Here is a 56,703-nt window from a genome sequence, read left to right on the forward strand (position 1 = left end):
CCTGATGAAATTATGAACTCTTGGAACAAGAGGGTTAGCTTGGTTCATTTCGTCAGCTAGTAAAAGTGGCGATTACCCAAGAAGCCCCCACTTCAAGCAACCCTCAAGGGTGGTAAGTGGTGGGAGTAGTTCACTAATTTGTGTTAGATGAACAGTTACCCGAGCGGAATTTATCAGCGCTCGGGATTTTTTATCGGCGTTCAGGATTCATTTATCAGCGTTCAAGCTCATTTATCGGCGCTCGGGGGTCATTTATCAGCGCTCAGGCTTATTTAACAGCGCTCAGGCTTATTTATCAGCGTTCAAGCTCATTTATCGGCGTTCGTGCTCATTTATCAGCGCTCAGTTTTTTGATGTAATCTGAACGAGTTTATTGATGATGACGCGTTCGGATTTTCAGGTTAGGGTAACTATTTTTGTGTCGCGCTCTTTTTTCTATGCAAAATCCGGTGCTGGCTTCGTCGTTTCGGTCGTGATGTCATACATCAGTTCATTTAAAATGTGCTCGACTTTCTTCCGAATAGCTGGGTTGAAGTAGCGTCGTTCTTCTTCATAGCCGCGTGCTAGAAATAGGTACGTGGAGAATGTGTCGTTCTTCTGGATGAAGACAACATCCATTTTCTTTTGATCCATCGTTTTGCGAAGGCCGCGTCGTTCGGTGCGTGCTTGGTGAATCATGCGGCGTAGTAGTTCTAAGTATGGTTCTTTTATTTTAAATGATCCGTTTTCGACCGTTTTGATATCTTGTTCTAAGACGACGATCGCCATGGATAAGAATAAAAATCGTGATGCTATTTGTCCTTCTTCGTCACTTAAATAAGGCATGATGATCCCTCCGTTACGTGTTGTCGAACATCTGTTCTATTATTGTATGATAAAATGATAAAAATATCAAACACTAATTCATAATCATGATGAATTGGTAAAAAAGTATGCAAGAGCTTTAATTTCTTATAAAATAAGGTTAGAGATACAGATGGGAGAAAGTGACCATGAATGAAGAATCGAATTTAGACGAACTATATGACCTTATATCAGATTCAGTCATTGGCAGTTTCATCATTCAATTGTTAGAGTTCTACGGGAGTTTCGGGCCGTTACCGGGGGTTCTCTTACCGTTCATTGAAGCGTTTGTGCCTATTTTACCTATTATCGTGTTTATTTTGGCGAATTCAATTGTTTATGGGCTGTTTTGGGGCTTTTTGTATTCTTGGGCCGGCAGTATAGCAGGGGCGATCCTCGTCTTTATTTTAGTGCGTAAGAGTGAGCGTTTCCGCTGGGTAAGACGGATTAAATATCAAAGACATATTCAAAAGATCACGTCGTTTTTTGATCGTCATGGCTTCGGGCCATTGTTTTTACTGTTATGTTTTCCGTTTTCGCCTTCTGCGTTATTAAATGTTGTCGCAGCTTTTACGAAAATGTCGATACAGCAAGTCTTCTTAGCTTTCGCATTAGGTAAGGCGGTTATGATTTTCTCTGTGTCGTATGTAGGAGATAGTATTGCTTCTTTTGCTGAGAATCCGGTTAGGACCATTATTTTAGGTGTAGCAATTGGTCTGATTTGGTTACTTGGTAAGTATATTGAGAAGCGTATTAAGAGGAGAGTGGACCGTGAAGATGGTGAAGCTATATAAAGAGAATGAAAAGGGGGAGCGCATGTGGGATTACAGTTTATATTAGGACGAGCTGGAGCGGAAATTGGCTCGTACTGTTTAGAAGAGATCGAACATGAATTAAAGCAAGATCCAAAAGGTGATCCAATCTTCTATATCGTACCAGACCAAATGGCGTTCCAACAGGAGTATGATTTATTAAGAAAGAGTGATTTAGCTGGTTCAATTAGAGCTCAGGTGTTTAGCTTTTCACGGCTAGCTTGGTATGTGTTTCAAGAAGTTGGTGGTGGGATGAAGCCGTTTGTCTCATCAACTGGGATCCAAATGTTACTCCGTAAGATTGCACAAGAGCATCAAGAGTCATTCGATGCGTTTCAGAAGGCAATGGATAAACAAGGGTTTATTGATCAGCTTGAGACGATGATTACAGAGCTTAAGCGTTATCGTGTGACACCTGAATCACTTAAGCGTGTGCTAGCTGAATTAAATCAGTTTGAACATTTAACGCCGAATGAAGTGGCGTTAAAGTATAAATTAGAAGATTTACTGTTGATTTATGAGAAGTTAGATGAACAGTTAAGTGGGCATTATATTGATAGTGAAGACCAGCTTGAGTTATTAGTTGAGAAAATGGCTGAGACGAACGTATTAAAGGATGCAACGATTTATATTGATGGTTTCCACCGCTTCACCCCGCAAGAAAATTACGTCATTGAAGCGCTCATGCGTTATGCGAAAGATGTGAAAATCGCACTTGTTTATGATGGGCGTCATCAAGGGTTAGGTGAGTTGGATTTATTTTACCAAACGAAAACGACGTATGACACGTTAGAAGAGATCGCACAAACTTTCCAAATCCCAATGAAGCAGTCGGTGCAATTGTATCCAGATGAGCGCCGATTTGAAGACAATCAGGCGTTTCAACATTTAGAGTGCCATTTCGGCGAAAAGCCGACACCGAAATTTGATGGAAATGCGCCGATTAAGCTTGTTGAAGCGGTTCATCCGCGTGCAGAAGTCGAAGGAATGGCACAAGAAATCGTCAGGCTGACACGTGAAGAAGGGTATCGTTATCGTGATTTAGCGATTTTAATTCGTGAAGATAATACATATCATGATTTGATCGAGACGATTTTTAAAGATTATGAGATTCCGGTTTTTTTAGATGAAAAGAAGACGATGTTAAATCACCCGTTTGTCGAATTGATTCGCACGGGTCTAGAAGTCGTAGAGCGAGAATGGCGTTATGATGCGCTGTTCCGTTTACTAAAGACGGGGTTTGTTAAGTCAACCGATGAACAGTACCCCTTAACAGATGAAGCCATTGATCTGCTTGAAAATTATTGTTTAGAGTATGGTGTAAGAACACGCGATCAATGGTTAAGTGAAAACGATTGGACGTATCAGCGTTTATTTGGGTTAGATTTCCGGAAGCAAACCGATGAAGAGTTAAAGGTGCAAGCACAAATTAATGCCTACAGAAAGCAAGTTGTCAACGCTTTACAAGTATTTGATAAGAGCATTCGTGAAGCGAAGACAGTTAAAGCGCGGTTGAAGGTGGTGTTTGAGTGGCTTGAGCATTTAGGGGCACCTGAAACGCTAGAGAAGCTACGTGATGATTTTGATGAACGTGGCGAAGTAGAAATCGCGCGTGAGCAAGAGCAAGCTTGGCAAGCCGTGATGCAATTATTTGATGAAATGGTTGAGATGCTTGGTGAAGAGGAATTTTCATTTAACTTATTCTGTGATGTTATTGAAGCGGGCTTTGATACGCTCAAATTCTCACATGTACCGCCTTCCATTGATCATGTGATCGTTGGTAATGTTGAGCGTTCGCGTATTGCGAATGTGAAGGTGAGCTTTATATTAGGTGTTAATGATGGTGTGTTCCCGATGAAGCCGCCGAGTGAAGGGTTAGTGACTGATGATGAACGTGAATGGCTAGAGTCTAAAGGGATGCTGCTAGCTGATCAAGCAGAGCGTGTCTTATTAGATGACCGTTTTTATATGTATTTAGCGTTTACACTTGCGAGTGACAAGTTATGGGTGAGTTATCCGTTAAGTGATGAAGAGGGTAAAAAGAAGATGCCTGCTTCAATCATTAAACAATTAAAAGCGATGTATCATAGGTTAGATGAGAAATTTTTACTTGATGATGAGGATGATGAAGACCCGCTTCGTTTCATTACAAATCCAGTTAAGTCGCGTGCGATTTTAACAGCGGAGTTATCGAAGTATTTACGAGGTTATCCGGTCCACAGTGTGTACTGGGATACGCTACATTGGTTTATGGAACGCGAGTCAGAAGATCGTCAAGCACAGACTGTTTTAAGTAGTTTATTTTACCGGAATGAACCGCATAATTTAAAGCCAGAAACAGCCGGTGAGCTATTTGATTCGACAGTTCGCTCTAGTGTGTCGCGTTTAGAAACGTATCATCAATGTGCTTATCACTATTTTGCGAAGTACACACTAGGTCTAAAGGAAAGAAACCTATACAAATTAGAAGCACCCGATATCGGACAGTTATTCCACGAATCACTACGTTATATTACAGAGTGGGTCTATGAAGATGGTAAGGCGTTTTTCGAGTTAACAAGTGATGAGATTTTAAACTATGCAAGGCGCGCCGTTGAACAGTTAGCGCCACTGTTACAACACCAAATATTATTCAGCTCTAATCGTTATCAATATATATTACGAAAGCTTGAACAAGTGATCATTCGGGCAACGACAGTGTTGGCTAAACAAGCAAAGCATACCGATTTCGCGCCAGCTGGCATTGAAATTGGCTTTGGCAATAAGGAAAAATTACCACCGCTCGAGCTTGATCTGATGAATGGTTATAAGCTTGAATTAAGTGGACGAGTCGACCGTGTTGACCAAGCAGAGATTGATGAGCGTTTATTCCTGCGTATTATTGATTATAAGTCTAGCAAGAAAGATCTAAGTATGGTGGATGTTTATTATGGATTAGCCTTACAAATGCTGACGTATTTAGATGTTGTCTTAACCTATTCTGATCGCTGGTTAGGGAAGCAAGCAGACCCAGCAGGCGTGCTTTATTTCCACGTGCATAACCCGACATTGAATGATTCTGATATGAAAGCGTTCAGTGATGATGCAGTGGAAGAGGCGTTGTTTAAAGAATACAAGATGAATGGTTGGTTGTTAGAAGATGAGCGCATAGCAGAGGCGATGGACCGTTCACTTGATAGCGGTACATCTAAAATCGCCCCGTTTGGTGTGAAGAAGGATGGCTCATTTAGTAAAAGCTCGAAAACAGTTGATGAAGATTTATTTAAACGAATGAATCAGTATGTTCGTGGGATGATGCGTCAAGCGGGTAACGAGATTGTTAGTGGTAATGTGAAGTTAGACCCGGTTCAGAAGAAGGATCATGTTGCTTGTACATTTTGCCCGTATAAGTCTGTCTGTCAATTCGACCCATCGCTTGAAGAGAATGAATTTGAACGTTTAAAAGTAGAAAAAGATGAAGCGATATTAGAGAAAATGATTAAACGAGAGGAGGAGAAGTAAATGAAATGGACTGAAGAACAAGCCTTGGCTATTTATGAAGGTGGGAAAGATATACTCGTCTCAGCTGCAGCGGGTTCTGGTAAGACAGCGGTATTAGTTGAGCGGATCATTCAGAAGATGTTAGATGAGGATGATCCGTTTAACATTGATGAGATGTTAGTGGCGACATTCACCAATGCGGCAGCTCAAGAGATGAAGACACGTGTTGGGCAAGCACTGGAAAAGGCACTTGATGAAAATCCGAATTCCCATCATTTGAAAAAACAAATCGCATTATTACAACAAGCGAACATTTCAACGCTTCACTCCTTTTGTATGAATGTCGTAAGAAAGCATAGCTACCAGCTTGATTTAGACCCGAGTTTTCGTATTTTAGATCAAGTTGAGTCTGAAATGCTGAAAAAAGATGTGATCCAAGATGTGTTTGAGCATTGGTATGGGAAAGACGGCGATGAACAGGATCAGTTTTTCCGTTTTGTTGATAGCTTTTCTAATGATCGTAATGATGAGCAAGTAGAAGAGCTTGTCCTTAAAGTTCATGAATTCGCGCTGCAAAACCCGAAGCCATTCGAATGGTTGGATGAACTGATTGCGATGTATGATGTAGGTGAGGATACGCCATTAGATGACTTGAAATGGATGCCACATGCAAGAGCGGACATTAAAGAAGTGTTAGAAGCCGCGATGTTTGATGTGAATCAAGCCTTGGATGTGGCACAAGATGTGGATGGTCCAGCGCATTACGTTGAAGCATTAGAACAAGACAAAGAACAAGTCCAACAAGTGATAGAAGCAATTGGTGCACCGTGGACAGGTTTACGCGATCGTGTGTTAACGAATAAAAAGTTCCAGGCCCTTTCACGTAAAAAGTATGAATGCGACCCTGAACTTCAAAACCAAGTGAAGGCGATTCGTGAACGTTATAAAAAGAAATTTACCGATATGGCTGGGAGCTGGTTTGACCGCGAGCCTGCTTCGTTTGTGAAAGATTTGCGCAAGTTAAAGCCACATGTGGAGCAACTCGTTACAATAGTAAAGGAATTCCACGAGCGACTGGAAGTAAAAAAGCGTGAACAAGGGGCTTTAGAGTTTGCCGACTTAGAGCATTATAGTTTAGATGTTCTATTAGCTGAAGAGGCGACGATGGATGATTTGGCGCCTTCTGATGTGGCTAAGCAGTATCAAAAACAATTCCGTGAAGTGTTAATTGATGAGTATCAGGATACGAATTTAGTACAAGAGACGATTTTACAGCTGTTAACAGGCGAGGAGAAATCCGGCCATTTGTTTATGGTTGGGGATGTGAAGCAAAGTATTTATGGATTTCGCCACGCAGAACCGAGCTTATTTATGAATAAGTATAAACAGTTTCAAGCTGAAAAAGAGCCAAGCATGCGGATTGACTTAGCACGAAATTTCCGTAGTCGTCATGAAGTGTTATCGAGTACGAATTATATTTTCCGTCAGTTACTTGATGAACAAGTTGGCGAAATGGAGTATGAGAAGGATGCTGAACTGATTTATAGTAATCAAATTTATGAAACATTAACGGATACGGATGTTGATACGGAGCTTCATATTCTATCACGAGAAGATGAGGAAGAACCGCCAGAGAGCGATGAGTGGAAGTATTTAGAGAAGGCACAGATTGAAGCACGTGCTTATGCGAAGAAGATCCAGTCTTGGGTAGGCACAGATGACAGTGAGCCAATGTATATGATCGATAAAGAAACCGAACGAAAAAGACCGGTGAAGTATTCGGATATTGTCATTTTAATGCGTTCGAAAACATGGTTTGGCACAGTCGTTGAAGAATTAAAGCAGCTTGGAATTCCCGTATATGCTGATCTTTCTGAAGGTTATTTAGAAGCCATTGAAGTCCAAGTCATGCTGAATGTGTTAAAAGCAATTGATAATCCGAAGCAAGATATCCCTTTAGCAAGTGTGTTAAAGTCACCTATTGTTGGTTTAAATGAAGATGAATTAGCACAAATTCGTTTGCACGGACGTAAGGAAAGCTTTGATGTGGCTGTGAGAAATTACATGAAAGCCGGTGAGAATGGTGATTTAGTAAGACGACTAGAACGCTTTTTCACCATGTTTGAAAAGTGGCGCCATGAAGCGAAGTATGGTGCATTATCACAGCTCATTTGGCAAATTTATCGTGAAACGGGCTATTATGAATTTGTTGGTGGGACTCCTGGTGGTAAACAACGTCAAGCGAACTTACGCGCATTATATGACCGGGCACGTAGTTATGAGCGTTCGTCTTATCGTGGTTTGTTCCGTTTTTTACGGTTTATTGAGAAGATGGAGGAGCGTGGTGATGACTTAGCGGCTGCGCGTGCATTAGGAGAACAAGAAGATGTTGTGCGCCTTATGTCTGTTCATACGAGTAAAGGACTAGAATTCCCACTAGTTATATTAGGTGCGGCGGATAAAGACTTTAATACGCAAGATTACAAGAAGCGATATTTATTGCATAAAGATTTAGGTTTTGGTGCTAAGTATATGGATGTTGATAACCGAATCATGTATAAAACATTCCCGTTTGAAGCGATGTCTGTTGCGATGAAGCGCGAAATGTTAGCAGAAGAAATGCGTGTGTTATATGTTGCCTTAACCCGTGCGAAGGAGAAGCTTGTTGTTATGGGAACGGTTAATGACTATAGTAAACGCGTTAAAAAATGGCTTGAAGTAGGAAAACATCAATATTGGGTGTTACCAGCTCATATGCGTAGTGATCAGGCGAACTATATGAATTGGATTGGGATGTCATTAGTCCGACATGAGATGGCAGAGGTACTTCATGAAGGGGCTGTATCTGTGCAGGTTCCGGAATCCATACGCCGGGATGAATCGAAATGGAAAGTGACGGTAGAACATGCAAGTGAATACGAGAACCCAGAGTGGATCACGGTTCAGCGTAATGATGAGTTAGAACAAGCGATTAAAGATTGGGACTCAAGCCGTATTGAAAAGCGCTCTGACCAATTTGAAGAGGTCGATCGCCGCTTAACTTACACTTATGATTTCCCTAGTAGTAAGTCGCGCCGGGCCAAACAGACGGTCACGGAGCTTAAGCGAATTCGTCAAGAGGAAGATGAATATAGTGCGACTGATTTTCTAAGGAAACAAAAGACATCATCACTACAACGTCCACGCTTCATGCAGCAAGATGAGAAGACATTAACGAAAGCTGAGATCGGAAGCGCCATGCACGCTGTGATGCAGCATTTACCGTTTGACCGAGAGTGGGATGAAGTAAGTCTTGAAGCGTTCATTTCAGGGTTAGTCATGAAAGAGGTTTTGACTGATGAAGAAGCAGAAGTGATTGATTATTCAGCCATTATGAAGTTATTTGACACGTCATCAGGACAGCTGTTATTAGCTGCAGAGGACGTTCGGCGAGAACTACCGTTTACAATGGAGTTAAAGGCGACAGAGGTTTATCCAGACTGGCAGGATGTTGCAGATGAAAGTGTATTAATTCAAGGTGTGATTGACTGCTTAATACAAGTCAACGGAGAATGGTACTTACTGGATTACAAGACCGATACGATCATAGGGGAAGTTGATGATAAACAAATTTCCAGCTTGTCTAACCGATATGAAGTCCAAGTCGACTTATACCGCAGGGCCATTGAATCCATTTGGAATATAGAATTAGCAGGCGTATATTTATATTTCTTTGACCGTGCGTTAGTTGTTGAAATGTGATGCTTGCCCGTCTTTTGGTGGCGGCGAGCCAATTTTTAAAAGGGAGAAGGGGAATGATGAGGTGAATAATTGGCTTAGTACAATTGGACAATTGATCAAACGAATTAATTGGAAGATGGTTTTTTTTATCATTGCCGGGGCAATTTCAATCACCATCATTGCGATCATGGTTATTTTTGGTGTATTACTTATCTTAGAACATTTTGATGGTCGGTATGATGAAACGATCCAGAGTTTAACAGGGTAATTTTTATAATAGATGTGTGTTACATTAAGTAGTTCAGTTAGGAGTGCTCATTATTATAGTACTTTAAACTGAGCTATTTTTGTATAAATGAAGAGTGAAAGCATTTAACACGAAAGAGAAGTCCCTCAGGTTTGAATCATTACTGTACCCCCCTCAAATTAATCGTCTTTTTTAATCATTTTTTTCATATTAGTTCAATAGGGGTGTGAAATATGGTAATATGTTATTTATAATAATTATAAAATGATATTTATTATAAAATAGTGGAGTCAAGGGGGAGATTTTTCGTGGGAGAGCCGAATTCTTTAAAGGCTAAGTGGCTACGTCATCGTGAAATGTTCATGGCTGTTTTAGGTGGTGTGTTGTTAGTTGTTGCGTTTTTGTCTGAATCATGGGGAAATCCCGCCTTAACAGCAGTTATATATATATTAACTTATGCTGTTGGAGGTTATTATAAAGCAAAAGAAGGGGTGTTGGATCTCGTTCAAGATCGCAGCCTAAACGTTGAAATTTTAATGATTATTGCAGCACTTGGAGCAGCTTCGATCGGTTATTGGCATGAGGGAGCTATTTTAATCTTCATTTTCTCTGTAAGTGGTGCGCTTGAGACGCATGCCCATCAGAAGAGTGAACGTGATTTATCTAAGCTGATTCAACTTGCTCCAGATGAAGCGAATAAGTTGAATGGTGATGGTACGATTACGTCGGTTTCCTTAGATGATTTGAAAATTGGCGATCGTGTACTTGTAAAAGATGGAGAGCGTATACCAGTAGATGGTGTTGTTATGAGTGGTCAAACGGCTGTCGATGAATCGACCATCACTGGTGAGTCATTGCCTGTTGATAAATTTGAGGCTGATGAGGTTTATAATGGTACGATAAATGGTTTTAGCTCGATTGTCGTTGAAGTGACGAAGGAAAATAAGGATTCATTGTTCCAAAAGATGATCCGTCTTGTAGAAGAGGCCAAGGAAAATCGACCACCAAGTCAGCAATTAATTGAAAAGATTGAAGGTCCTTATGTAATAACGGTTTTAGCCATTGCCTTTTTAATGCTGACGTTGCCTTTACTATTTGGGCTTAATTTTGAAGAAACGTTTTATCGTGCAATGGTGTTATTAGTGGTGGCATCACCTTGTGCTGTTGTTGCGTCGATTATGCCGACACTGCTTTCGGCGATTAGTACTGGTGCACGTAAAGGGGTACTCATGAAGGGTGGTACGTACTTAGAGCAGCTATCGAAAATGAAAGCTGTTGCCTTTGATAAAACGGGTACGATTACTAAAGGTGAACCTGTTGTAACAGACTTTGTCGTGTTGGATGAATTTGATGATCGTGATGTTTTACAACAAGTTGTGGCGATCGAAAATCAATCGAGTCACCCAATTGCCGAGGCGATTGTTAAGTATGGCCACTTTAAAGGTGTGACTTCAGAAAATGGGGTTGAATCTACAGAAGGATTAACAGGCCATGGGGTAAGAGCAGTGGTTGACGGTCAAATTTGGCATATTGGTAATGAACAATTAATGGCTGAAGTTATGTCAGGTGGAAAGTTGGCCAAAGGTTTAATCAAAAAGAAAGAAGCTTTGCAACATGAGGGTAAGACGGTGATGTTCATAGCTCGAGATGAGAAGGTTATTGGTGTGATGGCGGTAAAAGATGAAATCAGACCAGAGGCTAAGGCGTTAATTCACTCGTTAAATGAACGCGGTATTAAAACGATTATGATTACGGGTGACCATGAACAAACGGCTAGGAAAATTAGTGAAGAAGCGGGGATTAACGAGTGGATTTCACAATGTTTGCCTGAACGAAAGGTTGATGAAGTAGAAAATTTACGTTCTGAATACGGTTCAGTGGCCATGGTTGGTGATGGTGTTAATGACGCACCAGCCATGGCAAAAGCAGATATCGGAATTGCGATGGGGTCTGGAACTGATGTTGCGATTGAAACTTCGGATATGGTGTTAATGAATAGTGAGCTTAAAAATATTTCACTTTCATTTAATCTTTCAACTCGTTTGAACCGGATTGTTAAGCAAAATCTAGTATTTTCGATTTCTGTCATTCTCGTGCTAATTGTCGCCAATTTCTCACAAAATTTAACATTGCCATTAGGAGTCATTGCTCACGAAGGTAGTACAATTTTGGTTATTTTAAATGGGTTAAGAATGTTGAAAGAATAGGAGAAGCGGATGCCATCAAAGTTATGGCATCCGTTTTCTTTTAAGTTGATGATTTTACTATTTGATTATTTTAAAGAAAGGGCGTTTGATCCTGTAATAACGGTGACTCGTCCGACAATTACTCAGCTTTGTCCGACAATAACTCAACTTCGTCCGACAATAACGGGGGCTCATCCGACAATAACCCAACTTTATCCGACAATAATGGGAGCTCGTCCGGTGATGAGTGTTATTTATCCGGTGAAAACGGATGCTCGTCCGGTGATGAGTGTTCTTCATCCGGTGAAAACGACCATTCATCCGGTGATTAACTCAGCTTCATTCGCTAACGAACTAAAGATCCCCACTCTTTACAGATAAAAGACTGGCATAGCGCCAGCCTTTTGTTAATTATTTATTTGCGACGATTGGTTGGTCTTTGAAGGCTGGGTCAATTGGGTTGGATGAACTTAACATGCTGTTGGTCTGTATCATCATTCCTACATTAAATGCTCCGGCACCAGCATTTGTTTTCATTGAAGATTTTGGTGCAATGTAAAAAGCATCACCAAAGTTGACAGTACCACCACCATCAACACTATTAATCTTTAGTGGTCCTACCATTGATGGCAAAATAATCACCTACTTATTAAGAGATTCCCACCTGAACTTTATTCTTCATGATCTGTATCAAGTAAATGTCGTATGTGTTTCACTCGGCTAATAGCATCGGCTTTATGGAGTGAACCAATGTGAATGGTTGAACTTCCGGTTGTGCCGATGACATTAATATGACCAACTTTAATGTCACCTTTGTTGTGGCGTATGATATTATGTCTAATCGCGGTTAAATGTTCAGGGAGTGGGTCTGTAAAAAAATCATAATTATAAAACGTATGGCGTCTTTGTACTTCTCTAGTAAAATATGCACCTTCTTGCTGGATTGCAAGGGCGATTGAAAGGGGAGTTAAAAATTTCATATCTCCAATGTGTAATGAAGATGACAGTTCTATACTAGTAGTATTGATTGTTTTTACGAAACTGCTTCTCATCGATTATCTTCCCGTCTGGAATGGGACGACACTTTCAATAAAGTAGGCTTCTGGTGGTGTATCAAATGTTGAGGTGAATTGGAGGTGATCAGCATCTCCTACGATAAATAGAGAAGAAGATGAGACCCCTGTAATTTCAATATTGCCTACGTTTAAGTGCTCATTTATAAAATTAACGTTCATCGGGATGCTCCTTTATTTTTAACATGTGGTCTTTAATTCCACTTAAAATTTCTTTACGTATATGGTTAGTAATGTGTGATAGACTTTCAGATTCAACTGTCATCCGTTCATGTGGGTTCATGTTGTTTAAGTATTCTTTAAGTCGTTTAGGGATTTGTTTATGAATATCTTGTAAAATTAAAGTTTTCCACTCATCTGTTAAACTGACACTATGTTCGCTTGCAATGGTATCGATTTTTTCGGGGAGTTCTTCACGCATAAATGGTTCTAATTCTTTTAAGGCATGTTGTTCAATTTCGCTTAGCCCTTGTTTTTTCGGTAAGTCAAGTTGTTCGAATGGTAAATCTCGCTGTGGTGTTAAGCCGATATTCAAAGTTCCTTCAAGTGTTTCAATTTTGAGTTGTTCAAAATGGTATTCAATTGTATCGATTGTGGTTTGTTGTTGCTCATCTTCAGAATCATCGTCTTCAGACAGTTGTTGGAGTAAGGATATAATATGTGCCATTTGTTCCATCTGGTAGTCAACTTTCTGTTCAAGGCGGTTTAACCTTTCCATAATGTAAGGATGCACATGCATATCACTCACTCCTTTATGATTGATCAGGAATTGGTAGCTTTGGAATTCTTATGAGTGGTTGATCAAGCGGTTCTGCAGGTTGTGCTGGTTCATCAAATTCGCCTGTATTATAAGAATTGGAAACAGCTTGAATGGAACCTGAACTACCGACTTGTAATACAGAGGAATTCGTAATGGCATCTACTTTAAGAAAATTGATATAAATCTGTTGGTGTACTGTTAAATTCATAATTTACCACCTTCAAGTAAGAAGCCAGGATCAATGTAAACATTGGAAACACCGATTTCAATATCGATGTTATGCCCGGTATTAAATGAACCGCCACCTGCAAATGTTTTGGCACTACTCATCGGCTGCATCATGTACGTATCACCAATATGAAACGTGCTTGATGTATCAATAGACACAACGTTAACAGCTCCGACAATTGCAGGCATATAACCAATCTCCTTTCATAGTAATATATGTGTCTTGTAGTGATTTGTCACCACAAAATTTAAGAATTAGTTTTGTCAATAAATAGGAATGGATTATAATAGATAGAGAGGTGAGAGGATGGAAGGAAACCATAATCGAATACAATCACTAGATGCGATTCGAGGCTTTGCTCTTTTGGGGATCTTAGTGGTTAATGTCTTTTCGTTTCATTCACCCCATTTTATGTATGGTGGTATTGAAATGTTTTATCATACGACGCTTGATGGGACATTGTTAGCTGTAGTTGATGTTATCTTTCAAGCAAGCTTTTATCCTTTGTTTTCCCTTTTATTTGGGATTGGGATATATATCATGTATGAACGCTTAACAGAGAAAGTGAATGATCGTGCTAAGACAATCTTAGTGAGGCGTATGGTTGTTTTAGGGTTGATTGGTTTAGTGCATGGTTTGTTTATTTGGTATGGCGATATTTTATTATCTTATAGCATTGTTGGGTTAATAACGTTATGGTTAGTACATAAGCCGATTAAATCGTTAATGAAGTGGGCGGCGTGGATGCTTGGGTCTGTGACGTTATTTATGACGTTAATTAATTATGTGAGTCGTGATTTTTTAAGTGAATATCGTGATGGTGAAGCGATCCAGCAATCCTTTGCACTTTACACAGGGTCATATCAAGATATTTTACAACGTAACCTTGCTGATTGGTTAGTAATGTTTAACCCATTTCAAGTTATCTTAGTTATTTTAACGATTTTACCTATGTTTTTAGTAGGTGTGGTCTTTGTTAAAGCAGGTTGGGTTTATAATCCAACAGAATATAGACATGTCATTAAGAAGTTAGTCATTATTTCGTTTATTATCTTTATATTCTTTAAATTCGGGCCATATGCTATTGGTAATCCTGCTTGGTTAGATTTCTTAAAACAAGGTATTGGTGGGTCATTCTCAAGTGTATTTTATTTCTTGTTATTGTTACTCATTTTTAGTGAAAATAGATTAATATTTTTACAACGTATGTTAGCTGCTGTTGGAAAGCTTTCTTTAACGAATTACTTAATGCAATCGGTCATCGCTTTTATATTCTTTTATGGTGTTGGGTTAAATTTTTATGGTGAATTAAGTGTCATTCAATTAATGACATATGTCTTCGTGGTTTATACAATTCAAGTGATATTAAGTGCTTGGTATTTAAAGAAATTTCGCTATGGTCCGTTTGAATGGATCTACCGCACATTAACTTATGGTAAAATAGGGCGGCTAAAAAGGAGGGCTTAGCATGAAGCGCGGGTGGATTGAGGCAGAATCGAAGGAATGGGTAGAAGAAGGCTTAATTGATCAGAAGCAGCGACAAGCAATTGTTAGTCGTTATAAGAGGCATTCGACGCCAACGCTGTTCTTCTTTTTAGCAGCTATTTTAATTGGTTTGGCTTGTTTATCTTTAGTAGCGGCCAATTGGACTGCTATTCATCATTTATTCCGTGTCTTGATCATTTTAGGTTTTATGTCAGCTTTCTATTTTGTTGGTTATCGTGCATTTATAAGAGGACATCATGGTGTTGGCGTTTTTGCTTATGTTGTGGCGTTATCGGCTTTTGGTTCTGGAATTTTCCTTTTAGGGGATATGTATCATTTCAGTATGAACAGTACTTTACCATTTTTTATGTGGGGGATAGCAGCGTTACTTATTTATCTTAGTCAACCCCATGTATTTATTTGGGTGTTTGGACTCATCGTTGTTTTCGTTGGACAGATGTTAGCTACAATACAATTACATGACTTTGATTGGTTTTTATTAGCACTGTTTGTGATCGCCTTTGGTACAACTGGGTATTTGTTAAAGCAAAAACGTTTAATGTGGTTGTTCACTAGTTTACTAGCGGTTCAGTTATTTGTCTTTTCGGTAAGTGAGCTAGAGTTTTATTGGTTTACGATTTTTGCATTAACTTTTTATTTAGTCAGTTATGGAGTCAAATTTGATGAAATCCAAAAGCCTCTTCAAGGAACGGCCGTTATCAGTATGTTTATCTTTGTCGTGTTTCAAGCCTTATTGTTCGATCCGTTTGTTTATAGCGAGGCGTTTGTTTTACAAGAGATTTATTATTTATTTTTAATTCCATTTTTAAGTTTAGTGATTTTATTAGCTATTCTAAATCAAGAAAAGGTTGGTTTGACACAGTTGGTCTTGTTTTTGCCTGTGTTTGTCTGGCCAGAATATACAACATTACTTGCTACTTTTGTGTTGTTCACCTTTTCAGTTGGGAAAATGGTAGAAGGTGATCAATTGTATGAAGAGTCTAAAGTGAAGTATGGCATTGTGGCGTTTTTAATTAGTATAGGTATTGTCTATATTGAGATGGCATGGGACTTCTTAGATCGTACATTCTTCTTTTTAATGGGTGGATTAGTATTATTTGGTGTTGGCATGATCTTAAACCGTTATCAACGTGAGAGGTTGAAAGGAAGTGATGAAGAATGATACGGAAACGATTTTTTTGGGTTGCTGTTACGCTACAAGTTGTCGTATTACTCTTCATGGTTACTTCTAGTTATATGTTAGACCGTTTTGGGCAAGTGATTACGATTCAAACTGAAGCTTTTAATGCTGAGGAGGTATTTTATGGTGATTATGTCCATCTTAGTTATTCAGCAGAGGAAGTTCGTCCTGAGAATTGGTTTGCTTCAGATGAAGTTAGTTCTAATCAATTGATTTATGTATTACTGACACCTGATGAAGAGGGGATCTTTCGTTTAAAGGCTGCATCTGATCGTGAAATGAGTGTTGAGGGTGATGATGTCATGCTACAAGCACGTTATAGATATCAAGATAATAATCAAATTCATCAAATTGATTTAGGCTTAGAGCGTTATCATCCACATACAGAGCAGCAAGAGGAATTGGAGTTTTCTGAAAGTCGTATGCTTGTAACAATTGCTTTATCACCTTGGGGACAGAAAAAGATTGTTGAAGTCGAAAGTGTCGGAGTTGAGCAATAAGTTATAAAATTGTGGTGTAACGTGTTGTTTTCAGTTACAATATGAAACGGAATGTTTGAATTAGATTGAGGTGCACACATGAAAGATATATCCTTTAAAGAGATCACATCACGATTCTTTGTTTTTTTAATTGGGGTTTTAATCTTAATTATGTTGAATGCAAATGGTCATGTGTTCCATGTCTTATATGTTGGGCGTTTTATGGAATTTTTCGTCATTGTGATGTTGTTAGGCGCGACGATTTATATGGCGCTGTTTATCAATAAGTTGTTAGACAGCTTTAAATATAAGTTCCAGTTACAATTGGTCGTTAATATTGTTATTGTGATTTATATTATTTATATATGGGTGACATAAAAGGAGAGAAAAGGTAAATGACAGGTCAAAGATTATTAATTTTAGAAATTGTTTTTTCATTTTTAACGTTACTTTTAATTATTTTAAATTTTGTCGTTGATCCAATTTTTATTACGATTGCTTTAATTACGGGTAGTATTATGCTTGGATTAATGGCGGCAAGGCGTTTTGTTGAAGGTAAGAAAGTGTTTGGAGCGATTATTGTTGGTTTAGCTGTTTTTGTCTTTTTAAGCGCGATTATGGAGTTTATAGCGTAACGTAAAATTGTGCCCGCTACCCCCAACAATTATTTTAGAGCCATAATTTAATAGGGCTGTCCCGAATCATCATTAGTATGACTTTCGGGACAGCCCATTTCTTTATTATAATACTTCTTTAATTTTCTCAATTGCCCATTGTAAGTCTTCTTTTTCAATGATTAATGGTGGGGCAAAACGAATAACATTTTCGTGTGTTTCTTTACATAGTAAGCCTTTTTCTTTTAACTCTTCACAATATTTACGAGCTGGCTCATTTAGCTCAACTCCAATGAATAATCCTTTACCACGGACTTCTTTAATGACAGGATTATCGATTGACCTTAATTCATCAAGCATGTATTGGCCAAGCTCTAATGAACGTTGTGCTAAATTTTCATCTTCTAAAACTTCTAAAGCTGCAAGAGACACTGCGCTTGCTAGTGGGTTACCGCCGAATGTTGATCCATGAGAACCTGGGTTAAACACACCTAAAATATCTTCATTAGCTACAACACAAGAGATTGGGAAGACGCCACCTCCAAGTGCTTTACCTAAAATAAGTACGTCTGGTTCTACGTTTTCCCAGTCACAGGCAAACATCTTACCTGTACGTGCTAAGCCAGCTTGGATCTCATCAGCAATAAATAGAACGTTATTTTCTTTACAGACATCATAAGCTTCTTTTAAAAATCCTTCTTTTGGCATAACAATACCAGCTTCACCTTGAATTGGCTCTAAAATAAATCCAGCTGTATTCTCTGTAATTGCATCACGTAAAGCATCAACATCACCATAAGGTACAATTTTAATACCTGGTAATAATGGACCGAAACCGCGCTGGTATTCTTCTTCAGATGATAGTGATACAGCTGACATTGTACGGCCGTGGAAGTTACCGACACAAGCAATGATTTCAGCTTGGTTTTCTTTAATACCTTTCACATCATATGCCCAACGACGAGTTGCTTTAATGGCTGTTTCCACAGCTTCAGCACCTGTATTCATTGGAAGTGCCATATCTTTGTTAGTCAGCTTACAAATCTTTTCATACCATGGACCTAATTGGTCGTTATGAAAAGCGCGAGATGTTAATGTAACGCGATCAGCCTGTTCTTTAAGCGCATTAATTACTTTCGGGTGGCGATGACCTTGGTTAACTGCAGAGTATGCACTTAGCATGTCCATATAACGGTTGCCTTCAGGGTCCTCAACCCAAATGCCTTCCGCTTTTGAGACGACAATTGGCAGTGGTACATAGTTTTTTGCACCAAATTGTTCTGTTTGATCGATAATCTGTTTACTGCTTTGAGTCATGAAATCCCTCCTATAATATTTTGAATCCACTTATGTAAACTCGAGTGGGTCCATGGTAATTCAACTCTTAGTGGTTAAAATTTCTAAACTAATTGTTATTATACCCGTTTGAATGGATTGTTTCAAAGTTGTCAACAATTTTATCGCACACATTTTTAAAACGTGATAGGATAGAAGCAAAGGAGGAATGGATTTATGGATCATCAACAAATGGCTTTATTACATATTTTATCCTGGAGTTCAGCAATTATTTTATTTGTTATTGCGTATGTCATGATTAAACAAAATAAAGCTGAAAAACCGGTTAAAATTTTACAGATGGTTTTACGTGTATTATATATTGTCATTATTGCAACAGGGGCTGACTTATTCTTCCGCTTTTACTTCGGTGTACAAAGTGGATTCTTTGCTGAGTCAATTGTAAAAGTTGTAGCAGGTGTATGGGTTGTTGCAGCTTTTGAGATGACATTAGCTAAAGCGAAAAAAGGTAAAAAAGAGTTTGCTGCATGGTTACAGCTAGTGTTTGCATTAATTATTGTATTAGCGCTAGGTTTCGGCCGTTTACCATTTGGATTTTTACCTTAATGATTAAAAGTCCCTTAAATGGGGCTTTTCTATTTGTTTTAAGAACTAACGTAGTTTTAAAAAGACTTTTCCCTAAAAGTGAGGTAACAACGATGAAACGTTTTACGATCGCACTATTTTCACTGATTGCTTTTATGTTAGTGTTTCCGTTTATAGGACAAGCTCAAGAAAGTGATGAGCGAAATAGTTATTATTATATATTAATCGATCGCTTCCAAAATTCTTATGAAGTAACAGAAGAAGGGGTAGATCGTGATGATCCTCATGGCTTTCATGGTGGCGACTTTTTAGGCATAGCTGATCGCATCAGTCATATTGAAGAGCTAGGCATTTCTCATGTTGTATTATCACCATTCTTCAAAAGTGATGATTATACGGGTGAACAAATAATAGATTATACACAAATCCAGGAAACGTATGGATCTGTTGAAGATATTCAATTGTTAGTAGAAGAGTTTAGTGATGCAGGAATTGAAGTGATACTACACTTTCCGATTAGTCAAGTGAGTGAAAATAGCCCGATGGTCAATGAAGATTGGGTAAATGATGATGGAGAAATTATAGTTTCTGATGAAGCAGCTCAACAATATTTATTTGAACAGATGGCAGATTGGCAGGAAACTTTAGGAACCTCAGGCTTTTATATTCCAGAGCCAGATCAAATGCCAGATGAATTTGTTGAGTTATTGACAGCTGAATTGACTGATCAATTTTGGATCGGACAATTAGGAGAGTTTAATGAAAGTCAAGTCGATTCTTTGTTAGAATCTGGATTTGATCGAGTATTACATGATGATTTTCGTGAGGATGCAGCGGAGTTGTTTAAAACAATCGAAGTAGATTATGACATGTTATTAAATGATGATTATTTAAATAACCCGGATCTTATTCATTACATGGATACGTATACAACAGACCGCTTCACACGTGCAATGGAGGAGAGTGGCTATCATCCAATTACACGATGGAAAATGGCGTTAACGTATTTATATATGACACCAAATGAACCTTGGCTATTTCAAGGAACAGAAATACCATCTGATGGTTTAGTAGAAGACAATAGTCATCATCAGATGGTGAACTTCTTAAGCGGTGATGAGCAGCTTATTCGTCACATTGAGAAGCTTGATAGTTTTACTGATCATTTTGCAGCTGTACGACAAGGTGAGATGAACGTTTTATATGATGATGATTATTTCTTAGTTTTTGAGCGTGAACATGAAGGTGATCGCGTTATGACTGCAATCAATAATAGTGGTGATTTTCAATATACTGATCTAGATCATTTCCCAGCGGATATGGAGATGCGTGGTGTAATAGAAGATGATTTAATTCGTGAAAATGATGATGGTACATACACAGTTGGCTTAGAGCGTGAATCGGCTAATGTGTATAATGTACAGCCTAATCAGGGGATTTATTGGCCACTGACTTTATTATTCTTTGGTGTGTTAGGAACATTTATCGTGTTTGCGATTGTGATGTATCTTAAAAATAGAAGAGAAGATAAAGGGAATCAATAAAGAAAACCCAGATGAAAGGTTAATTGTCCTTTCATCTGGGTATATTTATGATATAATGTTTATTTCTGCAAATCGTCTAAGAAGAATAAGGCTATTGTTCCAGGACCTGCGTGAGCTCCAATAGCTGAGCCAATTTGGTGAATGATGATCTCTTTAGGATTGTAAGCTTCTTTAAGTTTTTCAGCTAGCATGTTAGCTGTATCTTCATCATCACCATGAGTGATCGCGATTGTTTGTTCATCTAATGACTCACCGCGTTCACCAGCTAAGTCAACCATGCGGCCAACTACTTTTTTCGAACCTCTTACCTTTTCAAGTGGGATGAGCTTTCCATCTTCTACGTGAAGCAGAGGTTTAATCTTTAGCATACCACCAACGAAAGCTTGGGCCTTGCTAACACGCCCGCCTCGTTTAAGGTATTCTAAATCATCGACTGTGAAAATGTGAACCATATGATTGACATAAAAGTTAGCAGTGTCTAGGATGTCCTGAACGCTTCCGCCATTTTCGATTGCCTCTGCTAAATGGTAGGCAATTAAGCCATGCCCCATTGAAGCAGCACGAGTGTCAATGATGTAAATTTCAGGATCTGAATGCTCATCCTCAAGCTGTTGTTTAGCAATGGTAGCGCTTTGGTAAGTTCCAGATAGCTCTGAGGAGAAAGCTAGATAAATGACTGGACGGCCTTCATCTGAATACTTTTTAAATATGTCATAAAATGTATCTGGCGTTGCTTGTGCTGTCTTCGGTGCTGCACCATTTCTCATGGCATCGTAGACCGTTTGTGAGTCAATTGTATCACGGTCGAAATAATCTTGCCCTTCTAGGTGTACAATTAGCGATACGAGATCAATATCGTATTTGTCTAAGGTGTCTTTTGGTAAATCTGAACCTGAATCAACGATTAATTTTACGCTCATGGATTTCCTCCTAGATCATTCTTTCAATTATTATTATACTTAGTTTAATAGGACAAATTGCATACGTCAATGCTAGTCAGGAGGCTATTATGTTTATATTCGAAGCAAAACGGTTTGTCATTGTAATTATTGGTGCATTTTTTAACGCTATTTCATTAAACTTTTTCTTAGAACAGGCGAATGTCTTTGCGAGTGGATTTACTGGAGTTGCACAGATTTCATCTAGTATATCTCAAGATTTTTTTAATATAGATATTAGTACTGGTATTCTATTATTCTTACTTAACATTCCGGTTGTTATTTTAGGTTGGCTTAAAGTTGGAAAAGGTTTTACGATTTATAGTATTATTTCAGTCGGTTTTATGACATTGTTTCTTGAGACCATTCAGATTAGAGGGTTAGCAGACGATATTCTATTGAACGCTGTATTTGGTGGCTTGTTTGCTGGAGTGGGTGTCGGTATGACTTTAAAGTGGGGTGCATCAACAGGTGGTATGGATATCATCGCGATGGTTTTATCACGTATGAAAGACCGTCCGATTGGTGTATACTTCTTAACGTTAAATGGTGCGATCATCGTTGTTGCAGGTCTTGTATATGACCCAGAAAAAGCCTTGTATACACTTGTTACGTTATATGTGACAACGCGTGTAATTGATGCGATTCATACGCGTCATTCTAAGTTAACTGCCATGATTGTTACTGCAAAAGGACACGATGTTACAAAGGCGATTCATTCGAATATGGTTCGTGGTATTACACGTGTTCCGGCCAAAGGTGCTTTTACTGATGAGGACCGAGAAATGTTAATGATCGTTGTGACACGTTACGAATTATATGATTTAGAAAATATAGTAAAAGAAGCAGATCCAAACTCATTTACTAATATTGTTCAAACGACTGGCATTTTCGGTTTCTTTAGAAAAGAAGACGAAAAAGTGTAACCTAAAGTAGCTTAAGACGTCTAATAGAGTACAATATAATGACATGAGGTGTCTGATATGAAAAATGTTCTTTACTTGAAAGTATTTATAGTCCTTATGCTGATGTTAATCGGATGTGGTACAGGTGGACAAGATTCTTCACCTGAGGAAGATTATAATAGCGGTGATGATAAAAATGGTGAAGAAGATGAACAATTATCAGGGGTGGATGCTTTGTTGAATCAATTAACATTTGATGTTGATGTTCAAGCTGGAGAGGATAGTGTAAAGTTTGATATGAAGTTAATACATGAAGGGGAAGACGATATGACAATCTCCTTCTCCTCAGGGCAAAAGTTTGAAGTTGTTGTAACAGACTTAGAATCTGATGAAGAATTGTATCGGTTTTCTGAGGGGATGATGTTTACTCAAGCAATTGTCATGGAAGACCTCTCACCAGGTGATGAATTAGAATTCCAAGACTCCTGGGATTATATGAAAGATGGTGTACGTGTAGATCCTTCAGAGTATAAGGTAAGTGTTGAATTAATACCTTATGAAGTTAATGAAGAGTCAATTGATGATCATCCGTTTAAAGAAGAAGTGACATTTGAAGTGCCAGAATAACACAGACGATCGTGTAGAATAAGATTCGTTGTTAAAATATGAACATTATTGCCTTTGTGTTAGATGAGTTGCTATCTGATTGAAATTAAAATGCGTAGATTCCTGATTGGGATGCTTTTATCAGCGATCGAGTGAATTTATCAGCGATCGTGGGAGGTTTATCAGCGCTCAGGCATTTTTTAATGTAGCGGTATTGAAAAGCAAAAAATCCGAACGAGTTCATTCACCATGAATCGTTCGGATTTTTTATTCTTCTTTAATAACCGTATCCTTCAATTACTTTTTCTACTTTAGGGGAAAGCTCTTCCCATTTAGCATCGAATGTTTTGTTTACGGTAATGAAGTTGTAATAACCAAATACATTATCGACACCAACAAGCTCCATTAGATCATTTAAAACGTCGTGTTCACTTGTTTCACCTTGCATGACAGAGATACTATCATCACCTTCAAAAATCACACTGTCTACAGTATACTTCATTGCGTTTGGATTTGGTGTTGGTTCTGTAATTACAGCCATCGTCAATCCCTCCCTGAATTTCTCTCTTATATATTAGCACGAATTAAGCTTGGACAAAAGAAATGTTAATTAGAAAATGGTATGATTAATAGAGGAGAGGGGGGATTACATGCGTTATTTATACATAGCACTTGTAATAGGGTTGATATCATCAACAGCGATTAGTTTGTATTTATATGTTATAGAGGCATTTACAGGTAAGCAATTATTTACGTTATTATTAAATATTGATTTTATTTACACACCAAGTGAGTCAGTGCCTGAAAATGTTTACCAAGCATTTGAATATTCACTTCATGTACTAGTTGCGACATTGATCGTCTGTGTTTATTTGTATATTATTACGAAGAAAAAATCTTTATGGGAACGTCGTATGGAAATTGCCGGTTTATTATCATTTATTGCCTTCTTAACCTATTTTCCGTTAACGATTTTAGCAAAAACGACGACACCTGCACCTACAGATCTCGTCGCCATTTTTGATTGGTTTATCGCCCATGTTATATTCTTTTTTAACTTATATTACTTAACTGAATGGATGATGAATAAAGTAAAAGTGACTAAGGAGTCTTCTTAAACGTTCGTTAATTGTTCTACATGATTATATTGAAAGAATGCTTCTAAAAGTTGTTGGCTAATGGGTCCTGGTTGTCCATTAGCTATTTTGTCACCTTCAACTTCAACAACAGGTGTCACTTCAGCTGAGGTTGATGTCATAAATACTTCATCAGCTTCTTTTAATTCAGTTAATCCAAAAACCTTCTCTTTATAAGGAATATTAAGTTTATGTGCTAAGAAAAGGATATAACGCCTTGTGATACCATTTAGGATGTAGTTGTCAGCTGGGTGTGTGTATAACTTTCCGTTTTTTATGATAAAAACGTTAGTTGATGAACCTTCTGTGACGTGGTTGTCATCACGATAAAAGATAGCCTCACCTGCATTAGCATTGTTTGCTTTTTGCTTGGTCATGACATTTCCTAATAGATTTAAACTTTTAATATCACAACGTAACCAACGGAAGTCTTTCTGTAAGATCGTTTTAATTCCGTTTGCCTGTGCTTGTAAAGGGCGGGATAGCTCTAATGGATAGGCAAACAGCATAGGTTTAGCATTTTTAGGGTATGGATGATTACGCGGAGCAACACCACGTGTAATTTGTAAATAGATGCCACCATCATGAACTTTATTCTTTTTAATTAATTGTTCTAATAGTGAACTGAGGTTTTGTTCTTTGACATCATATTTAATTTCGACTTCATCTAAACTATACTGCAGTCGATCAAGGTGATCTTGCATGAGAAAGACTTCACCGTCATAAACACGGACGACCTCATACACCCCATCACCAAACTGGTGGCCGCGATCTTCCATATCAATGGTTGCTTTGTTTCGTTCAATAAATTCATTGTTTTTAAGGACAATCATCTGCTTCAGCTCCTATATCTGTGCTTATATGTTATTCATTATGTTAGTTGATATTGATTAATATGTAAATATTGAAAAAGTCTTAAAAAAGATCACTTGGCATGTAGCCAAATGATCTTTTGGTTTTAGACGATACGTTTACGAATGTAAGTACTTGCATAGTCGATAACGGTAACGACGATGATAATAACAAGTAATATCATCCCCATGTCGCTCCAATTACGTCCACTTTGTGCGAAGAAGATCATTGTACCAATACCACCAGCACCAACGTAACCTAAAATCGTAGAGGCACGTACGTCAATTTCAAAGCGGTAGATCGCATATGATAAAAATTCAGGAATAACCTGTGGGATAATTCCATGGAACATAATTTGGATTTTATTCGCCCCATTAGCTTGCATGGCTTCAACGACATTCATATCGATGGATTCAAGAACTTCAGCATAAAGCTTACCTAACATTCCTGTTGAGCCAATCGCAATTGCTAAAATACCAGCAAAAGGTGTCGGTCCAACAGCTACAACGAATAGAATAGCTAAAATAATCTCTGGAAATGCACGAACACCGCTTAGTATCCATTTACCAAAAGTAGCTAAAAAACGACTATTTGTCATGTTAAACGCAGCTAAGAACCCTAATGGTACAGCAATAATCGCTGCTGCTAATGAACCTACATAAGCAATAAATATGGTTTCAATCATCATTTCTATGACCTCAGGCGCTCTATCCCAATTTGGACTAAATAGCTGAGGGATGACGCGGTCAAAGTTAGATGAAAGGCGTTCTATGACACGTCCGAAATCAATATTAATGGATGCGAAAGTCCATACATAAAGTGCAATGATAGCTATACAAATCGCAAAGTTACGGACAATTTGTTTTGTTGATCTTGGTTTTTTTGGAGGTAGTGGTTGACTCATTATATAATCGCCTCCCTTATCTTACCACTGATGTATTCAATTACTATTACGACAGCAAATATAACGAAAATGATAGTCATAACCGCACCATAGTTGTTGAAGCTGAACTGATCCATTAGTAATGAACCAATACCACCAGCACCAACTAATCCGATTACAACAGATGCACGAATGTTAATTTCAAATACGTACAGTGAGAAAGACGTAAATTGCGGCAAGACTTGTGGAACAACACCGTAGGCAATAGCTTGAATGGTGTTAGCTCCAGAAGCACGCATCGCTTCAACTGGTTGCATGTCCGCGGATTCAACCGTTTCACTAATTAACTTAGCAAGAATTCCTAGGGAGAAGATAAATAAGGCTACAATACCGCCAAACACACCAATACCGAATAAACCAACGAAAATAACCGCCAATACAACGTCAGGAATCGTACGTAACACGTTCATAATAAGGCGAGTAGTGTTATAAACAAACCAATTCGTTGTAATATTGTTAGCTGCTAATAAGCTAACAGGAATAACAATCAGTGTTGAAAAAGTAGATGCGATGATCGCCATATGGATTGTTTCAAACAATGTATTCATAGCAGGCCCTAATATCGCCATGTTAATTGGAAATAATTTGTCTGTAATTTGAGTCATATTAGTAAATCCCCAAATTAACTCATTTAAATCAACACCTGTACGCCAAGAGCTAAACATTAAAAAGATGATAATGACAAGGAAAATGGCTGTAATTTTCGCCTTTACTCGCCAAGGTGAGAGAAGTGGAGCATAGCTGTCATCATATATGGTCGGTTTAGACATTTTGTTCGACATCTTCTTCTACACCTCCGCGTAAATCATCTTCACGGATTGAACGACCATAGATTTCTTCAAATGTTTCTTCAGTTACTTCTGAAACCGGACCATCAAACACCACTTCACCAGCTCTCATTCCGATGATTCGATCAGCGTATTCCATCGCCATATCAATGAAGTGTAAGTTAACAATTGTTGTAATACCATCTTCTTTATTGATTTTGCGTAAATACTTCATCACTTGGTGAGAAGTAGGTGGGTCAAGTGATGCGACAGGTTCGTCGGCTAAGATATATTTCGGTTTTTGCGTAAGAACACGTGCGATACTAACTCGCTGTTGTTGGCCACCGCTTAATTCATCTGCACGGTTATAAAGTTTATCGTCAATATTGACTCGTTTAAGGCTTTCGTATGCTAGAGCTTTATCATCTTTACTAAAAAGGTTGAAGACAGATCGTACAGTTCCTGTGTGACCTAAGCGTCCAGCTAATACATTTTTGATGACGTTATTTCGTTTAACTAAGTTGTAACTTTGGAAAATCATCCCGATTTTCGTGCGCAACTTACGTAGGCCGCGTCCTTTGTAATTTAAAATGTTGTCACCATCGACGTGTAATTCACCTTCTGTAGGCGTTACAAGTCGATTAATGCTCCGGATAAAGGTTGATTTTCCAGCACCTGATAAACCAACGATCACAACAAACTCACCGTCTTCAATTTTTACATTGACATCTTTTAAACCTTGATGTCCATTTGGGTAAACTAATGACAAATCTTTTAATTCAATCACAATTTCCACCTCATGCCTGTAAGTTTATGCAAGATAAATAGATTATTGCACAATCTAATTTCTGAGTATTCTTAAAAGTTTTCTATAACCTAAAAGGGAGGATTGCTCCTCCCTTTTTTAGGTTAAACGTTCATTTTAATAATCTATTAGTCTAATGTAACTTCATCTCTAAAACGTTCGTAAGTTTCAGCTACAACATCATACTCAGAATGTTCAGCTTCTTCAATTGCATCCCACGTGTAAACATCATTCATAATTTGAATCATGTCTTCATCTTCATTGAATGAAAGGAATGCTTCACGAATTTCATCAACTAAATCATCATCTAGTTCTTTGATGACTGAGATTGTATCGTTTGGAATATGATCTGTGTAGTCAATTACTGTTAATTCATCAAAAATATCTGGGTAATCTTCTTCTAAATTATCACGAACATCATCGAACGTTGTCGCAACATCTGCATCACCATCATAAACCGCGATAGCTGCTGTATCATGACCACCAACTGAAACTGTATCACCAAACCAGTTATTAGTTAGGTCGCCTTGTGATTCAAGGTCAAACTTGTCCATTAACTGAGAAGCAGGGAATAAGAACCCTGAAGTTGATGTTGCATCAGCATAAGCCCAAATTTTACCTTCTAGGTCTTCTAACGTTTCAATACCAGAATCTGAACGTACAACATATTGAGCTTGATAAGAAGAATCACCATGTCTAATAGATTTTAAGATTACATCGACATCATAATCTTCATTAGCAATTACATAACCGAATGCTGGGATGAATCCGATATGCACCTGCTGTGAACCCATCGCTTCAACTAGTCCGTTGTAAGTCGTCATTGTAAGTGCATCAACGTCTTTACCTAGAATCTCTGATAATTCTTCAGCTAGAGGTTCTACTGTTTCTGCGATTGTATCAGAATCTTGAGAAGGTACAAACCCCATAACTAACTCATCTGGGTTACCTTCATCACCACTTGTACCACATGCAGCAAGGAACATGATTAATGTTACCATTGCAAATGTTAGGAACTTTTTCAAAACTGTCTCCCCCTTGAAAATGATCAATTATTTTAAAACAACTTAATTATAAATAATTTATGACATTAGTACTACATAATTTGCGGAATTTGATGTAAATTTACAATATCTTAACAAAAAAAGAGTGACACAAGTCGTTTTGTGTCACTCTCTAAAAGATCATTATCTGTACTGGTTTAAATCATTTTCTAGTTGTTTTAATTCTTGTTCTTCTTCGGGCGAACTTTGCTCATATGCTGATTGGATACATTGTTGGATCGCTTTAATTTCTTGTTCCTCTGCTTGGGCTTGTCCTTGGTGTTGTTGATCTCTTCCGGTCATGTTTTGTATAGCTTGTCTCGCTTGGTTTAAAAATTTGTTCTCCATTAAAATCCACCTCGGTTGTAATAGTTCTGCTCTTTACGCTTTCTGTCTTGTTGTGTGAAAGCGCGACTTCCTGTTTTCGACTGAGGATTTGCACGGTTATTTGGCTGCTGCTGTTTCTTCTGGCGCATAAAGCTTCCTCCTTTAATGGATATGAAGTAATGCTCATTTACGATCCTAAAGTTCATTGGGTGATGAAATCAGCGTTAGCTTTACAGATCAAACCTTGAAAATGAACACGATTTATCGCGTTCAAAAATAGTGTGTGTCGTACTGTTTAAAATATGATTGGTTATTTTTGCGTAGTATGGTGTCTTATAAAGTAATTGAAAATAGGAAAGAATAATGAATGATATTGTAGAGCTGGAATTAAAAAAATCCGGCAAATGCCGGATTTTCTTAAATGAAGAGTTATTAATTAAACATTTTTAGTTAATTCGATTTTAGGTAAATTTAAATATTCTTGTAAAAATTGTGCAACACCATCATCGTGATTCGTTGAAGTAATTTCATTTGCCAGTGACTTTAACTCATCAATTCCGTTATCCATTGCAACTCCGACTCCAGCATATTCAATCATTTCAAAGTCGTTGTCTTCATCACCAAATGCAATGATTCGATCTTTTGGAATATCATAATCTTTAGCAATTTTTTGAACGCCTACAGCTTTATGCATATCAGAACGAATGACTTCAATGACATGGAATGGAGCGCCCCATTTACGATGATCGACAACTGATGCGTGACGATCAGTTAGAGTTTGGCGAATCGCATCAACCCGGTCATCGAATGGATGAATTAATACTGATGAAGGATCTTGTGGTAAATGATCTTTTATTTTACCAAAAGTTGCTGGTGTGTCTAGACCGAATTGGAAAAACTTTGTAATATCATGGTTGTTTTCATATTCAATATAAACATCATCCATAATTTCAGCTAGGATATTTTGGACTCCAACATCATAACAAGTGTCGACAATGTCATGAGCGACATCTTTTGGAAGGGGTGAATGCTGATGGTCCCAATTAACTTGTTTTGGATGATGGGTAAAAGCCCCGTTCATATTGACGATTGGTGAACTTAATCCCATTTGTTGATAATACTGCTTACTTGCTCTGAATGGCCTTCCTGTTGCAATCGCGACGATATGTCCCGCTTCTTTCGCTGATTCAATTGTTTTAAGTGTTTGATCAGATATCACCTTATTGTTATTTAATAAAGTACCATCTAAATCTAACGCGATTAGATGCTTTTTCATACCCAATTTCACCTCATTACCCTTTTTATATCTAATTAAATTATTATAACATATTTTTCTTGAAATGTCATACTTAATTTATGTTGATCTGTTGGCCAAGCAGTGGTGAATGGCTAATGTTTGTAGGAATAGTTCATTTCATTTACTATAGTAATAAAATGAAAAGGGGAGAATCACACATGGGAATTGTCATTGACCATCAACTCGTTGATGATATACCAACACTGATCATACATAAGCAAGATCAACAAGTCGCTCCACTACCAGTAGTCGTTTATTTCCACGGATTCACAAGTGCAAAGGAACAAAACTTAGCGATTGCCTATTTATTAGCAGAAGAAGGATTCCGAGTGGTACTACCGGACGCTTTACACCATGGTGAACGGCAGGGGGAAGTAAGTAATGACCAAATTCAATTTAATTTTTGGAAAATAGTTCAAAAAAATCTAATTGATTTACATAAACTTAATGAGTGGCTAATGAAAAATGGCCTATTAGAAGCGGGGCGTTTAGGTGTAGCTGGTACTAGTATGGGTGGCATTACAACTGCAGCAGCATTGACACAGTATCATGAGGTTCAAGTAGCTGGATTAATGATGGGCTCAGCAAAGCTACAGGAGATGGCTCATTATTTATTAAAAGGGATTGAACAACAGGGTATTCAGCTCCCCTTTACAGATGAAGAAATAAAAGCACAAGTAGAGGAATTAAAGCAAATTGATTTATCAGAACAAGTTGAAGTTATTAACGAACGCCCATTATTAATTTGGCATGGGGAAGAGGATCATGTCGTTCCATTTAACCATGCTGTAAGCTTTCATGATCAATTACAGCAAGCTGGATTTGAACAAGTCAAATTTGTTAGTGAGAAAGGTCGCGATCATAAAGTGAGTCGCAGTGGTATGTTAGAGTTGACCAATTGGTTTAAAACTTATTTATAAGTGATATATTTTACTTTAAAATTTGACTTAAACATGTTTATAATAAAGTAAGAATGTTGAAGGAGGACTATGCATGGATCAAGCATTAGAAGAGAATCTGTGGGGAGCCGTTGAGAATGTAATCGACCCAGAGCTTGGTATTGATATTGTAAACCTAGGTCTTGTTTATAATATTGAATTAGACGAGGAAGGTTTATCAACAGTTACAATGACATTAACAGCAATGGGTTGTCCACTAGCGGCAACAATTGAATCAGATGTTAAAAATGCACTTGCAGATATACCAGAAGTAGATGATGTAGAAGTTAATATCGTTTGGAACCCACCATGGACAAAAGATCGTATGTCACGTTATGCGAAAATTGCTCTTGGCATTCCGGACTAAAACTTGGTTAAAAAAAGTGATGTCACCTAAGTTGACATCACTTTTTTTAATGTTTTTGATCCCCCTGGCTGTGCCAGCGGTTTCGTAAAGTTTAGCACATACTGCATGGGGCATGTACGATACTTAATGTATTGGCTTAATTAAGAGGGAGAGATTATGTTGACTAAAAAAACAGTTATTGTTGGATTGGTTGGGAGTTTTGTAGTTGTTAATTTGGTGGTAATGGTTTGGTTGTATTCTAATTTCAATGAAGGTGTAAGTAAATCTGATCAAACGACCCATGACAAATTAAGGCAGTATATAAATAGCTTTGAAGAGCTTGAATCTTCTTATAATATAGATTTTGATAGTTCAACTAATCGTGCAGTTGATCATGTAAGTGTTCAAATTCAATATGTCATTGGATTGGTTGAACAAGAGATTATTAATAAGGAGCTTGAAAATGTAAAGGTTGAAAATATTGACAATATCTTATTTGAAATCAGAGATTCGAGTGATTCTATAAAAGGTTTAGTGTCTAGTGAAGGTTTTTTTAGCAAAGAGAGACAGTATTTAGAATCTAGTTTGGATACTTTGCAATTATTGGAAGATTTAATAGATAGATTTAAACAGGAAACCACCAACTATACCCAAAAGGATCATTAAAGTAAATGTTGTTTTACTCATATTCCTCATCCATTCTATCTGTTTTAATTGATGGATAATATTGTACTTTATAATGGTAGAAAATTCTAATATTTTATAAAACAATTAGATATTTATGTTTTGCCGATAATAGCAACAATCTTTTAAAGAAAAATAATCGCCAACACACCAACAGCCATACAATAATAAGCAAAGTATTTAAGCTTACCAGCAGTCATGACATTGATAAATAATAATAATGCAAAGTATGAGGCGATGATCGCTGCGATTAACGCGATGACATATAAGATGAATTGACTGGATAGTTCAGGGCTGTTTAACACATCATTTACAGCAAAAATCATCGTGCCAACACTAACTGGAATATACATCAAAAATGAGAATCTGAGAGCACTTCGGCGTCTAAAACCGACTAACATAGCTGCTACGATCGTTGCACCTGAGCGGCTAATTCCTGGCACTAAAGCAATCGACTGAGCAAACCCAACAATAATTGCATCAGTCAGCGTAATTTCTCCATCACCTTTATAGCCTTTTAAGTTTCGAATAATCCATAAGGCAATAGCTGTTAATATTAAAGTGACACCGACCAATTTAACATGGCTTAAAATCCCACTAATCACATCTTCAAATAATAAGCCCATAACGCCTGCGGGGATCGTTGCAATAAAAAGTAAAAATAAATAATAAAAGTCTTGTTGGGTTTCTTGTTTACGATTAATTATATGACGGCTACCGTTAACGGCTAATTGGATGATATCTTTTCGATAAATCATGATAACCGCAATAAGGGAGCCGAAATTAATAAATGCCTCAAATGTAATGCCAGGATCATCAACACCTAACATTGATCGAAGCATGACTAAATGTCCGCTTGATGATACGGGTATAGGCTCAGTAAAACCTTGAAACACGCCTAAGAAAATAAACCTTATAATTTCAATCAACTCAGCCATTATATTTACCTCCTATAGACTCCCCTTTAAATATGTAAAACCTGTGCACATGTCTTGGGCTGTTTGAATACATTGTACTTAGAAAGGGGAGGTTACATTGGTACATCATACAAAAGGTCACAATTATGAGCTTTGTAAAAATCACATGAAACAACATGTCCTAGTTGAAACGACAACAGGTGATCAAGTTGAAGGTTATGTCATAGACTTAGATGATGAACATGTCCATTTGGTTGTACCGTCACACCAAATTCCTGAATTACCAGTGCGGTTCGGCGGCCCATTTGGGGGTTATGGAGGATATGGTGGTTACGGTCATTATGGCTATGGGTATCCACCACAAGGATATGGTCTAAGTCGGTTAATTATTCCATTAACATTTGTAGCTGCGCTAAGTTTATTACCATGGTAAATGGATAAAAAAAGAGGTTGACTTCCTTCAACGAGTGGTAAGTCAACCTCACTTGCTATTCATTCGGTTTATCCTTAAGAACTCCTTCACTTAAGATCACTGTTACTAAAGTAAATGTAACTGCAATGGCAACAGTACCTGTAAGGTCAAATGAATAACCAGCCATACTACTGATTACATATACAATCATTGCACTAAGTAAAAAGCTCCAAATAGCCGTCCAAATTACACGCATATTTTTCACCTCATTTATCATTACGTTCCATTCTATAGTTTATCAAAGCTACAATAAAAAATAAATATAAAAATTTTGGCGAATTAGATAAGCTTATTAAAAATAAATAAGGAGATTAGATTTTTATGAAGGTTTTTGTCTATCCTTGTTTTGAGAAGTTGGGTTATCAGCTCGTTGATTATTACTTGAATAGTGGAAACAAAGTCGTTGGTTCTGGGTCGTTAACGACAGAAGATGAAATGTTTTATTTTGCGATGGTTGGAAGAAATGCTAATTTTCAATTTGTAGAGGACCTTAAGGAACTTGATGGGCGGGAATCGTTTGATCAGGCGTTTATAATTGATGAAGAAGTCGATGTTCAAGCTAAGCAAATATTTAAAATAACGACCAATGAAAGCTAAAATTCAGAAATTTAAACACTTGCTATTTTAAAATTTTGCTACCACAATAGTTAATATAGAAAAATAATCGTATCGGGGTGTCTCGAGGTTGTATAAATGGCTGTTTTTAATCATTATAACACCAACTATTTTAACTAGTTGTGGTTATTTTGATGATGGACAACTTAATAATGTTGGTATTCTTTTAGAAGGAACCATTCACGATGAAACTTGGGGGCGTGGCGGTTACTTAGGGGGCCTTAATATAAAGGATGAGCAGAATGTAAGTGTTTTAATACGTGAGAATATTGATACGAATCGTAAAGCAGAAGAAGCTGTACAAGACTTTGCTAGACAAGGGGTTAATTTAGTTTTTGGGCACGGCTCAAACTTTGGTCGAGTTTTTGATCAAATTAATGAGTATCATTCTGACGTTCATTTTATTTATTTTAATGGCCAGATCTTTGATCGAAATATTACGAGTGTTAATTTTGATGGTTATGATATGGGCTTTTTCTCAGGAATGTTAGCAGCTGAAATGACTGAAACAGAGCATATTGGGATTATCTCAGCCTTTCATCATCAAGATGAGGCGCAAGGTTTTTATGAAGGGGTTCAGTCTGTTGATCCATCCATTAACACAACGATAAATTCTGTTAATAGCTGGTATGATCAGCAGCGCGCGATTATGTTTTTTGAACAAATGATTGAAGAAGATGTTGATGTTGTCTATCCAGCAGGAGATGGCTTTAACGTGCCAGTGATCCGGTTAGCTGAACAATATGATCTTTATGCGGTTGGATATATTCATGACCAATATGAAGTCGCGCCAGAAACGGTTATCACCAGTACCGTTCATGAAGTTGAAGGAATATATCCGGAATTAGCCCAAATGTTTGATGATGATATGTTGCCATCAGGGATTATGAATATAACATTTGATGAAGAGTATATTTATCTAGGAGAGTATGGTGATGCGGTTTCGACTCACTTAGCTGCCCATTTAGATGAAGTGATCGAAGAATTTTTAGAAACAGGTCAGTTACCGCATTGATTATGAATAACTTTTTGCCATTTAAAAGATAGTAAGCTTTTAAGTGGTTATATTTTTTGGTAAAATTAGAACCAGGTCATAATATATGATTATATTAGTTAATCGTTAGGAGATGACATGCATGAAAGCAGGTTTAATTGGTACTGGGCACTATGTACCGGAAAAAGTCGTTACAAACCACGACTTAGAAAAGATTGTTGATACTTCGGATGAATGGATTAGAACGAGGACAGGAATTGAAGAAAGGCGAATCGCTTCTGAACAAATAAATACTTCAGATATGGCGTATGAAGCTGCTGAGATGGCCTTAGAGGAAGCTAATATTAAAGGTGAAGACATTGATATGATTTTAGTTGCCACGGTCACGTCTGACATGGGCTTTCCATCAGTGGCTTGTCAATTACAAGAGCGCTTAGGTGCAAGGCAGATTCCAGCAATGGATATTAGTGCTGCATGCTCTGGATTTATTTATGGAATTGTAACAGCAAAGCAGTTTGTTGAAGCTGGTGTTCATCAGAATATTTTAGTTGTTGGGGTGGAAAAACTATCTAAAATTACGGATTGGTCTGATCGAAATACAGCGGTTCTTTTTGGAGACGGAGCAGGAGCTGCGGTCGTTTCGAATGTGTCTGAAGATAAAGGTATATTATCTCATGAGCTTGGTTCAGATGGATCTGGTATTCCATATCTCCATCAAACTGATGAGGACAACATTTATATGAATGGGCGTGAAGTGTTTAAGTTCGCTGTTCGTCAAATGGGTGAGTCATCATTGAATGTGGTCCATGAAGCAGGTTTAACAAAGGATGATGTTGATTACCTTATTCCACATCAAGCGAACATTCGGATTATGGAAGCAGCTCGTGAAAAATTAGATATACCAGTTGAAAAAATGTCCAAATCAGTTGATCGTTATGGCAATACATCAGCAGCATCAATCCCAATTGCATTGTCAGAAGATGTAAAAGCAGGTAGAATTAAAGAAGATGATGCAGTCGTCTTAGTTGGATTTGGTGGCGGCTTAACTTGGGGTGCAGTTGCTTTAAAATGGGGTAAATAAATTTCAAATGGATAAGAAGGATATAGGAGGTAAATGAAAATGTCAAAAAGACGTGTTGTAATAACAGGTGTCGGAGCTTTGACTCCATTAGGTAATGATGTTGAAACAATGTGGAACAATTTACTTGATGGTCAAGTAGGTATTGATCAAGTAACAAAGGTTAATCCAGAAGACTTCCCTGCTAAAATTGCAGCTGAGGTAAAAGATTTCGATCCATCGTTATATATGGATAAACGTGAAGCGAAGCGCATGGATTTATTTACGCAATATGCCGTAGCCGCTTCAAAAATGGCACTAGATGATGCTGAATTAACAATTGATGAACAACTAGCACCAAGAGCTGGTGTATGGATTGGTTCAGGTATTGGCGGTATGACGACGTATGAGGAGCAGTTTAGAAAGTTTTTAGAGAAAGGGCAACGTCGCGTTAGTCCGTTCTTTGTACCGATGATGATCCCAGATATGGCCTCAGGTCAAGTATCCATCTTATTTGGTGCTAAAGGGATTAATTCTTGTACTGTTACAGCCTGTGCATCTGGCACGAATTCAATTGGTGATGCGTATAAAGTTATTGAACGCGGTGATGCTGAAGTCATGATTACAGGTGGTAGTGAAGCGCCGATTAATAATATGTCATTTGCTGGCTTCTCAAGTGCGCGTGCATTAACGACCAATGATAATCCGAAAGCAGCTAGCCGCCCGTTTGATAAGGATCGTGACGGTTTTGTAATGGGTGAAGGTTCAGGTATTGTTATTCTTGAATCTCTTGAATCAGCAGAAAAACGCGGTGCTAAAATTTACGCTGAGATTGTAGGGTATGGATCTACAGGTGATGCGCATCATATTACCGCTCCAGCTCCAGAGGGTGAAGGGGCTGCTCGTGCTATGAGGCAAGCATTAGATGATGCACAAATAAGTGGAGAAGAGATAGATTATATTAATGCTCATGGAACAAGCACTGAGTTGAATGATCCGTATGAAACAAATGCTGTTAAAACAGTTTTTAAAGATCACGCTTACAATCTAGCGATGAGCTCAACGAAGTCTATGACAGGTCACTTACTAGGAGCAGCGGGTGGTTTAGAAGCAATCGTATCGGTCTTATCTATAAAGCATAATGTCATGCCACCAACTGTTAATTATGACACTCCAGATGAAGACTGTGATTTAGATTATGTGCCAAATGAAAAACGTGAAAAAGAAGTGACAGTTGCTATGTCCAACTCTTTAGGTTTCGGTGGTCATAATGCTTCATTAGTGTTTAAGGAATATAAATAATTTTTAAAAGATATAGCCAAACTGGTCTAGTTATACTAGGCCAGTTTTTTTGTGTTAAATATTAATGTTTAGTGATTTCGTTACATATATTTAAGTAAATTAGATGGACGAGTCATCTATGGACGAGCATCCTTATGAATGGGAGATGCGAATATGTGGCAATTAGTCTTATTTTTCATTGGTTTTGGCTTTACGTGTGTAGGTTCTGTTTCAATAATTGGTTATTTGAATTTTTTACCAGTCGGGATGGGTTTGTATGATTTTATACTTTTTATTTATAAAAGACCTGAGTGTTATTTACTGCCAGCCGGCGCTTTTTTAATGGTTTTCGCAATGTATAAAAAACCATTTAGTTCATAAATTAAGAATAAAAATATGTCACTTGGTGATAATGAGCATAAACGGATTAACACTTAAAGTGAGGGATGATTGATGATGTACGTTCATGATATTTGGGTGAACTGGTTTGAAGGGGAAGAAAATGGTTACAATGTTTGCCATTTTCATGAGTGGCGAAAAAATGATTCAATAGAGCTACTCGACCAAGTCCCAGTTGTGTATGTAACAAAAGAACTATTCCACTACATAGAAAACGATATGTCAGATTTACCAAAGTCTTTGTTAGAAGCTGTTTATAAACGTGCATACTTAAAAAAACAACATAAGAGAATCTCCCTAGAATATGCCTTTGTTGCAACTGATGGACACCAGGTGATGGTAGTTGATACGTTAGGTTATGATATTCCAGTAAGAAAAAGTCGTGTCATTCCGAGGCAAGAGCGACTAGTGCTAGATTTAATTTCACATAAACGACCGTTAGATTTTTCTTTTAAAGCGAAAAAGAATGTGAAAGAGTATCATATATTATCATTGCAACCAGAATATATGATGGGTCTAACTAGAAAGGAACGTCAACTTAAGCACTTGTTGATGTTGATGTTAGATCAGCTAAAGCAAAGTAAAAGGATTGCAGAGTTACGCTACTGGCTAACTGAATGGCACCCTGATATGTATCAAGAAATTCAGCATATGACATTTGATGAAGGCTTTGATTTACTTCTTGAAGAAGCACGTGGCGGTTGGAGCCAGAAGCATGATGAAATGTGTGAGAAGATGGCAAAAGGACAGCCGTTTTTCGAGCGTCTCTGGGAAATGGAACAACAAAAGAAAAATGTGCTAAAGAAATAACAGAGGGCTTGCGCGTTTAGCGCAAGCCTGTTTTTAGGTGTTTTCACCGGACGCCGGTGCGTTATTCAAAAGCAACGTCACAAAAAAACTGAATTGGCATTAAGGTGCCAATTCAGTTTTTATTCAAGAGGTTCACACTTTATCGCTTTAAATGAACACGGCCGAGTCCCATTGCTTTTTTAGCTTTTTTAAGCATTTTGTTTGCGGCAAATGAGGCTTGTTCGGCACCTTCATCTAAAATTGTATCAAGTTCCTCTGATTCATATAGTTCGTGATAGCGAGTTTGAATAGGTTCTAATGCTTCTATAACTACTTGAGCTAAGTCTTTTTTGAAATCACCATAACCTTTACCTTCGTACTTTTTAGTAATCTCCTTAACTGATTCACCTGAAAATCCAGAATATATGTTTAATAAGTTAGTGATACCTGGCTTATTTTCTTGGTCATATTCAACAATTCCTTCTGAGTCAGTAACTGCACTCTTGATTTTCTTCTCAATTTGTTTAGGCTCATCTAAAATATAGATCGTTGCTTTTTGATTTTCATCTGATTTACTCATTTTACTTGTTGGGTCTTGTAGTGACATGATTCTGGCCCCTTGTTCTGGGATGCGAGGCTCAGGTATTGTCAAAATATCATTATACTTATTATTGAAACGCTCTGCTAAATTACGTGTTAGTTCAATATGCTGCTTTTGATCTTCACCAACAGGTACAAAATTAGTTGAATATAACAAAATATCAGCTGCCATTAATGGTGGATATGTTAATAGCCCTGCAGATACACCATCTTTTCCTGATGATTTATCTTTGAATTGTGTCATGCGTTCAAGCTCTCCGACGTAAGCTACACATTGTAAAATCCAAGCCATTTCTGTATGGGCTGGCACTTCTGATTGAATGAACAGCATAGACTTTTTAGGATCAATGCCAACAGCTAAATATAGTGCTGCTAATGATCGGATTTGATCACGTAGCTTTAATCGGTCTTGTGGGACGGTAATGGCATGCTCATCAACAATACAAAAATAACAAGTATAATCATCTTGTAGCTCGGGAAATCGGCTTAATGCGCCCATATAGTTACCGATTGTTAAAGATCCGCTTGGTTGAATGCCTGAAAAAATAGTACTCAATATTCTCACCTCATTATGTTTTATTCAATAAAAAAACCATTCTTCCCCAAAAATAAGGGACGAATGGAATCGCGGTACCACCCTTGTTATCTCAATGTGAGATCACTCAGTGTTAGCCTTTAACGGGAGCCAGCCGGTACAAACTAAAAAACTGCTCCAAAGCCCCCAATTTCCAATATAACGTAATGTCTGTTCACACTATCCAGACTCACTGATCAATAGAGGTTATAATGTACTAAAGCTCTTTCATAGCATTTAAATAAGTATTCATTTCAAAACCGTTGTATATAAACATTCAATTTTTGTGGGCAATCAAATCAAGCTTCCTCGACTTGATCAACTTATTCTTCATTTGATGTTGTTCCCACTGCTCTTATTATATGTGAAGTTCAGTGTTGTTGCAAGTTAATCCATAATTATGCCTAGAAATTTGAACTAAGCTTTTTTGAATCTAAATCTATTGATGGATTTTGATATTTTTTTTCGAACGAATTATCAAAAATTCAACAAATACTGTCAAAAACAGATTATAATAAATATAGATAAAACAACTTGGGGGGAGTGGAACTATGAAGAAGTGTCGGCTTGTCATTTCATTAATTTTATTAGTCGGTCTCATTCAATTAATGTCTTTTGAACAATCATTGAATGCTGATGAAACGAGTGTTAAACATGCAAATTTATTTGGAACTTACGAAAGTAATCTACAAACAAAAGAGTTACCAAATCCAATTCCTCGCTTCACATTTGATACTGGCTTACATTTTGAGTATCCAGAAGCTGTAAGAGGTATTTATGTTACGGGACATTCTGCTGGAGGTTCTCGATTTGAGGATTTAATTGAGTTTCTAAATGATACACCGTTAAACTCAATGGTTATTGATGTAAAAGATGATTATGGAAATATTACGTATAAGCTTGATGAGGACCATGTTGCTCACGAGTTATCAAATAGCTATATGGACGACCCTCGTGCGGTGTTAGAGCGCCTTGAGGAAGAAGAAATTTATCCAATTGCAAGAGTGACTGTGTTCAAAGACTCTGAATTAGCTGAGACGAAACCGGAGTGGTCATTTAAAAAAGATGGGGAAGTTTGGGTGAATGGCCGTGGTGAAGCGTTCGTTAATCCATTTGTACAAGATGTTTGGGAGTATAATGTCGAGGTTGCTAAGCATGCAGCTGAGTTAGGTTTCCAAGAGATTCAATTTGACTATGTCCGATTTCCAGAAGGATTTGAACACCGTGATGAAGACCTAGACTACACACGTGGGGATTATGAAGATGCTGACTTAGATAATGTTAGAGAACGTGTTAGAGCGGTAAATGAATTTGTTGAATATGCTTATAGTGAATTAGAGCCATATGATGTTGATGTATCTGTTGATATTTTTGGTTATGCCGCAACAGTAGAAGACGCACCAGGGATTGGACAGAACTTCTTAGGCATTTCTGAAAATGTGGACGTTATTTCATCGATGATTTATCCAAGTCACTGGACATCGTACTTTGGGATAGATGAGCCAGACCGCGAGCCATATAACGTGGTTAATGAGTATGCTCAAGTAGAAAATGAGTTGTTAGCTGAACTTGATTCTCCACCAGTATCAAGGCCATGGCTACAAGATTTTACAGCTTCTTGGTTATACTCTTCTGGTAATGTGTTTACTTACGGTCCTGATGAAGTAGAAGCGCAAATCCAGGCGCTATACGATAATGGTATTTATGAATACTTATTATGGGACCCTAGTAATAGATACACGAGAGAAACAAATTTTGACCCACAATAATTCTCCAAAAGAGCCTTGGTTCACTCCAAGGTTCTTTTTTTAGGTGCTTAAGTTTAAAGTTTTTGGCAAATTTCTTTTATTTTAATGAATATGGAAGTTTATATGTGAATATTTGAGGGATTATATGGTTGAGGGGAAATAGTCAATTCATATAGTAATTAATCTTGCTGAGCGAAACTAAATGCCGTTTAACAGAATTTTCCCGGTATTCTATAATAAATAACAGAATGATGCATTCACTGATTTTGGTGAAAACAACTTAAGAAGGAGTAGATGTATGAATTGGTATGAGAAGCTAAATGAGTATTTTCCTGTAGAAGAAATGAAATCTAAGGAACATATGGAGCGTTTGTTGAAGGAAAGAAGTGATGTTTATTATAAGGATGAAGATGAACATCACGTCATGATGTATGCGGAATTTGAATCATTTATTTTTATAGATTATGTTTATGTGTCACCTAAAGCTCGCGGGCAAGGCTTAGGTCAAAAATTACTTGAGCAATTAAAAGAGCACAAAAAGCCTATTATTTTAGAGTTAGAACCCGTTGATTATGATGATACGGATACTGAGAAGCGACTGCGTTTTTATCAACGTGAAGGGTTTAAGCATGCTAGGTCGATTGGTTATACACGCCGTTCGCTTAAAACTAATGAGTTAAATACATTAGAAATTTTATATTGGTCACCTGATGAAGAATCTGAAGAAGAGATTTATGAAAAGATGAAAAAACTATATGAACAAATTCATACGTATAAAGACGAAGAAATATATGGTGAATCGTATCAGCCAGTTGATGAAGTATTAAAGATTGATCGTGAACGTGAACGTGATTTATTTGAAACACTTAAAGACCCAAAAGGTGTGTAAAATATGGTATAATAAAGAGGTTGCCCAATAATGAGGGGTAGCCTCTTTATTAAAGAACGATGTAAATACTGAGTTCTAGGTTGATCGCTTGAATTTCACGGTCGCGGATTAGAAAAAAATTAATAATTTTATTAAAATAGGTTTATTTATTTTAATTAAGGGTATAACAATAATAAGACAGAAATCGATATTGTGAATATTTCATTACAACTAGTAAGACCCACTATTCAACTACATAATTTTATTGTATAATTAAATTAGTTAGATTAGAGTGATTCTAAACTAATATTCTTTTCAATATATTCTGTTTCATGTCTAAAGCCGTTTTAAAGGAGAGTGAATGGCATGGTAACTTTATTTACTTCACCAAGCTGTACATCTTGTAGAAAGGCAAGAGCATGGCTAGAAGAGCATGAGATTCCTTTTGAAGAACGAAATATTTTCTCAGAAAATTTATCATCAGATGAAATTAAAGAAATTTTACGTATGACTGAAGATGGCACAGATGAGATTATTTCGAAGCGTTCAAAAGTATTTCAAACATTAGATGTTAGCTTAGATCAAATGCCATTAAAAGATTTGATCGACCTTATTCAAGAAAACCCAGGACTGTTAAGACGTCCAATTATTTTGGATGATAAACGACTTCAAGTTGGGTATAATGAAGATGAGATTAGACGATTCTTACCAAGGAAGGTTCGTTCTTTCCAACTAAAAGAAGCCCAACGTTTAGTGAATTGATTAACAAGTATAATATAAAAAGCCGGACCAATTGTTAACTGGTTCGGCTTTGTCTGTTTAGTAAGCTTCTTTTTTCCTCGAGGTGTAACCGATCAAGACTACAAATATAATAGCAACTAGCGGGAAGATTAAGTGCACGAGTGGTAGATGTAAAATAAACGGTTGAAGTTTAACTTCTTTTAATATTAACTCTGCACTTGTATAGGCTAACAAACTAGCACCGAAATAAATAATGACCGGATATTTATTCATGAAATGTAGGATGAGTTTACTACCGAATATAATGATCGGAACTGACACTATTAAGCCGAACATGATTAAGTAAATATTTTGATTTGAGGCAGCAGAAATGGCTAGTACATTATCGAATCCCATAACAACATCCGCAATAATAATTGTCTTTACAGCTCCAAACATTGTCGCAGATGCTGAGATATTTTTATGTGATTCATCTGATTTCTGTAACAACAACTGAATTGCAATGAAGAATAGGAATACACCACCAATTAGTTGAACATATGGAATGGTAAGTAAGTAGATAGCGATAGTAGCTAACATGAAGCGGAATAAAATCGCAAAGGTTGTCCCAAGTATGATCGCCTTATTTTGTAGGGACTTAGGTAAATTGCGACTTGCCATAGCAATCACAACTGCGTTATCTCCACCTAGTATAAGGTCGATCCCGATGATGATTAAAACAGCTTTCAATATGTCCCAATTTATTTCAAATAAAATTTCCATTAAAAAACCTCCTTTTTTTACGTGACAAAATGGTTTATTTGTTTTAAAATAGTGGACTAAATACTAATAAATTCATGGGTTGTCCAACATTTGCATAGGTTGTCTTAAGTAACGGAAAATGCACTAGGTCAAACATGGAATTTTAAAAAGGGAGTCAAAAGCATTTTCAATTAACTTTCACCTAACATAAAATATGAATAAGAAGAACTCTTTATGAAATGATTGAAGAATTTTGATTCCGGGTATTGTAGGAGTAAGGAGTTTAGGGTAGTCCTTCCCAGCTATTAAATGCTTACGAGAAGGGAGAGGAGAACAATGGAAATAGAAAGAATTAATGAGAATACACTAAAATTTTATATATCTTATGGTGATATCGAAAAACGAGGATTTAATCGCGAAGATATCTGGTATAATCGCGAAAAAGGCGAAGAGCTATTTTGGGAAATGATGGATGAAGTGAATGATCATGAAGACTTTAGTGTCGATGGACCGCTATGGATTCAAGTTCAAGCACTTGATAAAGGTCTTGAGATTGTCGTTACGAAAGCGCAAATTTCCAAGGATGGTAATAAGTTAGAGTTACCAGATATGGATGATGAAGGTAATAGTTCTGGTGTGACGCAAGATTTAGATAATTTTATGGATCAAAGCTTTCCTAAAGATGAGTCATCAAAAGATGAGCCGAAGAACAATAAAAAGAAAAGACACCTAGATGATGATTTAACGTTAACGATTAAATTTGAAGATATTGAAGATGTAATCTCCTTAAGTCAATCAATGAATGATACTCGTTTTGTCGATGACCGTCTTTTCGCTTACGAGAATCAATATTATTTACACATTGCTTTTCCAAATGGCTTCTTAAGCGAAGATGAACAAGAAGATTATATTAGCCAATTGCTTGAATTCGGTGACGAAACAGGCCAAACTATTTATTATTTAGCAGAATATGGTGTTGAAGTTTTTGCTGAAAATGCCTTAAAACAGCTAAAGAAACATTTTAAATAACTTTGACTGGCAGGCGTTAGCTTGTCAGTTTTTTTATTATGATTAAAAGTGATATTTAAGTTAATCGGCCTACTTGTACTTATGCATTTTTAAATTAATTTTGATAAAATTTACCCCTCTCATTAATAAATTATTTCATTAAGACTGTGCGCTTTGTCAAAAAAGGATGAGATAATCGCATCGTTTTAAAAATATGTAGATTTATACTAGCTTGCAAAATGTTGCTATATTTTGTATTGTAAATCTATATTATATATACATAGTGGTTCAAGCAGAGGGATAGAGAAAAGAGGCTTAGATGTTATGCTTAAGTGGATTCAAGTGCTGTTGTTTTCAGCGATTGTAATTGGGATCGGTTATCTCTCATATGTAATTTGGGAAGGTCGACTCATAACGACGTTCTCTATTTTTGTGACAATTTCTGCTATCTTAATCGTGTTTATTATATTTATAGAGAATCGTCATCCGTCCCAAACAATCAATTGGATTTTAGTTTTTGCTGCTTTTCCTGTGTTGGGTTTCTTCTTTTATTTATTATTTGGTCGTAACTATACGAAAAGAAAACGTTATGATGAAAAGCAAGAATTAGATGAGCAAGCTTTTAGTAAGATTGAAGGGCAAAAGTCTATTACCGAACAAGACTTAAATCAAATGGGAGATCACCAAAAGATGTTCTTCCGCCTTGCCCATCATTTAGGTAATTCACCGGTTTCATTCAATTCAGAAACGAGCGTTTTGACAAATGGGGATGAGAAATTCCCTGCCATTTTAGATGCGTTAAGAAAAGCTAAACATCACATTCATATGGAATATTATATTGTTCGTGATGATGAAATTGGTAGCGAGATTAAAGAGATCTTAATTGATAAAGCCCAAAGTGGAGTGGAAGTACGCTTCTTATATGATGCAGTAGGCAGCTGGAAGTTATCGAATGCATATAAAGAAGAATTGCGAGCTAGTGGTGTTAGATTTAAAGGATTTGCACCAGTTAAATTGCCTTTTATAGGTAATCGGATTAATTTCCGTAATCACCGAAAAATCATCGTTGTTGATGGTGAATTAGGCTTTATGGGTGGTTTGAATATTGGTGATGAGTATTTAGGGAAGGATGCTTATTTTGGAGAATGGCGTGATACGCATTTATTTGTAAGAGGTGAAGCGGTTCGGTCTTTACAAATGATTTTCTTACAAGATTGGCATTATGAAACGAATGAGTCATTACTAAAACAAGACTATTTATCGCCTGAAATGGTTTTAATGGATAACCAAGCAGGCGGTGTCCAAATGATCGCTGATGGCCCAGATACTCAGTGGGAGAATATTAAGAAATTATACTTTTCAATGATTATTTCTGCTAAGAAGTCAATTTGGATCGCATCGCCTTACTTTATTCCTGATGAAGATATATTAACGGCAATGAAAGTTGCGAGTTTAAGTGGTGTCGATGTACGTCTACTTGTACCAAACGTTCCTGATAAACGTGTGGTCTTTTATGCTTCAAGGTCTTACTTTCCAGAGTTGATGGATGCGGGGATCAAAGTCTATGAATATGGTAAAGGGTTCTTGCATAGTAAGATTGTAGTCGTTGATGAGGAGTTGGCATCAATAGGAACATCAAATATGGATATGCGTAGTTTCCATTTGAACTTTGAAGTGAATGCCTTTTTATTCAGAACAGATAGTACGAATAAGCTGGTTGATGATTTTAAGGAAGATTTTCGTGTATCAAAACAAATTGACCCTCAAGAATTTAAAGAGCGTTCTATATTTATTCGTGTTGTCGAATCATTATTTAGGTTATTATCACCGCTGTTATAATTAATGGCGGTGGTTTTAATAATATAATTATAGGAGTGATGTCTATTGCTAAAGGCAGTAAATGCTAATGGACAAGCAGTTATTTCGTTCAGTCAACCAAAAGAAAGACTTGAGGTGATTAGACGGGAGGACCTGTTTTGTCCTGGATGCAAGAAACCAGTCATTTTAAAAGCAGGGGAAGTGAATATTCCTCACTTTGCTCACCGAAGTGATGAGAATTGCTCACATGGGCAAGGTGAAAGCGATGTCCATCTTAGTGGTAAAATGCACCTCGCTAAATGGTTATTTAGCCAAAAATACCCCATATACCTCGAATACTTCATAAAATCTATTCAACAACGAGCTGACCTTATTACAAAAGTAAAAAACTATTATTATGCAATCGAATATCAGTGCTCTCCAATTGAACCTCAAGAGATATTAGCAAGAACAGAAGGGTTTCTCTCACAACAAATAATTCCAATCTGGATATTTGGTCCATCTTATGAAAAACCATTTAAACATTCCTTTTATAAAGTAACACCTTCCATTCGAACGAGTTTATTATCCCAACCGTATGTTAATACGCCAAGATTCTTTACTTATGACTCAACGCAATTTACTTTATCGCTCCATGAACCCAGCATAATTCATCAAAATCTAGCCTTCACGTCATCGAGAACCAAGCCGATTACACAATTTTCTTTTCATGATTTATTGTTTAGTGAAGCAAATGATCAAAATGAACAAGAACAATGGATTTATCAAAAACGACGATTCCGAACGAAGCAACGTGAATTTACATCAGATGCTGAAAAGGAGTATCTCAATTATTTGTACGAAGACCAATTACACCCTCAATATTTACCTTCTTGTATTTATCTGCCGGTAAAGAATTATCACCTTTTTAAAGACCCAATTTATATTTGGCAAACTCATTTTATATTAGATATATTTAATACAATAAAATTAGAAGAAGCGTTAAGTTGGAAAGATATTTATTGTAAAATGAGTTCTTATTTTACTTCAAGATTAACATCAGCTTACCCGAATTCATCCATGCACCCTTTATATGATTATGTTAAGACGTTAGTGAATTTAGGCTATTTAGAAAAGAATAGCGATCAGTATATTAAGAAGAAAGAAGTCCATTTTCCAAAGACATTAGATGAGGCGTTAAAAGAAGACCGTGAAGTTGTGGGTCAGTTATTTCATTTGTAAGCTGTATTAAATTAAATGGTTATTGTAGGTCGCTTTTAATGCAAATTAAAAGTACAAACACTATACTTAACAACAACCACTTATATGCTTAGTTAGTGTTTCAAGTTTTACTTTATGCTTAAAATTTTATAAAATAGAGAATAGTAAGAAAAATATTAGGAGGTTACATACGTGTCAAAATCGACTGGGTTAAAAACAAGAGAAGAAGTACCAACGGAATTAACATGGGATTTAGAAGCAATATTTTCAACAGATGAAGAATGGGAACAAGCCTATAAAGAACTAAAAGAAGAGTTTCCGAAGATCTCAGAGTATAAGGGGAGTATTGCTGAATCGGCAAACAATTTACTTGCTGTTTTACAGCTAGAAGATGAATTGCGTATTCGTCTTCAGAAAGTCGTTGTCTATTCACACATGCGTTCTGATCAAGACACGGCTAATAGTAAATATCAAGACCAGGATGCACGTGCGAATTCTTTAATTGCTCAAATGATGAGTGCGTTTAGCTTTGTAACACCTGAAATTTTAGCTATGGAAGATGAGAAGATCAAGCAATTTATTAGTGAAAATGAAGAGCTTAAACATTATGAAAAGACGTTAAGAGATATTATGAAATCTCGAGTCCATGTTTTATCTGAAAAAGAAGAAGCACTTTTAGCTGAAGTGTCTGAAGTAACATCAACACCAGGTAATGCATTTAGTATGTTAAATAATGCAGATATTGAATTTCCTATGATTAAAGATGAAGATGGTAACGATGTTCAGCTATCTCACGGCCGTTATCGTGATTTTCTAGATTCTAAAGACCGTTCAGTACGTAAGCAAGCTTTTGAGAAAATGTATGAAACGTTTGGTCAATATAAGAACACATTCGCTGCAACTATTAGTGGTCAAGTAAAAAAGGCAAACTTTTTTGCGAAGGCACGACATTATTCCTCAGCACGTGAAGCGGCATTAGATCAAAACAATATTCCTGAACAAGTATATGATCACTTAGTTGAGGCAGTGAACGACCGACTATCATCATTACATCGCTATATGGAATTAAAGAAGAAAGTGTTAAACGTTGATGAGCTTCACATGTATGACATTTATACACCACTTGTAGATGAGAAGATTAAAGTGACAATAGATGAAGCGAAAGATTATGTTTTAAAAGGTTTAAAGCCTCTTGGTGAAGAGTATTCATCAATTGTAGAAAAAGGTTATAAAGAGCGTTGGATTGACTGGTTAGAGACAAAGGGTAAGCGTAGTGGTGCCTATTCATCAGGTGGATATTTAACGAATCCATATATTTTAATGAACTGGCAAGATAATGTCGATAATTTATTTACATTAGCACATGAGTTAGGGCACTCACTTCATAGCTACTATACTCGTCAACATCAGAAGCCGCGTTACGGTGATTACTCTATTTTCGTTGCTGAAGTGGCTTCTACGGCAAATGAAGCACTATTAAATGATTATTTATTAAAGACATTAGATGAGAAAGAGAAGCGTCTATACCTATTAAATAATTTCTTAGAAGGCTTTAGAGGCACTGTATTCCGTCAAACCATGTTCGCAGAGTTTGAGCATGAGATTCATCAGCGTGAACAAAACGGTGAAGCCTTAACAGCTGAAAAGTTAACAGAGATTTATTATAACTTAAATAAAAAATACTTTGGTGAAAATGTTCATGTTGATGAGGCGATTGGTTTAGAGTGGGCGCGTATTCCTCATTTCTATATGGGGTATTATGTGTATCAATACTCTACTGGCTACTCAGCTGCAACAGCATTAGCAGCGAAGATTTTAGAAGAAGGAGAACCTGCAGTTGAACGTTATAAAGAGTTCTTAAAGGCAGGTAACAGTGAAGACCCGATTGATGTCCTTAAAAAGGCTGGCGTTGATATGACGACTAAAGACCCAATTCTTGAAGCGCTTGATGTCTTTGAGGAGAAGCTTGATGAATTTGAAGCATTGTTAACTGAATAATAATTTAAGCAACAACCAGCTAAGCTCAGTTGGTTGTTGCTTACATAAGTAATTTGAAAGCAAAACCAACTTCACCTAACGATTTCATTAAAGAAATCGTCTTGTTTTGCTATATGAGTTTTTCTGAGTGAGAACAGTTATAAATAAAAATAACACTAAAAATAATAGTGGAAAGGAGACCCACCTAGGGACCAACTGCATCATTCCAAAAAGATTAAACAAAAAAGCACCTATAATCAGGATCAACCAGAAGAAAATTTGTAGCATGTTCATCGTTCCCTTCTTTGATACTCATCATATGGTGCTTTTAAAAAAAATATTCTACCTGTTCTCTTTTTTATATTTCCAAAACGTACCATATTTAACTGGAATCCGTTCAACTGTTTGAGCCAGTTGAAGTTTTTTTAATTCTTTCTCTGTTTTTTCCTCTGACCAATCGAATACGACGGATACTTCTTTTGATGCGACAAATTTAAAGTGAGATAAAAAGTCTATAAGTTCAGGTTTTACAGAAGGCCTAGGCTTTCTGTTCATCATTTCAAATAAGGCTTTAACATAAGTATCATAATCATATAATCCAGATACTTTGATCCCGTCTTGGTCTGCTACACGATTGAATAAGACAATCGTTGGCGTTTGTTCGACTTCCATTTCCTTTGCGAGGTGAATATCGCATTTTAATGCTTTTTTTGCTGTTTTGGAATGTAAATCTTTTTGGAACTCCTCTACATCCAAATTGACTTTTTCGGCAACCTCAAGTAGTACGTTTTCATCTGAAATGTTCTGTTTGTCTAAAAATAAATATTCACGTAATCTACGTAAATATTTCATACCTAAACGTTGGCCTTGAAGTTCTGCTGCTTTAATTGAAAGAGATGTTAATATGGGTGAAGAAACAAGTTTTGATTGTGGTGAATCATCTTCACAGTTCATGCCAGTTCGTTTGGATAATTTGTGATAAGAACCCTGTTGCTGCTCGGCTCGTTTTAAAGATGAGATATTCATCTCAGTTGATTTACCAGTCACGACTGTCCGTAACCTAAAGTAACATCCATATTCAATTGCTAGCTTTTTAATATAAGGCTCAAATGACCAACATTCAGAGCATAGTGGGTCGACAAATAAATATATTTCTACTGGTTTGTTTAGTAAATTACAAAAGTCAACTTGGGAATTATCATTCGATGTAAGATTGCTCATAACATCTGCTGTTTGATCCACCACATCGATTCCCCTTTCAAACGATTCTACTACTCCGGTGTGTTCATCATATGATTAGCGGTCATCGTTAATCTTTCAAAGATTGAACTTTTGTATGGCTCTTCAATTTCAGCTTCTTCTAAAGCCTCTGACATGCAATCTAACCAAGCATCTCGGCGTGTTGGTGTTATTGGAAATGGTCCATGTCTGGCACGAAGCATAGGATGACCATGTTCTTGAATGTATAACATTGGTCCACCGAAGAATTGCGTTAAAAATTGTTTTTGTTTTCTTTTAGTTTCAGTTAGATCTTCTGGAAAAATTGGAATTAAATCAGGGTGATTAGCCACACGTGCATAAAAGGCATCCACGAGTCGCTCTACTGCCTCTTCACCTCCGATTGCATCGTATATATTAGCTTGTGAGTGTGACATATGATTATTCCTCTCTCTCTCTTTGTATTTATTTTAGCAACGGTTGTAATGAGTATCAATTAATATGAATAGGGAAATGCTGTTAACTAAATGATCGTGATGATTACGCCTTTTGATGTGCAAGTTAATTTTTAACAGTTCCCAAAAAACGTGCAATTTTATTTGATGTTGCTCGTTGTTTAATTTTAAATCGGTTAAGGATCTTCTCAAACAATTGCTTACCTTGTTCATAATTTGATACTTCTAACTCTAATTCGTAATCTTCTCTACCGTTGTATGTACTATGGTCTAAAACAATTAAGCAGTTATCATACTGTTGTTCATAGCGAATCGTTTGAAGTGTTCCTTTGTATTCTAATTCGTTCCCATTAATGCCGATTTCATCTAATTGTTTTTTTATATTTGGTGGTAGGTCAATTAGATTTTTATACCATTCGTTAAATTGTGTTTCTGAGATGGAATCGTGTGTTTCGAGTAATCCGTCTTCAACGGGTTGTTTTAAAGTGGCTATATAATGACCACCTTTTTCCCGTACTCTTAAAGCTGCATGCTTATGCTTAAGTTGAAAATCAGCCGTCTCGAAGTAGTAATTAGTCTGGTTTTTAGCTATAGTGTAATCGTTAATGTAATGCTCGACTAATGCATCATACTCCTCTTTAGTGAGTAAATTTTTAAATTCAATCTCAATCTCTTGCATCATCTCACCTCGTTTAACTATTTTTCATTATGACGGATAATTTAGTAATGTTCAATGATTATGGCAACGGGCAGATTATGGTACAATGGTTGTGTGTAAGACATCATGGCGAAAGTGGGGGAGCATCGTTTGAAATGGGATATCTTTTTAGCACCATATAGTCAAGCAGTCGACGAATTAAAAATTAAACTAAAAGGAATGCGTAAACAATTTGACTACGAGTCTCGACATTCTCCCATTGAGTTTGTCACCGGTAGAGTAAAACCGATCACAAGCATTGTTGACAAAGCAAAAAGACGAGACATTCCAATTCCAAAAATAGAAGAAGAAGTACAAGATATTGCGGGCTTACGTGTTGTTTGTCCGTTTGTGGATGATATTTATGAAGTTGTTGATATGATTAGAACAAGACAAGATTTTGAAATTGTTGAAGAAAAAGATTATATTGAAAAGAATAAAGAAAGTGGTTACCGTTCATATCATGTCATTATTAGTTATCCTGTTGAAACGATTCACGGGGAAAAACGTATATTAGCTGAAGTTCAAATTCGAACATTGGCGATGAATTTTTGGGCGATCAATGAACATTCATTAAATTATAAATATTCAGGTCAAATGCCCTCTGATGTAACAACTCGATTAAAAAATGCTGCAGAGGCAGCGTTTCGACTAGATGAAGAAATGTCAAAGATCAGAAAAGAAATTCGCGAAGCACAAGAGTTTTTCCGTCGAAAAAAAGATTAGCTTAAAGACTCTCAATAAAAGGTGGGGTTGAATTGAAGTTTGCAGTGCAATGCCGAGGCGATCAAGCTTCAAAAGAAATTAAGTCAAAGTTTAAAAGTTACTTATCTGAATTCAAATTGGAATATAATGAAGAAGAGCCGGATTTAGTTATTTCTGTAGGTGGTGATGGGACCTTATTAGAAGCTTTCCATCGTTATGTCCACCGTTTAGATGAGACAGCCTTTATCGGAGTACATACAGGGCATTTAGGTTTTTATGCTGATTGGGTCCCAGAAGAGCTAGAGAAATTAATTATTGAAATTGCGAGAACACCATTCCAAGTAGTGGAGTATCCTTTATTAGAATTGACGATTCGACCAGCTGAATATGATGAAGAACACTGGTATTTAGCTTTAAATGAAATTTCGGTTAAAACAGCAGAAGGTTCAGTTGTTTTAGATGTTGAGATTAAGGGTGAGCACTTTGAAACATTCCGTGGTGATGGTTTATGTATTTCAACACCATCAGGCTCGACTGCTTATAATAAAGCTTTAGGTGGCGCCATTATCCACCCATCATTAGAAGCATTTCAAATTACAGAAATGGCATCAATTAATAACCGTGTGTTCCGTACGGTTGGTTCGCCGCTCATTTTACCGAAACATCATACAGCTGTTATGAAACCGAAAAATGACAGGAGCTTTTTAATTACGATTGATCATTTAACGATGACGTTTAATCATGTTCACAGTATACAATGTCGAGTGGCAAAAGAGCGCGTTAGATTTGCTCGTTTCCGTCCATTTCCATTTTGGAAACGTGTGCACGATTCATTCATTTCAAATGAGCGAATAGAATAATAGGTGTGAGCTCCCAAATGAAATTAACCTGGTCTGTCAGTCAAACATATCATCAGTGGCTCGTACGTGATTACTTGATACACGTACGAGCTTTTTCAAATCGATTACTTAAAGAAATAAAAAAAGAAGGGGAGATTTTAGTCAATGGTGAGGCTGTAACGGTAAGAGCTAAATTGTATACAGCTGATCAATTGACTATTCATTTTCCTATTGAGAGGCGTAGTGAGCGGGTAGTGCCAGTTTATATGCCTTTAAAAGTCGTTTATGAAGATGATTATATATTAGTAGTAAATAAGCCAAGAGGCATAGCAGTATCACCTAATATGAATGATTTATCTGGTGTGACTTTAGCAAATGGTGTTTTGGATTATTTTGACCGACAAGCGCTTCAATCTACTTTCCATGTCGTCACTCGCCTAGATCGTTATACCTCTGGATTAGTGTTAATTGCTAAACATCGTTACATCCATCATTTATTACAAGGCAGTGAGGTGAAGCGGGAATATGAAGCCTTTGTCTCTGGTCAATTGAAGTGTCAGTCAGGGACAATTGACTTACCTATAGCTCGTAATCTTCCTTCGATTATCGAGCGTAAAGTCAGTGAAAATGGAAAACGAGCCGTTACGCATTATCGTGTGAATAAAAAAACAGCGCAAGGCTCGCTTGTTGAAGTCAGACTTGAAACAGGAAGGACACATCAGATTCGTGTTCATTTTGCCCACCTAGGTCATCCTTTACTTGGAGATGACTTGTATGGTGGTGATCGATCCTTATTATCAGGACAAGCTTTACATTGTCAGTGGTTGACTTTTAACCACCCGCTAACGAAGAAGGTGGTTAAAACGTATGCGACGAAACCAGTTGAATTAGTAGGGTTGATTTAATCATCTGCTTCAAACATATATTCTTTCTTTCTAGAGTGTATATTTAAGACAAGTCCGATTGCTGCCATGTAAACTAATAATGATGTTCCGCCATAACTTAAAAATGGCAATGGCAGACCAGTTAAGGGTAATAATTGAACAGACATCCCAATGTTTTGGAAGATTTGGTAAGAGAACATACCAACGAAACCAACTGCAAGGTATGTGCCAAATGGGTCACGACAGTCCAATGCAATCTGGATAATGCGGTAGATCATTAAAAAATACAAGATAATGACAACACTAGAACCGAAAAAGCCAAATTGTTCAGCAATAGCAGTAAAGATCATGTCGGTGTGGCGTTCGGGAATGGATAATTGATAATTGCCAATTCCTTTACCAAATAATTCACCAGAACCTATTGCTAACATGGAACGGATCACCTGCATAGCAGAGCTTTGCTCATAAAGATGAGGGTCCTGCCAGGCTTGAATTCTGTGAATGGCATGTCCAAATGGTGTGTTTTCTATAATAAATTCAATAAATCTGTCCGTGTATAATAAGTATATGGCGGCAATGATGATACTAAATAGCGCAAAAATCCCGAAGATCATTAGAAGAACTCGCCAACGGATTCCTGAGATTAAAGTTAAAAAGGCCATGATCGATAGTATGACTAAAGAAGAACCTAAGTCAGGTTGCATCGCAATTAGAATAAGAGGCGGTAAAGTTAGACCGACAATCTTTCCTAAAAGCACTAAGTCATATTTAAGGTCTTTATGAGTCCACTTTTCGTTATGTGATGTGATCACGTGGGCTAAGGTTAGGACAAGAAACACTTTCATAAATTCTGAAGGTTGGATAGAACCAAATGGTAAATCATACCAACGCGTTGCCCCTAACCGCGTATCACCCCATAAAAATAGTCCTGCTAACATCCCGACACCTAAAATATAAACAGGCCATGCAAGCTTTCGGAAGCGATCAAAATCTAATATCATAATCAGGGCGATCCCAATTGTACCGAATAGAAACCACATAAGTTGTTGCATTGAGAAGTTAATATTTGATAGATGCCCCGGTAGGTGAGGCTGTAATGTATATAAAGTAAAACAGCTAATAGCTATTAAAGCTGTCATGACGAATAGTAAAAATGTGTCAAATCGTTTTTCGTTACCACTACTGTTCATGAGTATACTCCTTTTAAGTTATCATCTATTCTATTTTCAAGCATTTATGTAAGTTCGTCAATGTGAACTCTTTAACAGTTTATGAAAGTTTACAATTAATCATAGAAAAAGATTGTATAAGTCATTTATTTTATATAAAATAGTAGTAGGTACTAATAACAAACCATAATTTCTATGACTGGCTAGGAGGTCAATCAAATGAATTTTTCTTTAGAAGGTAAAACATATGTTGTCATGGGTGTTGCAAACAGACGTAGTATCGCCTGGGGTATTGCTCAAGCCCTACATGATGCTGGAGCAAGATTAGTATTCACTTATGCGAATGAACGCTTTGAAAAGCCTGTTCGTGATTTAGCTCAAACGTTAGATCGTGATGATTCATTATTTTATGAATGTGATGTGACGAATGATGAAGCAATTAATACAACATTCGAAACTATTAAGAACGATGTTGGTGTTATTCATGGATTAGCGCATTGTATTGCTTTTGCGAATCGTGATGAATTAAAAGGCGAATTTATAAATACATCACGCGATGGTTTCTTATTAGCACACAACATTAGCGCCTTTTCATTAGCTGCAGTCTCTCGTGCTGCTAAAGATGTCATGACTGAGGGTGGAAGTATTGTCACGCTTACTTATTTAGGTGGCGAGCGCGTCGTTGAAAACTATAACGTTATGGGGGTTGCGAAAGCGAGCTTAGATGCCACGATGAAATATGCAGCGAATGACTTAGGTAAATATGGTATTCGTGTTAATGCCATTTCAGCTGGAC

64 protein-coding genes and 1 other annotated feature (1 of these 65 only partly in view) are annotated in these 56,703 nt (G+C 37.0%); of the genes, 38 read left to right on the forward strand and 26 right to left on the reverse strand.

The window, feature by feature from the left end:
- Positions 1-140 precede the first annotated feature (140 nt).
- The gene (locus tag ABDZ63_RS03530; protein ID WP_343781820.1) at positions 141-359 is read left to right on the forward strand and encodes a hypothetical protein; all 219 of its coding nucleotides are present in this window, start codon (positions 141-143) and stop codon (positions 357-359) included.
- 76 nt (positions 360-435) lie between these two features.
- Here the strand turns inward: ABDZ63_RS03530 and ABDZ63_RS03535 are convergent, their stop codons facing one another.
- Positions 436-825 (reverse strand): YhjD family protein, encoded by a 390-nt coding sequence (locus ABDZ63_RS03535; protein WP_343781821.1) that lies wholly within the window; start codon positions 823-825, stop codon positions 436-438.
- Between the two features lie 167 nt (positions 826-992).
- On the opposite strand from ABDZ63_RS03535, the gene ABDZ63_RS03540 reads away from it, so the two are divergent.
- The 6 genes from ABDZ63_RS03540 (at position 993) to ABDZ63_RS03565 (ending at position 11,669) form a co-directional block, all read left to right on the forward strand.
- Entirely contained in the window at positions 993-1,637 is a 645-nt protein-coding gene (locus ABDZ63_RS03540; RefSeq protein ID WP_343781823.1) for a TVP38/TMEM64 family protein, read from the forward strand.
- A gap of 24 nt (positions 1,638-1,661) precedes the next feature.
- Positions 1,662-5,156 (forward strand): helicase-exonuclease AddAB subunit AddB, encoded by a 3,495-nt coding sequence (gene addB / locus ABDZ63_RS03545; protein ID WP_343781825.1) that lies wholly within the window; start codon positions 1,662-1,664, stop codon positions 5,154-5,156.
- Entirely contained in the window at positions 5,157-8,876 is a 3,720-nt protein-coding gene (gene addA / locus ABDZ63_RS03550; RefSeq protein WP_343781827.1) for a helicase-exonuclease AddAB subunit AddA, read from the forward strand.
- Positions 8,877-8,937: 61 nt separating this feature from the next.
- Positions 8,938-9,123 (forward strand): hypothetical protein, encoded by a 186-nt coding sequence (locus tag ABDZ63_RS03555; RefSeq protein WP_343781829.1) that lies wholly within the window; start codon positions 8,938-8,940, stop codon positions 9,121-9,123.
- 287 nt (positions 9,124-9,410) lie between these two features.
- Positions 9,411-11,309 carry a heavy metal translocating P-type ATPase gene (locus ABDZ63_RS03560; protein WP_343781831.1) on the forward strand — a complete coding sequence of 633 codons (1,899 nt, stop codon included), beginning with the start codon at positions 9,411-9,413 and terminating at the stop codon, positions 11,307-11,309.
- A gap of 9 nt (positions 11,310-11,318) precedes the next feature.
- Complete coding sequence (locus tag ABDZ63_RS03565; protein WP_343781832.1) at positions 11,319-11,669, forward strand: hypothetical protein; 351 nt, start codon at positions 11,319-11,321, stop codon at positions 11,667-11,669.
- Between the two features lie 30 nt (positions 11,670-11,699).
- On the opposite strand, the gene ABDZ63_RS03570 is transcribed toward ABDZ63_RS03565, so the two are convergent.
- From ABDZ63_RS03570 to ABDZ63_RS03595, 6 genes are read right to left on the reverse strand one after another with little or no spacing between them, the layout of a single operon-like run.
- Positions 11,700-11,912, reverse strand: a complete 213-nt coding sequence (locus tag ABDZ63_RS03570; protein WP_425541938.1) for a spore germination protein — start codon at positions 11,910-11,912, stop codon at positions 11,700-11,702.
- Between the two features lie 47 nt (positions 11,913-11,959).
- A complete protein-coding gene (locus ABDZ63_RS03575) occupies positions 11,960-12,340 on the reverse strand; it encodes a spore germination protein GerPE (RefSeq protein ID WP_343781835.1) in 381 nt (126 codons plus the stop codon).
- Positions 12,341-12,343: 3 nt separating this feature from the next.
- Complete coding sequence (locus tag ABDZ63_RS03580) at positions 12,344-12,523, reverse strand: spore gernimation protein GerPD (protein ID WP_343781836.1); 180 nt, start codon at positions 12,521-12,523, stop codon at positions 12,344-12,346.
- The gene (gene gerPC / locus ABDZ63_RS03585; protein ID WP_343781837.1) at positions 12,513-13,100 is read right to left on the reverse strand and encodes a spore germination protein GerPC; all 588 of its coding nucleotides are present in this window, start codon (positions 13,098-13,100) and stop codon (positions 12,513-12,515) included. Before gerPC ends, ABDZ63_RS03580 begins: the two co-directional genes overlap by 11 nt.
- A gap of 13 nt (positions 13,101-13,113) precedes the next feature.
- Complete coding sequence (locus tag ABDZ63_RS03590; RefSeq protein WP_343781839.1) at positions 13,114-13,329, reverse strand: spore germination protein GerPB; 216 nt, start codon at positions 13,327-13,329, stop codon at positions 13,114-13,116.
- The gene (locus tag ABDZ63_RS03595; protein WP_343781840.1) at positions 13,326-13,538 is read right to left on the reverse strand and encodes a spore germination protein; all 213 of its coding nucleotides are present in this window, start codon (positions 13,536-13,538) and stop codon (positions 13,326-13,328) included. The genes ABDZ63_RS03590 and ABDZ63_RS03595 overlap by 4 nt, the downstream gene beginning before the upstream one ends.
- A 118-nt stretch (positions 13,539-13,656) precedes the next feature.
- Between ABDZ63_RS03595 and ABDZ63_RS03600 the strand changes: the two genes are divergently transcribed.
- The 5 genes from ABDZ63_RS03600 to ABDZ63_RS03620 all read left to right on the forward strand — a co-directional run bounded on the left by ABDZ63_RS03600 (position 13,657) and on the right by ABDZ63_RS03620 (position 17,150).
- Positions 13,657-14,817, forward strand: coding sequence for a DUF418 domain-containing protein (locus ABDZ63_RS03600; RefSeq protein ID WP_343781841.1), 1,161 nt, complete (start codon positions 13,657-13,659; stop codon positions 14,815-14,817).
- 1 nt (position 14,818) lies between these two features.
- Complete coding sequence (locus ABDZ63_RS03605) at positions 14,819-16,018, forward strand: DUF2157 domain-containing protein (protein WP_343781842.1); 1,200 nt, start codon at positions 14,819-14,821, stop codon at positions 16,016-16,018.
- Positions 16,015-16,536 (forward strand): GDYXXLXY domain-containing protein, encoded by a 522-nt coding sequence (locus ABDZ63_RS03610; protein ID WP_343781844.1) that lies wholly within the window; start codon positions 16,015-16,017, stop codon positions 16,534-16,536. The genes ABDZ63_RS03605 and ABDZ63_RS03610 overlap by 4 nt, the downstream gene beginning before the upstream one ends.
- A 78-nt stretch (positions 16,537-16,614) precedes the next feature.
- Positions 16,615-16,893 carry a hypothetical protein gene (locus ABDZ63_RS03615; RefSeq protein ID WP_343781845.1) on the forward strand — a complete coding sequence of 93 codons (279 nt, stop codon included), beginning with the start codon at positions 16,615-16,617 and terminating at the stop codon, positions 16,891-16,893.
- Positions 16,894-16,910: 17 nt separating this feature from the next.
- Positions 16,911-17,150, forward strand: a complete 240-nt coding sequence (locus ABDZ63_RS03620; RefSeq protein WP_343781847.1) for a hypothetical protein — start codon at positions 16,911-16,913, stop codon at positions 17,148-17,150.
- 105 nt (positions 17,151-17,255) lie between these two features.
- Here ABDZ63_RS03620 and ABDZ63_RS03625 read toward each other — a convergent pair whose 3' ends face one another.
- Positions 17,256-18,446 (reverse strand): ornithine--oxo-acid transaminase, encoded by a 1,191-nt coding sequence (locus ABDZ63_RS03625; protein ID WP_343781848.1) that lies wholly within the window; start codon positions 18,444-18,446, stop codon positions 17,256-17,258.
- 195 nt (positions 18,447-18,641) lie between these two features.
- On the opposite strand from ABDZ63_RS03625, the gene ABDZ63_RS03630 reads away from it, so the two are divergent.
- On the forward strand, positions 18,642-19,031 hold the full coding sequence (locus ABDZ63_RS03630; RefSeq protein ID WP_343781849.1) for a DUF1516 family protein: 390 nt from the start codon (positions 18,642-18,644) through the stop codon (positions 19,029-19,031).
- 92 nt (positions 19,032-19,123) lie between these two features.
- Positions 19,124-20,554 (forward strand): alpha-amylase family protein, encoded by a 1,431-nt coding sequence (locus ABDZ63_RS03635; RefSeq protein ID WP_343781850.1) that lies wholly within the window; start codon positions 19,124-19,126, stop codon positions 20,552-20,554.
- A gap of 59 nt (positions 20,555-20,613) precedes the next feature.
- Here ABDZ63_RS03635 and ABDZ63_RS03640 read toward each other — a convergent pair whose 3' ends face one another.
- On the reverse strand, positions 20,614-21,474 hold the full coding sequence (locus tag ABDZ63_RS03640) for a DegV family protein (RefSeq protein WP_343781852.1): 861 nt from the start codon (positions 21,472-21,474) through the stop codon (positions 20,614-20,616).
- An 89-nt stretch (positions 21,475-21,563) separates the two neighbouring features.
- Here ABDZ63_RS03640 and ABDZ63_RS03645 point away from each other — a divergent pair, with 89 nt between their 5' ends.
- Together ABDZ63_RS03645 and ABDZ63_RS03650 are read left to right on the forward strand one after the other, a co-directional pair.
- Entirely contained in the window at positions 21,564-22,418 is an 855-nt protein-coding gene (locus tag ABDZ63_RS03645; protein ID WP_343781853.1) for a YitT family protein, read from the forward strand.
- Positions 22,419-22,475: 57 nt separating this feature from the next.
- Positions 22,476-23,024, forward strand: a complete 549-nt coding sequence (locus ABDZ63_RS03650; RefSeq protein ID WP_343781854.1) for a BsuPI-related putative proteinase inhibitor — start codon at positions 22,476-22,478, stop codon at positions 23,022-23,024.
- A 256-nt stretch (positions 23,025-23,280) separates the two neighbouring features.
- On the opposite strand, the gene ABDZ63_RS03655 is transcribed toward ABDZ63_RS03650, so the two are convergent.
- The gene (locus ABDZ63_RS03655) at positions 23,281-23,544 is read right to left on the reverse strand and encodes a NifU N-terminal domain-containing protein (RefSeq protein WP_343781855.1); all 264 of its coding nucleotides are present in this window, start codon (positions 23,542-23,544) and stop codon (positions 23,281-23,283) included.
- A gap of 109 nt (positions 23,545-23,653) precedes the next feature.
- Here ABDZ63_RS03655 and ABDZ63_RS03660 point away from each other — a divergent pair, with 109 nt between their 5' ends.
- A complete protein-coding gene (locus ABDZ63_RS03660; protein ID WP_343781857.1) occupies positions 23,654-24,121 on the forward strand; it encodes a hypothetical protein in 468 nt (155 codons plus the stop codon).
- Here ABDZ63_RS03660 and dat read toward each other — a convergent pair.
- The 8 genes from dat to ABDZ63_RS03700 all read right to left on the reverse strand — a co-directional run bounded on the left by dat (position 24,118) and on the right by ABDZ63_RS03700 (position 30,152).
- The gene (gene dat / locus ABDZ63_RS03665) at positions 24,118-24,972 is read right to left on the reverse strand and encodes a D-amino-acid transaminase (RefSeq protein ID WP_343781858.1); all 855 of its coding nucleotides are present in this window, start codon (positions 24,970-24,972) and stop codon (positions 24,118-24,120) included. The genes ABDZ63_RS03660 and dat overlap by 4 nt on opposite strands.
- Before the next feature lie 125 nt (positions 24,973-25,097).
- The gene (gene phnE, locus ABDZ63_RS03670) at positions 25,098-25,895 is read right to left on the reverse strand and encodes a phosphonate ABC transporter, permease protein PhnE (RefSeq protein WP_343781859.1); all 798 of its coding nucleotides are present in this window, start codon (positions 25,893-25,895) and stop codon (positions 25,098-25,100) included.
- Positions 25,895-26,716, reverse strand: a complete 822-nt coding sequence (gene phnE, locus ABDZ63_RS03675) for a phosphonate ABC transporter, permease protein PhnE (protein ID WP_343781861.1) — start codon at positions 26,714-26,716, stop codon at positions 25,895-25,897. The genes phnE (ABDZ63_RS03670) and phnE (ABDZ63_RS03675) overlap by 1 nt, the downstream gene beginning before the upstream one ends.
- A complete protein-coding gene (phnC, locus tag ABDZ63_RS03680) occupies positions 26,697-27,488 on the reverse strand; it encodes a phosphonate ABC transporter ATP-binding protein (RefSeq protein WP_343781862.1) in 792 nt (263 codons plus the stop codon). The genes phnE (ABDZ63_RS03675) and phnC overlap by 20 nt, the downstream gene beginning before the upstream one ends.
- A 146-nt stretch (positions 27,489-27,634) precedes the next feature.
- Positions 27,635-28,531: a phosphate/phosphite/phosphonate ABC transporter substrate-binding protein gene (locus ABDZ63_RS03685; RefSeq protein ID WP_343781864.1), complete on the reverse strand. Its 897-nt coding sequence runs from the start codon at positions 28,529-28,531 to the stop codon at positions 27,635-27,637.
- 162 nt (positions 28,532-28,693) lie between these two features.
- Positions 28,694-28,897 carry a DUF3813 family protein gene (locus tag ABDZ63_RS03690; protein WP_343781865.1) on the reverse strand — a complete coding sequence of 68 codons (204 nt, stop codon included), beginning with the start codon at positions 28,895-28,897 and terminating at the stop codon, positions 28,694-28,696.
- Positions 28,897-29,025, reverse strand: a complete 129-nt coding sequence (locus ABDZ63_RS03695) for a hypothetical protein (protein ID WP_343781866.1) — start codon at positions 29,023-29,025, stop codon at positions 28,897-28,899. The genes ABDZ63_RS03690 and ABDZ63_RS03695 overlap by 1 nt, the downstream gene beginning before the upstream one ends.
- 287 nt (positions 29,026-29,312) lie before the next feature.
- Positions 29,313-30,152, reverse strand: coding sequence for a Cof-type HAD-IIB family hydrolase (locus ABDZ63_RS03700; RefSeq protein WP_343781867.1), 840 nt, complete (start codon positions 30,150-30,152; stop codon positions 29,313-29,315).
- Between the two features lie 179 nt (positions 30,153-30,331).
- Here ABDZ63_RS03700 and ABDZ63_RS03705 point away from each other — a divergent pair, with 179 nt between their 5' ends.
- The 3 genes from ABDZ63_RS03705 to ABDZ63_RS03715 all read left to right on the forward strand — a co-directional run bounded on the left by ABDZ63_RS03705 (position 30,332) and on the right by ABDZ63_RS03715 (position 32,123).
- Positions 30,332-31,093 (forward strand): alpha/beta fold hydrolase, encoded by a 762-nt coding sequence (locus ABDZ63_RS03705; RefSeq protein ID WP_343781869.1) that lies wholly within the window; start codon positions 30,332-30,334, stop codon positions 31,091-31,093.
- 73 nt (positions 31,094-31,166) lie between these two features.
- A complete protein-coding gene (locus ABDZ63_RS03710) occupies positions 31,167-31,478 on the forward strand; it encodes a metal-sulfur cluster assembly factor (RefSeq protein WP_343781871.1) in 312 nt (103 codons plus the stop codon).
- Positions 31,479-31,637: 159 nt separating this feature from the next.
- Positions 31,638-32,123: a hypothetical protein gene (locus ABDZ63_RS03715; protein WP_343781872.1), complete on the forward strand. Its 486-nt coding sequence runs from the start codon at positions 31,638-31,640 to the stop codon at positions 32,121-32,123.
- A 143-nt stretch (positions 32,124-32,266) separates the two neighbouring features.
- Here the strand turns inward: ABDZ63_RS03715 and ABDZ63_RS03720 are convergent, their stop codons facing one another.
- Positions 32,267-33,079, reverse strand: a complete 813-nt coding sequence (locus ABDZ63_RS03720; protein WP_343781873.1) for an undecaprenyl-diphosphate phosphatase — start codon at positions 33,077-33,079, stop codon at positions 32,267-32,269.
- A gap of 97 nt (positions 33,080-33,176) precedes the next feature.
- Between ABDZ63_RS03720 and ABDZ63_RS03725 the strand changes: the two genes are divergently transcribed.
- Complete coding sequence (locus ABDZ63_RS03725; RefSeq protein ID WP_343781875.1) at positions 33,177-33,491, forward strand: hypothetical protein; 315 nt, start codon at positions 33,177-33,179, stop codon at positions 33,489-33,491.
- Positions 33,492-33,546: 55 nt separating this feature from the next.
- Here the strand turns inward: ABDZ63_RS03725 and ABDZ63_RS03730 are convergent, their stop codons facing one another.
- On the reverse strand, positions 33,547-33,726 hold the full coding sequence (locus ABDZ63_RS03730) for a YjzD family protein (protein WP_343781877.1): 180 nt from the start codon (positions 33,724-33,726) through the stop codon (positions 33,547-33,549).
- Between the two features lie 125 nt (positions 33,727-33,851).
- On the opposite strand from ABDZ63_RS03730, the gene ABDZ63_RS03735 reads away from it, so the two are divergent.
- The 6 genes from ABDZ63_RS03735 (at position 33,852) to ABDZ63_RS03760 (ending at position 38,686) form a co-directional block, all read left to right on the forward strand.
- The gene (locus ABDZ63_RS03735; RefSeq protein WP_343781878.1) at positions 33,852-34,127 is read left to right on the forward strand and encodes a hypothetical protein; all 276 of its coding nucleotides are present in this window, start codon (positions 33,852-33,854) and stop codon (positions 34,125-34,127) included.
- Positions 34,128-34,215: 88 nt separating this feature from the next.
- Positions 34,216-35,160, forward strand: coding sequence for a BMP family ABC transporter substrate-binding protein (locus ABDZ63_RS03740; RefSeq protein ID WP_343781879.1), 945 nt, complete (start codon positions 34,216-34,218; stop codon positions 35,158-35,160).
- 121 nt (positions 35,161-35,281) lie between these two features.
- Positions 35,282-36,220 carry a beta-ketoacyl-ACP synthase III gene (locus ABDZ63_RS03745; protein ID WP_343781881.1) on the forward strand — a complete coding sequence of 313 codons (939 nt, stop codon included), beginning with the start codon at positions 35,282-35,284 and terminating at the stop codon, positions 36,218-36,220.
- 39 nt (positions 36,221-36,259) lie between these two features.
- Positions 36,260-37,498, forward strand: a complete 1,239-nt coding sequence (gene fabF, locus ABDZ63_RS03750; RefSeq protein WP_343781883.1) for a beta-ketoacyl-ACP synthase II — start codon at positions 36,260-36,262, stop codon at positions 37,496-37,498.
- A gap of 153 nt (positions 37,499-37,651) precedes the next feature.
- A complete protein-coding gene (locus ABDZ63_RS03755) occupies positions 37,652-37,858 on the forward strand; it encodes a YuzI family membrane protein (RefSeq protein WP_343781885.1) in 207 nt (68 codons plus the stop codon).
- A gap of 72 nt (positions 37,859-37,930) precedes the next feature.
- A complete protein-coding gene (locus ABDZ63_RS03760) occupies positions 37,931-38,686 on the forward strand; it encodes a DUF3603 family protein (protein WP_343781886.1) in 756 nt (251 codons plus the stop codon).
- Between the two features lie 139 nt (positions 38,687-38,825).
- On the opposite strand, the gene trpS is transcribed toward ABDZ63_RS03760, so the two are convergent.
- A complete protein-coding gene (trpS, locus tag ABDZ63_RS03765) occupies positions 38,826-39,821 on the reverse strand; it encodes a tryptophan--tRNA ligase (RefSeq protein WP_343781888.1) in 996 nt (331 codons plus the stop codon).
- A 52-nt stretch (positions 39,822-39,873) separates the two neighbouring features.
- Positions 39,874-40,080, reverse strand: a binding site (T-box leader).
- A gap of 310 nt (positions 40,081-40,390) precedes the next feature.
- Between trpS and ABDZ63_RS03770 the strand changes: the two genes are divergently transcribed.
- The 3 genes from ABDZ63_RS03770 to spxA all read left to right on the forward strand — a co-directional run bounded on the left by ABDZ63_RS03770 (position 40,391) and on the right by spxA (position 43,217).
- Complete coding sequence (locus ABDZ63_RS03770; RefSeq protein WP_343781890.1) at positions 40,391-41,608, forward strand: putative glycoside hydrolase; 1,218 nt, start codon at positions 40,391-40,393, stop codon at positions 41,606-41,608.
- Between the two features lie 277 nt (positions 41,609-41,885).
- On the forward strand, positions 41,886-42,476 hold the full coding sequence (locus ABDZ63_RS03775) for a GNAT family N-acetyltransferase (RefSeq protein WP_343781892.1): 591 nt from the start codon (positions 41,886-41,888) through the stop codon (positions 42,474-42,476).
- A gap of 345 nt (positions 42,477-42,821) precedes the next feature.
- Complete coding sequence (spxA, locus tag ABDZ63_RS03780) at positions 42,822-43,217, forward strand: transcriptional regulator SpxA (protein ID WP_343781893.1); 396 nt, start codon at positions 42,822-42,824, stop codon at positions 43,215-43,217.
- A 57-nt stretch (positions 43,218-43,274) separates the two neighbouring features.
- Here spxA and ABDZ63_RS03785 read toward each other — a convergent pair whose 3' ends face one another.
- Positions 43,275-43,958 (reverse strand): TerC family protein, encoded by a 684-nt coding sequence (locus tag ABDZ63_RS03785; protein WP_343781895.1) that lies wholly within the window; start codon positions 43,956-43,958, stop codon positions 43,275-43,277.
- Positions 43,959-44,273: 315 nt separating this feature from the next.
- On the opposite strand from ABDZ63_RS03785, the gene mecA reads away from it, so the two are divergent.
- The 4 genes from mecA (at position 44,274) to pepF (ending at position 49,961) form a co-directional block, all read left to right on the forward strand.
- Entirely contained in the window at positions 44,274-44,966 is a 693-nt protein-coding gene (gene mecA / locus ABDZ63_RS03790) for an adaptor protein MecA (RefSeq protein ID WP_343781896.1), read from the forward strand.
- A 303-nt stretch (positions 44,967-45,269) separates the two neighbouring features.
- Positions 45,270-46,784, forward strand: coding sequence for a cardiolipin synthase (gene cls, locus ABDZ63_RS03795; RefSeq protein WP_343781897.1), 1,515 nt, complete (start codon positions 45,270-45,272; stop codon positions 46,782-46,784).
- Positions 46,785-46,829: 45 nt separating this feature from the next.
- Positions 46,830-47,984: a competence protein CoiA gene (locus tag ABDZ63_RS03800; protein ID WP_343781898.1), complete on the forward strand. Its 1,155-nt coding sequence runs from the start codon at positions 46,830-46,832 to the stop codon at positions 47,982-47,984.
- Between the two features lie 171 nt (positions 47,985-48,155).
- Positions 48,156-49,961 (forward strand): oligoendopeptidase F, encoded by a 1,806-nt coding sequence (gene pepF / locus ABDZ63_RS03805; RefSeq protein WP_343781899.1) that lies wholly within the window; start codon positions 48,156-48,158, stop codon positions 49,959-49,961.
- A gap of 321 nt (positions 49,962-50,282) precedes the next feature.
- Here pepF and ABDZ63_RS03810 read toward each other — a convergent pair whose 3' ends face one another.
- The 3 genes from ABDZ63_RS03810 to ABDZ63_RS03820 all read right to left on the reverse strand — a co-directional run bounded on the left by ABDZ63_RS03810 (position 50,283) and on the right by ABDZ63_RS03820 (position 52,292).
- Positions 50,283-51,185: a ClpXP adapter SpxH family protein gene (locus ABDZ63_RS03810; RefSeq protein WP_343781900.1), complete on the reverse strand. Its 903-nt coding sequence runs from the start codon at positions 51,183-51,185 to the stop codon at positions 50,283-50,285.
- A 26-nt stretch (positions 51,186-51,211) separates the two neighbouring features.
- A complete protein-coding gene (locus tag ABDZ63_RS03815) occupies positions 51,212-51,595 on the reverse strand; it encodes a globin domain-containing protein (protein WP_343781901.1) in 384 nt (127 codons plus the stop codon).
- 124 nt (positions 51,596-51,719) lie between these two features.
- Positions 51,720-52,292, reverse strand: coding sequence for a CYTH domain-containing protein (locus tag ABDZ63_RS03820; protein ID WP_343781902.1), 573 nt, complete (start codon positions 52,290-52,292; stop codon positions 51,720-51,722).
- 129 nt (positions 52,293-52,421) lie between these two features.
- Between ABDZ63_RS03820 and yjbM the strand changes: the two genes are divergently transcribed.
- The 3 genes from yjbM to ABDZ63_RS03835 are packed head-to-tail and all read left to right on the forward strand — an operon-like array spanning position 52,422 to position 54,759.
- A complete protein-coding gene (gene yjbM / locus ABDZ63_RS03825) occupies positions 52,422-53,036 on the forward strand; it encodes a GTP diphosphokinase (RefSeq protein ID WP_343781903.1) in 615 nt (204 codons plus the stop codon).
- A gap of 32 nt (positions 53,037-53,068) precedes the next feature.
- Positions 53,069-53,875: an NAD kinase gene (locus tag ABDZ63_RS03830; protein WP_343781905.1), complete on the forward strand. Its 807-nt coding sequence runs from the start codon at positions 53,069-53,071 to the stop codon at positions 53,873-53,875.
- A 17-nt stretch (positions 53,876-53,892) separates the two neighbouring features.
- Positions 53,893-54,759, forward strand: coding sequence for an RluA family pseudouridine synthase (locus ABDZ63_RS03835; protein WP_343781906.1), 867 nt, complete (start codon positions 53,893-53,895; stop codon positions 54,757-54,759).
- On the opposite strand, the gene ABDZ63_RS03840 is transcribed toward ABDZ63_RS03835, so the two are convergent.
- Positions 54,756-55,928 (reverse strand): FtsW/RodA/SpoVE family cell cycle protein, encoded by a 1,173-nt coding sequence (locus ABDZ63_RS03840; RefSeq protein ID WP_343781908.1) that lies wholly within the window; start codon positions 55,926-55,928, stop codon positions 54,756-54,758. The genes ABDZ63_RS03835 and ABDZ63_RS03840 overlap by 4 nt on opposite strands.
- A gap of 198 nt (positions 55,929-56,126) precedes the next feature.
- Here ABDZ63_RS03840 and fabI point away from each other — a divergent pair, with 198 nt between their 5' ends.
- Positions 56,127-56,703: the 5' portion of an enoyl-ACP reductase FabI gene (gene fabI / locus ABDZ63_RS03845; RefSeq protein ID WP_343781909.1), read on the forward strand. It continues 200 nt past the right edge of the window; the window shows 577 of its 777 coding nt (coding positions 1-577); the start codon lies at positions 56,127-56,129; the stop codon falls past the right edge of the window.

The sequence above is a fragment of the Alkalibacillus silvisoli genome, from assembly GCF_039521975.1.
Classification (GTDB): domain Bacteria; phylum Bacillota; class Bacilli; order Bacillales; family Alkalibacillaceae; genus Alkalibacillus; species Alkalibacillus silvisoli.

Bases quoted from the DNA above. Each gene is read 5' to 3' on its own strand.
- ABDZ63_RS03595 (WP_343781840.1), bottom strand. From the start codon at position 13,538: ATGCCTGCAATTGTCGGAGCTGTTAACGTTGTGTCTATTGATACATCA.
- ABDZ63_RS03815 (WP_343781901.1), bottom strand. From the start codon at position 51,595: ATGTCACACTCACAAGCTAATATATACGATGCAATCGGAGGTGAAGAG.
- ABDZ63_RS03730 (WP_343781877.1), bottom strand. From the start codon at position 33,726: ATGCGTGTAATTTGGACGGCTATTTGGAGCTTTTTACTTAGTGCAATG.
- ABDZ63_RS03775 (WP_343781892.1), top strand. From the start codon at position 41,886: ATGAATTGGTATGAGAAGCTAAATGAGTATTTTCCTGTAGAAGAAATG.
- dat (WP_343781858.1), bottom strand. From the start codon at position 24,972: ATGATTGTCCTTAAAAACAATGAATTTATTGAACGAAACAAAGCAACC.
- ABDZ63_RS03700 (WP_343781867.1), bottom strand. From the start codon at position 30,152: ATGAAAAAGCATCTAATCGCGTTAGATTTAGATGGTACTTTATTAAAT.
- ABDZ63_RS03770 (WP_343781890.1), top strand. From the start codon at position 40,391: ATGAAGAAGTGTCGGCTTGTCATTTCATTAATTTTATTAGTCGGTCTC.
- ABDZ63_RS03820 (WP_343781902.1), bottom strand. From the start codon at position 52,292: ATGCAAGAGATTGAGATTGAATTTAAAAATTTACTCACTAAAGAGGAG.
- ABDZ63_RS03695 (WP_343781866.1), bottom strand. From the start codon at position 29,025: ATGCGCCAGAAGAAACAGCAGCAGCCAAATAACCGTGCAAATCCTCAG.
- ABDZ63_RS03835 (WP_343781906.1), top strand. From the start codon at position 53,893: ATGAAATTAACCTGGTCTGTCAGTCAAACATATCATCAGTGGCTCGTA.
- ABDZ63_RS03760 (WP_343781886.1), top strand. From the start codon at position 37,931: ATGATGTACGTTCATGATATTTGGGTGAACTGGTTTGAAGGGGAAGAA.
- ABDZ63_RS03720 (WP_343781873.1), bottom strand. From the start codon at position 33,079: ATGGCTGAGTTGATTGAAATTATAAGGTTTATTTTCTTAGGCGTGTTT.
- addA (WP_343781827.1), top strand. From the start codon at position 5,157: ATGAAATGGACTGAAGAACAAGCCTTGGCTATTTATGAAGGTGGGAAA.
- ABDZ63_RS03745 (WP_343781881.1), top strand. From the start codon at position 35,282: ATGAAAGCAGGTTTAATTGGTACTGGGCACTATGTACCGGAAAAAGTC.
- ABDZ63_RS03565 (WP_343781832.1), top strand. From the start codon at position 11,319: ATGCCATCAAAGTTATGGCATCCGTTTTCTTTTAAGTTGATGATTTTA.
- ABDZ63_RS03540 (WP_343781823.1), top strand. From the start codon at position 993: ATGAATGAAGAATCGAATTTAGACGAACTATATGACCTTATATCAGAT.
- ABDZ63_RS03580 (WP_343781836.1), bottom strand. From the start codon at position 12,523: ATGAACGTTAATTTTATAAATGAGCACTTAAACGTAGGCAATATTGAA.
- ABDZ63_RS03620 (WP_343781847.1), top strand. From the start codon at position 16,911: ATGACAGGTCAAAGATTATTAATTTTAGAAATTGTTTTTTCATTTTTA.
- ABDZ63_RS03600 (WP_343781841.1), top strand. From the start codon at position 13,657: ATGGAAGGAAACCATAATCGAATACAATCACTAGATGCGATTCGAGGC.
- ABDZ63_RS03575 (WP_343781835.1), bottom strand. From the start codon at position 12,340: ATGAGAAGCAGTTTCGTAAAAACAATCAATACTACTAGTATAGAACTG.
- ABDZ63_RS03640 (WP_343781852.1), bottom strand. From the start codon at position 21,474: ATGAGCGTAAAATTAATCGTTGATTCAGGTTCAGATTTACCAAAAGAC.
- phnE (WP_343781859.1), bottom strand. From the start codon at position 25,895: ATGAGTCAACCACTACCTCCAAAAAAACCAAGATCAACAAAACAAATT.
- ABDZ63_RS03785 (WP_343781895.1), bottom strand. From the start codon at position 43,958: ATGGAAATTTTATTTGAAATAAATTGGGACATATTGAAAGCTGTTTTA.
- ABDZ63_RS03655 (WP_343781855.1), bottom strand. From the start codon at position 23,544: ATGGCTGTAATTACAGAACCAACACCAAATCCAAACGCAATGAAGTAT.
- phnE (WP_343781861.1), bottom strand. From the start codon at position 26,716: ATGTCGAACAAAATGTCTAAACCGACCATATATGATGACAGCTATGCT.
- ABDZ63_RS03535 (WP_343781821.1), bottom strand. From the start codon at position 825: ATGCCTTATTTAAGTGACGAAGAAGGACAAATAGCATCACGATTTTTA.
- ABDZ63_RS03755 (WP_343781885.1), top strand. From the start codon at position 37,652: ATGTGGCAATTAGTCTTATTTTTCATTGGTTTTGGCTTTACGTGTGTA.
- ABDZ63_RS03840 (WP_343781908.1), bottom strand. From the start codon at position 55,928: ATGAACAGTAGTGGTAACGAAAAACGATTTGACACATTTTTACTATTC.
- ABDZ63_RS03615 (WP_343781845.1), top strand. From the start codon at position 16,615: ATGAAAGATATATCCTTTAAAGAGATCACATCACGATTCTTTGTTTTT.
- ABDZ63_RS03660 (WP_343781857.1), top strand. From the start codon at position 23,654: ATGCGTTATTTATACATAGCACTTGTAATAGGGTTGATATCATCAACA.
- ABDZ63_RS03645 (WP_343781853.1), top strand. From the start codon at position 21,564: ATGTTTATATTCGAAGCAAAACGGTTTGTCATTGTAATTATTGGTGCA.
- ABDZ63_RS03605 (WP_343781842.1), top strand. From the start codon at position 14,819: ATGAAGCGCGGGTGGATTGAGGCAGAATCGAAGGAATGGGTAGAAGAA.
- ABDZ63_RS03650 (WP_343781854.1), top strand. From the start codon at position 22,476: ATGAAAAATGTTCTTTACTTGAAAGTATTTATAGTCCTTATGCTGATG.
- ABDZ63_RS03705 (WP_343781869.1), top strand. From the start codon at position 30,332: ATGGGAATTGTCATTGACCATCAACTCGTTGATGATATACCAACACTG.
- ABDZ63_RS03570 (WP_425541938.1), bottom strand. From the start codon at position 11,912: ATGGTAGGACCACTAAAGATTAATAGTGTTGATGGTGGTGGTACTGTC.
- ABDZ63_RS03610 (WP_343781844.1), top strand. From the start codon at position 16,015: ATGATACGGAAACGATTTTTTTGGGTTGCTGTTACGCTACAAGTTGTC.
- gerPC (WP_343781837.1), bottom strand. From the start codon at position 13,100: ATGCATGTGCATCCTTACATTATGGAAAGGTTAAACCGCCTTGAACAG.
- ABDZ63_RS03635 (WP_343781850.1), top strand. From the start codon at position 19,124: ATGAAACGTTTTACGATCGCACTATTTTCACTGATTGCTTTTATGTTA.
- ABDZ63_RS03590 (WP_343781839.1), bottom strand. From the start codon at position 13,329: ATGAATTTAACAGTACACCAACAGATTTATATCAATTTTCTTAAAGTA.
- ABDZ63_RS03735 (WP_343781878.1), top strand. From the start codon at position 33,852: ATGAAGGTTTTTGTCTATCCTTGTTTTGAGAAGTTGGGTTATCAGCTC.
- mecA (WP_343781896.1), top strand. From the start codon at position 44,274: ATGGAAATAGAAAGAATTAATGAGAATACACTAAAATTTTATATATCT.
- cls (WP_343781897.1), top strand. From the start codon at position 45,270: ATGCTTAAGTGGATTCAAGTGCTGTTGTTTTCAGCGATTGTAATTGGG.
- fabF (WP_343781883.1), top strand. From the start codon at position 36,260: ATGTCAAAAAGACGTGTTGTAATAACAGGTGTCGGAGCTTTGACTCCA.
- ABDZ63_RS03690 (WP_343781865.1), bottom strand. From the start codon at position 28,897: ATGGAGAACAAATTTTTAAACCAAGCGAGACAAGCTATACAAAACATG.
- spxA (WP_343781893.1), top strand. From the start codon at position 42,822: ATGGTAACTTTATTTACTTCACCAAGCTGTACATCTTGTAGAAAGGCA.
- ABDZ63_RS03710 (WP_343781871.1), top strand. From the start codon at position 31,167: ATGGATCAAGCATTAGAAGAGAATCTGTGGGGAGCCGTTGAGAATGTA.
- ABDZ63_RS03630 (WP_343781849.1), top strand. From the start codon at position 18,642: ATGGATCATCAACAAATGGCTTTATTACATATTTTATCCTGGAGTTCA.
- ABDZ63_RS03625 (WP_343781848.1), bottom strand. From the start codon at position 18,446: ATGACTCAAAGCAGTAAACAGATTATCGATCAAACAGAACAATTTGGT.